This is a genomic window from Neiella litorisoli (assembly GCF_014773395.1).
GTDB classification, from domain to species: Bacteria; Pseudomonadota; Gammaproteobacteria; order Enterobacterales; family Neiellaceae; genus Neiella; species Neiella litorisoli.
The window spans coordinates 1-57,671 of the sequence record NZ_JACXAF010000015.1 but is presented as its reverse complement, the minus strand read 5'-3'; the positions used below and the strand labels follow the sequence as shown (position 1 = coordinate 57,671).

The following is a 57,671-nucleotide window of genomic DNA, read 5'->3' as shown; positions in this document are numbered from 1 at the left end:
ATCCTTGTAACTCGCTATCACTTTCACTTTAGTTAGCTTAACCTGAATTGACAGTGACGCAAAAGCCACTGAATTGTTACTATTTTTGCAGATATTTCCGCCCAACCAAATTGAGCTTCATGATGAATGCGTTTAAGTCGTTCGATCGGCAAAAAATATTCCAATACCTGTTGCACGCAGGGCTTAGGGCTCTGGATGTGCTTAAGCACTTTTTCCAACGTTGTAGTGCCGATCAGGTTTCGATTACAGCCGGCCACTTAGCTTACGTCACCTTGTTGTCATTGGTGCCGATGATTGCCGTGTCATTCGCCATGTTCTCTGCCTTTCCGGTGTTTGAAGAGCTGCGTGGTGAAATCGAAGCCTTTGTCTACGAAAACTTTGTTCCGACCGCCAGTGAAGTCGTTGCACAGTACATGAATGACTTCGTTAACAACGCCTCAAAAGCCACTTCCATTGGTATTCTGGCCTTGGTGTTTGTTGCGTTTATGTTGATGTCGGCGATTGATACCGCGCTGAACCGGATTTGGCGAGTCAAACAAAAACGCCGCTTGGCAATGTCGTTGTCGATTTATTGGATGGTGCTGACACTTGGCCCGATCCTCGCCAGTGTCAGTTTGGCGGCGACCTCTTATTTAGTCAGCTTAAATGTGATGGAAGACGTTAGTTGGCTGAAAACACAAATGCTCAAAGTGCTGCCGTTTGTGCTCTCAACGCTTATTTTTATGTTGCTCTATTTGTTGGTGCCGAACAAGGAAGTGAAGTGGAAGCATGGCCTGTATGGGGCGCTGTTAACGGCGTTCCTGTTTGAAGTAGGCAAACGCGGCTTTGCTTTGTACATTGCTCACTTTGCGTCCTATCAGGCCATTTATGGCGCCTTGGCGGCAGTACCTATTATTTTCGTTTGGGTGTATTTATCTTGGTATATCGTGCTGCTTGGGGCGGAATTTACCGCCACATTGGGCGAGCGGGCAGAACAAGAGGAAGTAACCGAGTGATTGCGTTAATTCAGCGTGTGCAACATGCACAAGTGGTCGTTGATGAACAGGTGGTCGGAAAAATCGATGCGGGCCTACTGATTTTCCTTGGCGTTGAAAAGACGGACGATGAAGCCAAAGCTAAGCGTTTGGCCGAGCGAGTGTGCAACTACCGCGTATTCGAGGACGAACAAGGCAAGATGAACTTGAATGTTCAGCAAGCTGGCGGCTCTGCTCTGGTGGTTTCGCAATTTACCTTACCCGCCGATACTCGAAAAGGTAACCGACCAAGCTTCTCATCAGCAGCATCAGGCGACTTTGCCAATGACTTGTATCAGAAGTTTGCCAAGGCCTGTGCTGAGCGAGTCACCACCGAAACCGGCCAGTTCGCTGCCGATATGAAAGTATCATTACTCAATGATGGTCCGGTCACGTTTTGGTTGCAGGTTTAATCCGCTGCTTCAGGTTCTGAGACAACCAACATATTAAGGTGGTTAGGGATTTGGATCCAACCCAGCGGCACGCTGAGAATCGCTCGCATCAGGTCGGTGACTCTAAGCCACTCTTGCTCGTCTTTGGGGATCAGGTTGACTGCAACGGTTGGATTGTGCGCTAACACGCGCTCCACTTCGAACCAAAAGTAGCGATCCGATAGAAACTCTGGCAGCCCTTCGTCGGTGCAAATATCAATAATTAAGCCATTCACTGAGTTGTCATCAAAACGGGTGATAATCCGCTCAGCGCGCTCCAATATTGAGCTGTTGTTCGATTGTGGCGGGGCGAAATGTTCGCGGAACAGCTCGAGGATCAGTGGATCAATTTCGACCGAGGTGAGTTGCCAGTTGGGGCGATGATGGGCGAAGTAACGCTGCATGGTGCCGCCCCCAAGTCCCAGCTCTAAGGCCACGCCAGCAGACTTTGCCGGTGGAAAAATTTGGCTGATTGCTTGGTGAGGTGGCAGGGTTGGATTGGCCGGTTCGTTCAACTTCATCAAACTTTGCATGATCCCATCAATTTCCAGCCAACGATATTGATCGTTTTCCTTAACCTTAATACAGTGGTCACCCTGCCGAATTAAGCGGACAATACTGCCGTGGCGGGTTACTTCTTGCCAATTAATTGAAGGCATTGAATTTTCCTAACGTTAAACGGTTTAGTGAACCGGAGTATTTGCTGCATGTACAAGGTCATCGAGCCGGTCTCGGAAACAGATTTCGAAAAATACTACCAGTTCCGATGGGAGCAGCTTCGCGCGCCGTTTAATTTACCCAAAGGCTCGGAAAAAGACGAATATGATCAGTACAGTCAGCACCGCATGATACTGGATCGCAAAGGCAATCCGGTAGCTGTTGGAAGACTGTATCAAATCAGTGCCGATGAAGGACAAATCCGTTACATGGCGGTGTGCGAACAGCACCGTGGTAAAGGCATTGGCTCTAGCATGATTGCGACGCTTGAAGAGCTGGCGCGGGCTAACTCAATCAAGCGCGTGATGATGAATGCTCGTCTCGGTGCGGTGCCGTTTTACCAGCGCAATGGCTATCATGCTGTTGGTGAAGGGCCAACCCACTTCGGCAAAATCAAGCATCAACAGATGCAAAAAGACATCACGCCGAAATCAACGAACTCCAAATACGGCGAATGGTGCGATGAACTAGCCACTATTTGGCGCGAGCAAATTCCGTTGACCGGCCAAATGGGGATTTCAGTCGAAGACTATACCGGCGATAAACTGCGTGTTACCGCGCCATCGTCTCCCAACGCCAATCTCCATGGCGGCATGTTTGCAGGTAGTATGTATGCTCTGGGTAGTTTGACTGGCTGGGGCTTGCTCTATCTGATGCTCAAAGAGCGCAATATTGCCGCTCGCATCATGTTAGTCCACGGCGACATTCGCTACCTGAATTCTGTTGATGGTGACGCTGCGGCGGAATCAAATCGCAAGCAAATCGGTGGCAGCATTTGGCCGTTGATCCGCGATAAAAAGGTCGTCCTGACCGTACCCGTTTCGCTTTATTGTGGCAGCCAGCTGGCAGCCGAGTTCACCGGCAAATTCATCTTGTACCCAGAACAAGATAATCCCCACGCAGAATCACTTTCCACACCGCAAGGCTCATTGCCATTTGATTAGCGGCAAGAGCCAACTAAACTCAATTGCTATCAATGTTTGAATGAGTAAAGTCTGTGCAGACAAGGACTTATTGGCTAGTTGTTGGGTTAATTCTAACTTTCGTGCTGAATTCAGCGAACGCTTTGGCAAACCAAGCGGCAATTGAACACAGTATGTTAATGATTGACGAGGCGGAGCTACATCGCTGGGCGTTCGACCGTGAACTGGCGTCTGACGAACAGATTCGAGTGGTTCGCTATGAGCCGCGCCAACATCACGACAACGGCTGGAGTCTTGTCTCTGTGGATGGAGTCAAACCATCTATCGATGAGCAATGGCAGTTTTTGCAGAGTTTTGAACCTGCCCAATCTGAGCGACGCAGCTTGGTTGAAAATCGGCTAACCCGATTGATTCAACCAGCAACGCTTCAGTTGTTGCAGCAAACGGAAAGTACTGCTCACTACCGGTTTAAACCCACCCTTAAGAGTTTTACCGTCGATTCGCAGCACCATTTAGAAGGCGAGCTGTGGTTTGACGTTAGGCACCAGCACATTTATAGGGTAATAATCAAGTCGACCGCGCCGCTAGAAAGCAAAGCGGGTGTTACCTTTCCTTACTTCAATCTGGAGTTATCGTTCGCCCGAGAGCAAGGATTTATTCTTCCAGAGCAGGTCAAAATGCGCTTCGGCGGGCAAGTGAACGGCCTTAATGTCTTCGCCCAAAACACAGTTCAACATTATAAAAACTACCGATTGATCTTTCCGCCGCCTTCCTACGCCGAAAGACAAGAGAGTGCAAAATAGTCTTATTGTGTAATTTAATTACAGAATAGAGCTGAAATAAATGTGATCAATCTCAAATAAATTCTTGATCTCTCGGTTTTGTGTAATATACTTACATTCGAAAGCTAAAGAACAGGAGAGAAAAGAGATGAATATATTTGGTGTTAAAGGTAGCTATAGTGTCAGTCGTTCTGGTCGTAGCCGTCGTCGCAGCCAAGCACTTCGCAACGATGCTTAATCTGCCAGCGCAAACTCAAAAACAACGTTAACAGCCTCGATTGAATCGGGGCTTTTTATTGCCTGAAATCTGACCAACCTAACCCGAATAAAAATCTCAGCAGAACCAGAACGTCGAGTTTAAATACATCTAACTAATTGTTTTAATGAATAAATTAATGGTATTTCGGCTTCTTTTTCACAAGTGATGAAGATCTCGTTTTTATTAATTTTCAAACCAAATAAAAAAAGTGTGATTAAGTTCAAAAAAATCTGTTCATTTTTAGAATTTGGTGTATATTTAAGTCGTCACTTAAAACAAACCAAAGGAGAGACAATATGAATATCTTCGGCGTAAAAGGTAGCTACAGCGTAGGTCGCACTGGCCGTAGCCGTCGTCGCAGTCAAGCTCTTCGCAACGATGCCTAATTGTCATCATTGCAAGACCTCACCAAAGTAAAAGCCTCGATAAAATCGAGGCTTTTTTTATGTCCGCAAAAAGTTTGTCAGGCGCGATTTATGCCGAGCCAAATTGACTGCGCCCAGCCATCCAGCGGTCAATGAGCGGCTGAATAAGCTGAGGGTGTTGTTGATGAAGTTGGTTGGCAAGCTGGTGAATGAGTGGCAACAAGTGTTGATCACGGACTAAATCGGCAATTTTTAAATCGGCTAGACCGGTTTGTTTGGTACCCAGAATTTCACCGGGACCGCGGATCTCAAGGTCACGCTGTGCAATCACAAAGCCATCATTAGAATCGCGCAATACGCCGAGGCGCTTGGTTGCCGTTTTTGACAGTGGCGCTTTATAAAGTAATACACAATGGCTGGCGACGGAGCCTCGCCCTACGCGGCCACGCAACTGATGCAATTGGGCTAAGCCCAAGCGCTCTGGGTTTTCAATCACCATCAAGCTGGCATTGGGCACATCGACACCGACTTCTATCACGGTTGTTGCCACCAATAAATCCAACTCTCCGGCCTTAAAACTCGCCATCACCTGCTGCTTTTCCGCTGCTTTCATTCGGCCATGGACCAAGCCAATGCGTAATTCAGGTAAATGTTCGGTGAGCGCCGCTTGGGTATCTTCGGCGGCCTGCGCTTCAAGCACTTCTGACTCTTCAATCAGGGTGCAAACCCAATAAACCTGCCGATTGTCGTTAATACAAGCGGAGCGAACTCGCTCCAACACTTGCTCTCGGCGGGTATCGGGTAGCGCAACCGTTGTCACCGGTGTTCGGCCTGGTGGCAGCTCATCAATTACTGATGTGTCTAAGTCGGCATAGGCGGTCATCGCCAGCGTTCTTGGGATCGGCGTTGCGGTCATGATCAGTTGATGCGGCGTAAATCCTTCGGTCGCGCCTTTTTCTCGCAGTGTTAATCGCTGATGAACGCCAAACCGATGCTGCTCGTCGATGATTACCAGTGCTAGTTTGGCGAAACTGACCTGATCCTGAAACAGCGCATGAGTGCCAACAATCATTTGGCCACTGCCATTGGCGATGGCGTCCAGTGCTTGTTGTCGCTGTTTGCCCTTTGTTTTGCCCGCCAGCCACACCACAGAAATGCCGAGCGGTTCGAGCCAGTTATTAAAATTGGCTGCATGCTGTTCGGCGAGTAATTCAGTTGGCGCCATTAATGCCACCTGATAACCGTGGCCGATCACCGATAGCGCTGCGAGTACCGCAACCAGTGTTTTACCCGAACCAACATCACCTTGTACTAGCCGCATCATGGCGTGAGGTTTCGCTAAATCGGCTTGGATCTCCTGAACCACGCGTTGCTGGGCATTGGTTGGCGCAAACGGCAAGGTGCTCAGTAACTGTTTTTGCAGCTGTGTTTGGGCGGCTAGTGCTGGCGCCGCTACTTGCTGCTGTTGCAGCCTGAGTTGCTGCATGCTGAGATTATGGGCAAGCAATTCTTCAATGATCAGGCGCTGCTGCGCTGGGTGTTCGCCTTCGGCCAGCATAGTGGCAGATACATCTGCGCCTGGACGGTGTAATAGAGCGATAGCATCGTTTAGCTGGATTTGGCTGTGGTACAAGCCATCGGGCATTAACTCGGGCAGCGGGTGGCGCCTGAGCATTTGCAACGCTTGCTCGGTTAAGCTGCGCAAACTCGCTTGGCGCACGCCTTCGGTGGTTGGGTAAACCGGTGTTAGGGTTTCTTCAACCTGCGGCGGCTCGTCAAGGTTATCGCTAATTTTATATTCGGGGTGAACCATTTCTGGCCCATTCGGACCGCGTTTGACCTCGCCAAAACAACGGATTTGCTTGCCGATGATAAAGCCGTTTTTCTGGCTGACGCTAAAGCTAAAAAAGCGCAGGGTTAAGCTACCGGTGCCATCACTGACGCGAACCACCAGCATGCGGCGGCGGCCGAATTTTATGTCACATGAGAGAATTTCACCGATGATGGTGCCGGTTTGATTGGGTAATAGATCGTCAATAGCAAAAACGCGGGTACGATCCTCGTATCGCAAAGGCAGGTGATAGAGCAGATCTTGAACCGATACCAAGCTAATTTTGGCAAGTTTCGCCGCAAGGCTTTTGCCGACACCTTTTAAATCGGTCAGTGGCAGCTTGGCAAGTGTATGAGCAGACAAGCCTTTATCTCGGTGGAACAGTCAATGTAACGAGTGTACTGGATATACAACCAGTGCATCAAGCTGCAACAGGCTTTAGTGAGTGATCTGTCTGGTTTGGGAGTGAACCATCGAACTCAAAATCGAGCGGCTTGTTATAACTCTTTTACGAGGCAGTAGGTTGTATGGCCTTTGGGACAGTCTGGCAGCTCACCATACACTTTGTAGCCGAGTTTTTCATAAAACGGGCGGGCTTGGAAACTCAACGTTTCAGTGCGTATGTATTTGAAGCCTTTTTCGCAAGCATAGTTCTCGGCAGCTGCCATTAGTTTAGAACCAATCCCTGAACCGCGAGATTCTGGCGATAGCCAAAGCAATTCAATAATACAATAGTTCCAGAATGCGGTAGCTCGAATACCACCTTGAACTATCCCGTTGTCATCTTTAGCAAAAACAGCGAATTTTGTGTCTTCCTCAAAGACAACCTCGTCGGGGATATAGTCTTGGTTATAGGTTTGAATTCCCTCGCTAATCGTTTTTAGATTTTCTTTTGAGGGAGATGATGTGACTTCGATGATCATTGTTGCTTCCTGAACAGTTGACGCTTTCCGGAGTTTTGGCGTGCCATGTCGAACAGTTTGCTATGTGCTTTTATATCGGAGGCTAACTGGCAAGCCACCATAAATATCTCCTGTATTTGGGGGCTTAAGCCAATACTCGTAGCCAAAAATCAACTTACTATTTTCCTTCGACCAGCCCCCCAAAGATAGAGTGATCAAGTGATTTCCGTTATTAGAACAATGAAAAATGAAAATGCTTTTCTGAGATGAACTTGGTTTAAAGGAACACTTTAAAACTAAGTTTCCATCCTCGGATGTGTATGTTGCAGAATAGTTTGCAGCTACCGTTAAAACATAGTTGGTGGCTGAACGAGGTGCTTCTCCAGAAGGCACCCACTGACCAACTATTTCATCGAGAGTTAGTGTTGCACCGCTTACGGAGCATACCCACATTACTAGTGATAAGAATAAGAGTACTTGTCTCATGCTTTTCCTTGGCACTTAACGAATGATATGGACGGCTCCTAGGCCGGAGAAGTGCCACACTTGAGAAGTGGCATTGCAGAGCGGAGGCATCCATGTCCATTCAACAAATTGCTGGCCTCGATTTGGCCAAGAATGTGTTCAGTATCCACGTCATTGATTTAACCGGCAAGTGCTTGATTAAGAAAACCGTTAAGCGCTCTCACTTACTCGAATTATTTGCCAACATGCCGCCCACACTCGTCGGTATGGAAGCATGCAGCGGCGCTCATTATTGGGCTCGCGAATTGCTTAAGCTTGGGCACGACCCGAAGATTATTCCGGTTAAATACGTGGCCCCTTATTGCACCGGCTCGAAGAATGACGCCAACGATGCCAGAGCCATTTGCGAAGCGGTGACCCGACCTCATACGCGATTCGTCACCATCAAATCACCCGAGCAGCAAGCATTGATGTTGATTCATCGTGCTCGTCAGCATTGGGTGCAAGAACGAACTGCGCTTATCAATCAAATACGGGCTTACTTAACCGAGTTTGGATTAGTTATTCCCAAGAGCCGAGAAACGCTTGAGCGCAAGCTACCTGATGTATTGGAAGATGCCGACAACCAACTTCCTGATATAGCCCGAGCCCTCATTCATGATTGTTACCACCATTTGTTAGTGCTGAATCAACGCATCAACGAACAAAATGACTGCTTCGGTATGCTCGTCAAAGCCAGCCCGTCAGCGCAGCGCATCATGAAAGTGCCAGGTGTTGGCGCTCAAACCGCGACCGCCATTCTGGCCTCCATTGGTAAAGGTGAGCAATTCGACAAAGCTAGAGATTTTGCCGCTTGGTTGGGCTTAGTGCCGAGGCAATACACCACCGGTGGCAAGGTTCGAATGGGTCGCATCAGTAAAAAAGGCAATACCTACATTCGAACGTTATTGGTTGATGGTGCGCGAGCCGTCATTGCTAATTGTGGCAACAAGACCGATAGATTAAGTATCTGGGTGAAAGGCGTGTACGAGCGACGAGGGTATAAGCGAGCCATTGTTGCGTTAGCAGCGAAGAATGCCCGAATCATCTGGGCAATGTTAAACAAACAAGCTGATTATCAAACATATACCGCCTAGCGCGGCGGCATATGAACGAGGTTTTACGAGTTAACCCTACCGGGTCACTGCAATAGCAGTTGAATGATAGACGGTTCGAACCAGTTCGTGGGTAAGCCTGTTTATGCGGGTGGCGATAATACGCCTTCTAACGAATGAGGCCCCACACCTAGCGAAGATCATCAGGGCCATGGCTTAAAGCCAGTAAACAGGCCGAATGTAGAGCGGCAGTCCCAACTATCTATCCATTCAATTATAGCTGTTGTTTGACAACCGGAGCCGTCCATGTAGCCCGCATAAGGGACAGAAAAACTTAAGCGGCGATTGGTTAAACTTGGGCGAAGCACCAAAACTAGTCGCCGCGTAGTTTTGATGTCCCAGCGAGCTTGCGAGCGACTTGATGCGTTTGTTAGTGCTACACTTTTTCGTTAACCGACAGTGCTGATGAAGGCTCGCCAAGTAAAGAGAGGCCTTGCTTGTCATAGGATACAAAGTTGAAAGATGATTTATCTCTCAAGCCTTTGACCTCACCTTCAACAACTGTTCTCATCTCTTTTTCCACACTTGTGTGGACTTTGAACATTTCATCACTGGTCTCTTTTATAGTTTTCTCGAGGGCTTCCATGGCTGTCCCCAGCATTGGGATGTTGGATAGTTCAGCCCACATATAGTTCTTCAAAAAAGAGACCAAAAACTCCCAGGCACTATTGATTGAGAAGTAGGAGCCGTCTCTATTTTTTTTCAGAGTAGCAATTACTTTACCCAATCCTTTCATCATCGTGAGGCTGTCAACCACTCCAGATTTTTCAATCTCTTCTAGTATGCTAACTATCTCATCAAAAAGCTCAGGAAGCCTACTTTCAGCACGGTAATGCTCATAAATTGAATCGAAGTCAAAAGCCGACTCACTTGGGTTCTCAAACTTCCACACATGATTTCTGATCAATTCAATATTTTTAATCAGGTGATCTATCATGTGATTTTGGTTCCAAGTAGGACCAATGAAATAGTTAAGGCCAGTGGAAAGACTGCCAAGCCAAGGAGGAGCATCAGTTTTAGCTATGGAAGCTTGGAGGTCTTTCGTTTTTCGAAACGCTATCTCAGCCTTAGATTTTTTGTTTTCTACATTTTCTCCAACAAGAGCTATTACCAAATCGTCTAGAGATGAAACTAATTCTTTGTGTTTCTCTTTTACAAACCGAAGGTGAAACTGAACGCTTTCGTTTGTACTCAAAATTTACCTCCTGTGTAGCACTAACGCTTAGTAGGTATACCGAATCCGAACTACCCAGATAGGGGCGGCTGTATACCTCTTTTGATAATGGGGATGGTTTCGGAAAGTGTTCGCCTATGTCCTTTAGGCTTGGCGTTGGCAGAAAGCGCTAACCGATTGATTCCCTTCGTGACTTTCAATATAGCCTGTTGCTTGCTAAAAATCAGCGACACCGCGCAAATTGCTATCGACCTTGTTGGAATTGCCGTGGGGCTACTTGTCAGCTGATTACTTGCTTGGGGATCGCATGACTTGCCACCAGTCATCACTGGCCTGCACATCACCTTTGTCATCGACGCGCGGATACGGGAGACCCTTTTGACGGCAGCGTTTGGCAAGGATTTCGTGGCAGCCTTCAAACAACAGGCGTTGCTTTTCTTCCGGCTCAACGCCTTGCGACGCTTCATACATGCCCGCCAAGGCGCGTTGGCGCTGTGCTTCATACAGAATGATGGCGCTGGCGACTGATACATTCAATGACTGCACCATGCCCATCATCGGCACCACAATGTGTTGGTCGGCCAGCTCGAGTGCTCGCTCGGAAATGCCGAATCGCTCAGTGCCCAAAACAATCGCTGTCGGTTTGGTGTAATCCACCTCGCGAAAATCAATTGCTGTATCGCTTAAATGGGTGGCGAGGATTTGCATGCCACTTTGTTTGAGTTGATTGACCGCTGTATCGATATCAGGCTGGCGGTGGACGCGAGTCCAGTTATTGCTACCGGAGCTGTAAAAGTTAGAACGTTCCAGCTCAGAGTCTTCCCAAATGGCATGGAGATCATGAACACCAACGGCATCGGCGGTGCGAACGATGGCTGATAGGTTATGCGGTTTGTTGACGTGCTCCATCAGCACAGTCAGGTCCATCTGACGACAATCTAAAACAGAGTTAATGCGTTCAAAACGGGCATCAGTGGCCATGGTGTTTCTCTATCTTTTCGCAAACAAAAACACGCAGCCTGAGCTGCGTGTTTCAAGGTGGCTGTTGAGCGCAATTAGACGACGGCAACACCGTCAATTTCAACTTGCGCGCCGCGTGGCAATTGATTGATACCAATCGCAGCACGGGCAGGGTATGGCTGCTCAAAGTAGCGCGCCATGACTTCGTTTACTTTGGCAAAGTTGCTCAAATCGGTCAGATAAATCTGCACTTTGACCATGTCATTCAGTGTGCCGCCAGCGGCAGCCAAGACGGCTTTGAGATTTTCAAATACCTGAACTGTTTGTTCTTCAAAATCGTCACTGATTAATTCCATGGTGGCTGGAACCAACGGAATTTGGCCAGACAGATACACGGTGCCGTTGTGATTGATGGCCTGCGAGTAGGTGCCGATGGCTGCTGGTGCAGCGTCGGTAGAAATAACAGTTTTGCTCATGATGCTTCCTGATCTGAGGGTTAGTTACGATTGCGAACGACTTTCACCACCTCTGGCATGACGCGAATACGGCGCATGACATTGGCCAGTTGGATCCTGCTGGTGGTGGTGATTACTAAATTCACGCTGTAGAGGCGACCGTCTTTTTCGTCGCTGCTGATGCCCTGAATGTTGGAGCCGCAGTTAGCTACAATCGAGGTCAATGTCGCCAGCGCGCCTTGGTGATTCATCATTTCTACACGCAGCTCGGTGAGGTATTCGTCACCTTGTTCGTGCTCATCATCCCAACGCACGGCAATGTATTTGTCGGGCTCATTTTGATAACCACGAACATTGGCGCATTGGTCGTGATGAATGACCAGACCCCGATCCTTACTCATATAAGCGATGATCGGATCGCCAGGGATTGGTCGGCAACATTTACCAAAGGTGGTGAGTACGCCTTCGGCACCGATAATTGGTAGCCGTTTGCGCTTTTTGGTACTGAGTTTGAGGTCGCCAGCGAGTCGCTTGGCGATCACTGGGCTCATGATTTTACCCAGACCAATGTCGATCAACAGCTCATCGCCATGCTCGAATTTATATTCTTGCAGCAACTGTTGCACGATTTCCGGTTCAAAGTCTTGCAGTGATTTTTGGCCGCCCAACGCATGAGTAAGTAATCGCTTACCAAGCTTGAGCGCTTCTTCAGACTTGAGGTTTTTCAGGTACTGACGGATTTTGATGCGAGCCCGGCTGGTGACGACAAAGTTAAGCCAAGCGGCATTGGGTCGGGCACCTTTGGCGGTGATGATCTCGACTGTCTGGCCGGTGGCCAGTGGCTGACTAATGGGGTGAGGCTGACGGTCGACCCGGGCACCAACGCAGGCGTTGCCGACGTCGGTGTGAACCGCGTAGGCAAAATCAACCGCGGTCGCGCCTTCTGGCAGTTCGAGAATGCGGCCATCTGGGGTAAAGCAGTAAATCTCGTCGGGGAACAGATCGGACTTAACGCTTTCAATAAATTCGAACGACGAGCCTGCACTTTGTTGCAGCTCTAGCAAGCTCTGCATCCAACGGCGGGCACGAACTTGCGCCGTTGTGCCAGCCGTCTCGCTTTCATCTTTATATAGCCAGTGCGCAGCAACACCACGGTCGGCCATTTGATCCATGTGCTCAGTCCGAATTTGAACTTCCACTGGCACTCCATGCGGGCCCATCAGCGAGGTGTGAAGACTCTGATAGCCATTGGCTTTGGGAATGGCAATGTAATCTTTGAAGCGGCCGAGCTTGGGCTTAAACAAGCTATGCACCAAGCCCAACACGCGGTAGCAGGTATCAACATCATCAACAATCACGCGAAAGGCGTAGATGTCCATGACTTCAGTAAATGGCAATTCTTTATTGCGCATTTTCTGATAGATACTGAAAAGGTGCTTTTCGCGGCCTTTGACTTTGGCGGGGATCCCCGCTTCGCTAATGCGGCCAGCAATATCCTGAGCGATGGCTTCGGTAATTTGCTTGCGATTGCCGCGTTCACGTTTAACCACGTTGCCCAGCACTCGGTGACGCATGGGGTACATGGCTTCGAAACCGAGATCTTCAAGCTCGTTGCGGATGTCGTGAATACCAAGGCGATTGGCAATCGGCGCGTAGATTTCGAGGGTTTCGCGAGCAATACGGCGACGTTTATCGGGCCGCAGGGCGAAAATGGTACGCATGTTGTGGGTGCGGTCGGCGAGCTTAATCAAGATCACCCGAATATCGACCACCATGGCCATAACCATTTTCTGGAAGTTTTCCGCTTGCGCTTCTTCTTTTGAGTCGAATTGGATTTTATCCAGTTTCGACACGCCCTCAACCAACTCAGCCACCGTTTCGTTAAACTGCTCGGCTAAGTCTTCTTTGGTGAGGTGGGTGTCTTCGATGACATCATGAAGCAAGGCTGCCATCAGCGCTTCGTGATCGAGGCGCATGTCAGCGAGAATGCGGGTCACGGCCACTGGGTGAGTCACATAGGGCTCACCGCTAGACCGAGTCTGCCCTTCGTGGGCATCGCGGCTGGCAATATAGGCCTGTTGTACCAGCTCGACCTGGGCGGGATCTAGATACTCTGCTATCTGTTGTTTCAGACCTTCAAACAATTTCAAGCGCAAACCCCGCGATAATGTGGTTTAGAAACCTGGTTGAGTGATGGAAGCAACAGATGCCATTTCAGCAGCTTCTTGCTCTTGTTGCTCACGGGCTTCTTCGGCGTCCAGTGACTCAGCGGTCACATAGCCTTCTTCAATTTCACGCAATGCCAAAACCGTTGGCTTGTCGTTGTTCTCGTCAACCAAAGGATCTTTGCCTTGAACGGCCAATTGACGGGCACGGCGGGCTGCTACCAACACCAAATCAAAACGGTTGCCGATCTTATCAACGGCATCTTCTACTGTAACGCGAGCCATGACGGCCTCCTGTTGTTCAAAAAAGGGACGAAATTCTACCCAAATCAGGCGCCTTCCGCCAGTAGTTCGTTGAGCATAGCTTTGTGGCGCAAAGATTGTCCAGCGCGACGCAGTCTGCTGGACACTACAATGGCCGTCAGTTCTTCCAGCGCTTGGTCGAAATCGTCATTGACGATGACATAGTCATACTCATGAACGTGGGACATTTCTGCCACTGCTTTTGCCATGCGGCCGGCAATCACATCTTCAGAATCTGTACCGCGCTTGCGCAAGCGGCGCTCAAGTTCGGCTCGGCTTGGCGGCAGAATAAAGACGCTGATGGCGTCTGGTTCGTGCTTGCGAATTTGCTGGGCACCTTGCCAGTCGATGTCGAACATGACATCGACCCCTTGTGCCTGTTGTGCTTCTACTGCATGACGGCTGGTGCCGTAGAAGTTGCCGAATACCCCAGCCCACTCGAAGAATGCATGATCATCAATCAGTTGCATGAACTCTTTTTGTGAGACGAAATGGTAGTGCTGGCCGTTGACCTCGCCGGGACGCGGCGCCCGAGTGGTGTGCGAAATCGACACCTGAACCTTGTCGCGGCCGCGAGCTTCGATCATGGCAGCAATCAGGCTGGACTTTCCGGCGCCACTGGGCGCAGAGACAATAATAAGAGAACCGCGATCGGCCATGGTTTGATTCACTTTCCGGCTGTTTTAGAAAGCGCCTTAAATTAACACTGATCGCAATGATGATCTAGCGAAGCGTTCGTTCAGCAACCGTTCAACTTGGTTCGGTCTAATGACTAACAACAGGCTCTAACAACCAAACTTTCTTTGAATGTGGGAAGTTGATCTAGATCAAATTTGGATTTAATACGGCTCTGAACCAATTAAAACTAAGTATATCTAATGAGTGACCCACAAAATTTATAATCGAACTCTGGAAGATCACACATGCACTCAAGTTGGCAAATAAATGTTTATTCACCACGCATGGCATGCGTTCGCATCAGTGGTGATTGCAAAAGTTACGAGATGCTGATCCCCGATCAGCGCCCCTACATGGCTAGTCGCAGCAAGTCGCAAGGAAAATGGCGAATGTCAGTTCCGTATGCGGTCAAGCGTCAGACTCAAAACGCCTAACAGAAGTTTTTATGCGAAAAGGCCTGCCAATTTGTGGCAGGCCTTTTTTTATGCTGTTTTGTTCTCGCGATTAGTAGTACTTCAACTCAGTGGCTTTGCCCCAGAACACGCGATAAGAAAAGGCGGTGTAGGCCAAAATCACTGGCACCACAATGACTGCGCCGTAAAGAATAAACATCAATGATTCGGGCGCACTCGCCGCCTGCCAGATGTCGATTTTTCCGGGCACGATGTAAGGGTAGAAACTAAAGGCCAACCCTTGGAAGCAGAGCACAAAAATAATCACCGCACAGACAAATGGCAGCCAGCAACCAAAGTCATCCGGCAGCGGCACTTTCTTCAACACACGATCGACGATGGCGAACATGGCCAAGCAGGTGATTGGGATCATGCCCATGGCAACAACAAACGGGAAGGTAAACCACTTCTCGAACACCGCTGGGTTGACCAATGGGTTCACTGCACAGACTGCGATAATTCCCGCTAAGCAGGTCCAGCCGCAGCGGCGGCCCCATTTGGCGGCACGCACCTGCAGTTCGCCTTCGGTTTTCATCACCAGCCAAGCGGCACCGATGTAGGCATAGGCGGCGGTGACACCCAGAGCACTGAGAATCGAAAAGCCAATTGCTTCTGCGGTGTATTCAAAGCCCATCACGTACATGCCGAGCATGTAACCTTGCGACAGACTGGTGATTAACGAGCCTGCGCGGAAAATATGATCCCACATGCGCTTGTTTTCGAGCGCAACTTTCGCTCTGAAATCGAATGCTACGCCGCGAAGAATCAAGCCTGCCAGCATAATTGCCGTGGGCAAATACAGCTCGCGCATGACTTCACTATGGGCTTCGGGAAAGGCAATCAGCAGCAACCCAATTGCTAACACCAACCAAGTCTCGTTGGCATCCCAAAATGGCCCGATGGATGCGATCATGGTGTCGCGCTGCTGCTCGTTATCATTGGGTAGCAAAATGCCAACGCCCAAATCGTAGCCATCCAAAATGGCGTACAGCAGCACGGCCAATCCCATCAAGCCGACAAAAACGATTGGTAACCATTGTGCTTCACTCATGCTTTTGCCTCCGCGTTTATTGCTGATGATTGAATGGCCGTTGCCGTTGGGCTTTGGTATTCCTCAAGCTCAATGGCGCGATTAGACATTACCAATAGTGTTCTCAGATAAGCGATAATCAGTACCGTGTATAGCGTCAGGTAAAGCGCCAGCGACGTTGCAACTGAGGTATTCGGCACAGTGGTCACGGCATCGGCAGTAGTTAGCACGCCAGTCACCAGCCAAGGTTGACGGCCGATTTCGGTCACGTACCAGCCCGCTAATGTGGCGATCCAGCCAGAAAAGGTCATCGCAATGAGGCCGCGATACATCCAACTCGGCAACTCGCGCTTGCGCCACCAGAACCAACAGCCCAGCCATGATGCGGCAATCATCAACATGCCAACCCCAACCATAATGCGGAAGCCGAAAAACATTGGCGCTACCGGCGGGTGGTTGCCTTCAAATTCGTTCAGCCCTTGCAACTCGCCATCCCACTCATGGGTAAGGATCAGCGATGCCATCTTGGGAATTTCAATGGCGTAGTGGGTGGTTTGCTGTTCTTCATCTGGAATGCCAAACAACACCAGAGGCGCGCCTTTTTCGGTGTGCCAAACCCCTTCAATTGCAGCAATTTTCTGAGGTTGATGTTCCAGTGTATTGAGGCCATGGAGATCGCCAACGAATGCTTGGGTGGGAGCCAATATGGCAGCAACCACCAAGGCGGTTTTGAGCGCTACACGAGGCGCTTTCTTCTCATCGCCCTTGAGCAGTCGATAGGCACTTAGACCTGCGATAAAGAAGGACGCGGTTAAGCCTGATGCGATCAGCATGTGGGTCAGTCGGTATGGGAATGACGGGTTAAAGATGATTGCCCACCAGTCGGTGGCATGCGCTACGCCATCGCGCATTTCAAAGCCGGTTGGGGTTTGCATCCAGCTATTGAGCGCCAGAATCCAAAACGCTGACAAGCTAGTACCAATGGCCACCATAAACGTGGAGAAGGTGTGGACCTTGTTGGGGACTCGGCCCATACCAAACAGCATGACACCGAGGAAGGTCGCTTCGAGGAAGAAGGCGGTGAGGACTTCATAGCCCAGCAGTGGGCCAGCAATATTACCTACGGTTTCCATAAAGCCGGGCCAGTTAGTGCCAAACTGGAACGACATGGTGATGCCGGAAACCACGCCGAGAGCAAAGGTTAAGGCAAACACCTTGACCCAAAAGCGGTAAGCCCGCATCCACATTGGATGGCCGGAGAGGTCAAATCGCACTTTGAAATAGCAAAGAAACCAACACATGGCGATGGTGATGGTAGGGAACAGAATATGAAAGCTGATGTTCGCGGCAAACTGGATCCGCGACAGCATGAAGGTATCGAGCACAGGTCTCTCCTCTATGCCTGACTGATCAGGACTTGTTAACTAATTTATCTTTTAGCTCAAGCACTTTGCTGAATCCTGATCCGAGTTTTACCAGCTTGTGCAAGGTTTCTGGCGACATGTTATGTAACTCTGTTGACCATTGTGTGACGCCTTCGAGCAAATCATGGATCTCTCGCATGCGTTGCTGCGCAAAGGCTTCAGTGTCATTGGCCGGAGTGTCGAGCAATTGATCTCGCAGTAGTGTGAGTGTCGGGTCAATTTCTCGTTTGCGCCTTTCTTCAAATACGCGTTTTGCCATGGTCCAGATGTCGCCAGCGGCGCAGTAGTAGTCTTTGCGGTCACCGGGTTGATGTTGCACTTGGACTAACTGCCATGACTGCAACTCCTTTAATCCCATACTGACATTGCCTCGGCTGATGCTCAGCGCTGTGGCAATATCATTGGCGGTCAATGGTTTTTCGTTAATCACCAGCAGGGCATACATTTGGCCAACGGTGCGATTAAATCCCCAGCGACTGCCCATCTCGCCAAAATGCATGACAAAGGCTTCAATTTTTGGACTTAAATTCATTTATTGCACGTTTTGAACTTTCAGAAATTATTGAAAGCTTATGGCGAAAATTGATTTAGATCAACAATTGAATGTGGCAGTATTTGCCTCTCGGGTAAACAAACGTGCCGAGGCGCTAACATAACCGATTGTGTCTGTTGCAGTTTACTGATCTTGAAAGTGATTTTTGCAGTAGGCAATTAGGGCTATCGCTCGCCAAGATCTGACAGGGTGAACATCATGAAAAAAATCGTCCAACTAACCGCATTCGCTATGGTATTGGTGGTAAACGCTGTTGCTGCACAATCGTGGCAGGCAGAGATTATTGCGGAGGGCCTAGGAATCCCTTGGGGCTTGGAGCAGATTGATGCTAACACCGTCATGGTCAGCGAACGACAAGGCCAAATCGGCTTGTTGGATTTAAGCTCTGGCAAGTATCAGGCGATTTTTCAGGTGCCTGATGTTGAGCAAGTTCGCCAAGGTGGTTCATTGGACATTGCCAAGTCACCGTTTAAGGCCGATGAATACTATTTCACCTACAGCAAGGATGTTGGCACGGGGATAGAGACGGTGCTTGCCGTGGCCACACTGCAGCAGCAAAAACTGACCGGCTGGCGCGATATCATGGTGACAAAATCAGGCTCGGAGAAAGGCGTTCATTTTGGCAGCCGGATCACCTTTGATGACAAGCATTTGTATTTTTCGATTGGTGATCGAGGGCATAAAGGAAACGGTCAAGACACCCAAACCCACGCTGGTACGATTGTGCGGTTGAATCCTGATGGTTCGGTACCGAAAGACAATCCATTCGTCGGCGATGATGATGTGCTGGATGAAATTTGGAGCTATGGCCATCGTAACCCCCAAGGGCTATTTTTTGATGAACCGAGTCAAGTGCTTTGGTCCATCGAACATGGCCCTCGCGGCGGTGATGAAATCAACCTGATCAAAGCAGGCCAGAACTATGGCTGGCCGAAGACCTCTCACGGTAAGGAATATTGGGGTCCGGTGGATGCAGGCGAGGCGCAAGAGCTGCCGGGCATTGAGTCGCCGCGCTATGTATACATACCGTCGATTGCGCCTAGCTCGCTGGTCATGTATCGCGATTCACGATACCCACAATTGACCGGCAAGCTGCTCGCCGGTGCCCTCAAACTGGCCCATATCAACGTCCTCACGCTTGATGAAAACAATCAGATTGTCCATGAGGAGCGGATTCTGGAAGATTTGATGGAGCGAGTCAGAGATATTCTGGTGTTAGCCGATGGCACTGTGATTTTTAGTGCCGACACGGGTCGTATTTATCGTTTACTCGAATCGAAGCCACAATAAACTGAGTTTAGGTCGTTGTTATTCGAAGGTTTCAAACCAACGTTTCGCGGCGCCAATGTCTTCAAAGTAGGCGACCCGTTGGGGTGACGTTTCTCTAACTCGTGATTCGTTAATCTGTTGAAATAAAATGGATTGAGTGACCAAAGCCTTTGCGATTAATTTTTGTTGATCTAGCCACAAATTGAATTCGGCGCTGGCGGCAAAAGCTTCTGGTGTTCCACCGTCTACTTGGCTGATATCGACGAGCAAGTAAAAAGGTTGGTCATTTAAGGAGGCGACAGCCTGTTTAATGAGGGTGGCAATCGCTTCAATGGTGAATTCATTGAATGAATCAGCCATTGTGATATGGATGATGTTGTCTTCAACATCCACTTGATAGCGGCCATGAATTAAGTTCATGTGTTCCACCCAGCCAGACGAACTGATGACTATTTATACTAGGAAAAACAGGCTTAAAGTAAACCATTATTCCGACGCAACAAGCTGAACTTGAATAGAAACATCACGGCTAAATCAAACAAGATTGTTAACTCAACTTGAGGCTCGGTGACGCTGTGCTACTTTCATAGAGTACTTTTTCCTGATTACTCTTGTTTGTTGTCTTGAGTCCGCAATGGATGCGGCGCGTTGTCTTTTATTGATGAGTAATCACTGTTTGCCATGGATTTGGACGCTATGTCGCTAAAATATCGTATTAATGCCCCAGTTTCGGTGGGCCAGTTTCTTCATGTCCTTCATCAGTCGGGCCTTTCTAATCGCCGACCCGTCAATGATCTACATGCCATCAATGGCATGCTTCGCAACAGCAATCTGGTGGTCACCGCGTGGGATCAAAATGAATTAGTCGGGATTGCGCGGTCGATGACTGATTTTCACTATGCCTGCTATTTATCAGATTTGGCAGTCAGTCAGGACTATCAAGGCCAGTCTGTTGGCTTTAATTTGCAGGTGCTGACCCAGCAGCAACTGGGCGAGCATTGCAAACTTGTTTTGCTGTCTGCCCCTGATGCGAATGACTATTACCCTAAGCTGGGCTATCAGCCTCATGATAAATGCTGGGTACTGCCGCGAACTGAAGTACTGAGCAAACGCGCTTACAGCAGCGCCATGTCCTGATAACAACAGATTTTGTCGCGGCCAAGCTGTTTTGCTTGGTAAAGCGCCGAATCGGCAGCTTTAATGAGATCATCAACCTGACTCATTTCCGCACTCATGCAAGCCACGCCAGCGCTTAGGGTGATGGGTTGCTGGGCAGGGCAGTAGCAGCGTATTCGCGTGAGTAAGCGGCGGGTCATGGCAACGGCTTCATGTTCTTTGGTTCGTGGCACAATAATGGCGAACTCCTCTCCTCCGAAGCGACAAACCATGGCCGGCTGGCGGATATGGTAGAGCAACTGCCTTCCTAACTCGCGCAGAACATCATCGCCAGCACTGTGACCGAATTGATCATTGACCTTCTTAAACCAATCAATATCCAGCATCACCAGTGATAGCGCTTGTTTGCGTTGTTTTGCTCGGCGGAATTCATCACCAATCCGTTCATCGAATTGACGCCGGTTTAGTAGGTTGGTGAGCGGATCGATTTCTGATTTGAGCTTCAGGGTATTGATTCTGCTACCCAGCGCTAACGACAACAGCACCATTTCAACCAAGGCGCCAATTTGAAAGGCGTTTTGAGTCAAACTGTTATGGGGCAGATAGCCAAAACTCTTCGCCATGTAAATCAGCACCCCAATTAACAGTGCGCCCCAAGCCAACATGAAGTAGCCGGCAATCGGGTGGCGTTTAAACAAAGCCCAACTGCCCATCACTAAAATCAAACCGGTGACCACTGTAGTCAGCGTGGCTTGAATCAACACCATCATGTCATACGGTAGAACAATACAGCCGATTAACGCCAAGCTGCAGGCGGTCGCCAACCACTCTGAGGCGCGATCCAGCCAAATCGACAGTGACCGCATTTGCAGAATGTGACGGCTGAATTTCAGTGCAAACACTAACGTCAGGGCCAGTAGCACCAATAGACTTTGATTAGCCAATGCCGGTGATTGCGGCCATAAAAATTGAAAGGTGAGGCCGTTGTGAGTCGCCATATAAAGGCCGTAGCTGACCACATAGGCCAAGTAGTAAAACAGTGCGCGATCCACAATAGTTAAAAATAACAAAAGGTTATAGATAACTAATACGGCAAAGCCACCGTAATAGAGACCATAAGCCAGTTGCTCAATGGCGATGGTTTCCATCAGCGGCACCATCGGTGCGAGCCACAGGCCAATATTCAACGAGCCTTGGGTTTGGTAACGAAACAGATATGTTTTGCTTTCACCGGCCGCTAGCTCAATGGGAATGATGAAGTCGCGGTGCTTGACGATACGAGATTCGAACGGGGTAAAATCACCGGTTTCAGTGACTTTAAGCGGTTTTAGTTTGGCAAGCTGCCAAACCGCTAAATGATCGATGAGTGGGTAATCTTGGCGAAATGCCAGTTGACGGGTCTTTGATTCATTATTGGTGATGGTGACTCGCACCCACCAGGCTGATTTACTAAAACCAAAGTTTGCCGATTGCTGTTGCCAGGGGGTGAATTCATTGCGCTTTATCACATCGGTAGCGCTCAGAACGCCGCTCACATCTTCGTAGAGTGCTGCGACAGGTAGGATATTGGTGACTGCATTCAGATCTAAGGTGGATATAGCCGCCGCTGGCTGGGCGACTGCCGGTTCAGTGTGTTTAGCATTTTGACCAGCAACAAACAGCAATGATGTAACCACGACGACAAGTGCAATGACTGGCAGCCAAGACACCGCTCCCCGAGAGGACGGCGGCCCAAAATCAGCAAACATGGTACGACCTTTAATGTGAATAATTCTTGTTATCGAGGTCGATTTTTACGTCATCGCGGCTCAGGTTCAAGCACGTTGTTGCAATAATGTTAAGGCCATTGTCGGCGTTGCTGTTACCGACAATGGCCTTTATCTATATCAAATTTAGTTAACGCATTGTTTTTGCAACTAATGAACTGGCTGTCATTGCTGGCTGGCTTGATCCGCGGCAATGACGGCGGCTACTAGTTGTTGGGTAAGCGCCGAGAGCAATTCATTGTGGCCCGCCACTAATTCACTGTAGCCATTACCAGAGGTCGAAAGTTGCTGATCGAACAGGCCATGGCTAATCACCTTTTGCTGTTGTCGATGATACAACTGCCAGCTGGCAGTTAAGTGCACCTGACCACCGAGTTGGCCATCGAAATGGAGTATTTCCAGCATCAGCTGGTGGCTACTGGTATTCAGCATTGGTAGTGCTTGTGTAAAATCACTGAGCTGTGCGTTGGGTAATTGCTGTTGAATGGATTGACGAATGATCACCGGCAGCTGCTGCGGCAATGCCGAAGCCCAAAGCTGAGCGCCCGAGTAATTGAGTTCATAGTCAGAACGGCGGTCGATAATGCCTCGCCGTTGCAGGTGGTCGGCAACTTGCACTGGCCCCACCATCAGTTCTATGTCGACGCTATGATCAATTTGGCTCGAATCAGTCGGGTTGAGCAAATAGTAGCGAGTCGGCGCACTAGAGGATGTGCATGCAACAAGTTGCATAAGGGCGATTAAGCAGATAATGACACGCATGCGTTACTCCGATTTGCCGAAAATCATGGATTCAGGTTGGCGCTGCAAGTTTTCCATTAATTCATTCATGGACTGCAACGTTTGATTCATTTGGTTAAGACCTTGTTGTGCTTGGTAGCGTAAATTTGAGTCTGAGCTTGCAATGCCTTGGTAAGTTTTCAGCGTTGCCTCGGTTTGTATCAGCGTTTCGTTGAGCTGTAACAAGGTCTGTTCGACCTGTGGCATCAGTTCAATGCCTCGGTTACTAAACTGGCGAAAGCGCTCGGAAGACGTTTGTACCGATGCCATGCTGGCATGAAATTGCTCAACGGTTTGCGGAAACTCCCTGTTCAACCCTTTCAGTAAAACGGTCAGTTCACGACTGGCGGAAACCATTTCCTCGCGAAAAGTAGTGAGTGAATCGGATTCAAGCTGCGCATTAATGTTGTTCACTAATCGGCGTAAATCGGCGCCGATGGCTGCAAAATCAACTGCGCTGATATCCTGTAAAATTCCTTCAATGGCCGCGCCCGCTTCATCAAATTGTGATGGCAATAGCGGCAGTTGCGGTATGTCGGTGTTCACTCGGATGGTCCGGCCGACCTGAGACTGATTCACTTCCAGCTCAATTTCCAATTGTCCGGTCACCAAACTGCGAGGCACTAGCCGCGCTTGAATATTACTGATAATGGCGTCGTGCTCAGCGGTCATATCCAAATCCACGCCGCGAGAAGTTTTTAAACCAATGTCTTTGACTTCGAGAAAAACAGGCAGCACGATTTTTTGTAGCGACTCTGAGTAGACCACTTGAATGTCAACGACTTGCCCTATCGGTACACCTTGAGCGGTGACGGTGGAGCCGATGTTGAGGCCTTTAATCGAGCGGTCAAACACCACCACGAAGCGATCGGTTTTTTTAAATAACGAACCGGAGCTAAGTAGTGCGACACCCACCACTAACACTAGTAGTGCCGTTGACACAAAGATACCGATGGAGCGGGCTTTGGCATGTTCATTCATGGGGTGGTCGTCTCCTTCGGTGAAGTTCGCTCGCCGCGGGTTAAAAAGCGTTGAATTTTGGCATCGTCACAATGGGCCAGCAGTTCTTTCGGAGCGCCGGTGGCGATTTGGGTTTTGGTCTCCGGATCAAGAAACACCGAATTGTTACCAATGGCAAAGATGCTCGCTAATTCGTGGGTCACGATCACCACAGTGGCACCCAAGCTGTCTCTTAACTCTAGAATTAAATCGTCCAACAGTCTGGCACTGACCGGATCTAAACCGGCAGATGGTTCATCAAAAAACAGCACTTCTGGATCGAGCGCAATGGCGCGAGCAAGTGATGCCCGCTTTCTCATGCCGCCACTGATCTCCGACGGCATAAAGTGTTGATAGGGCTCTAAGCCAACGAGGGCTAATTTATAGCGCACCAGATCGTCGATTTCAGCGGCGCTTAACTGAGTAAATTGCTGCAACGGCAAGGCGACATTTTCGCCGAGGGTGAGCGAGCTAAGTAGAGCGCCAGCTTGGTAGGTAATGCCAAAACGACGCAATAATTCACGCTGTTGCTCGGCGCTCACCTGCCACAGGCTCTGACCGCTAAACAAGACTTCGCCTTTGGCAGGGCGATTCAGACCAATCAGATGCTTCATCAAGGTACTTTTGCCGCAGCCACTACCGCCCATGATGACAAAAATATCGCCGCGCTGGATGGCAAAGGATAAATCGCGCTGCACCACCATGCTGCCGTAGGCCATGGTTAAGTCATTGACTTCGATGTGGGTTGATTTGGTCATAGGCCCAATACCGTCAGCATCACAGTGACCAGCGAGTCGACCACAATAATGGCAACAATGGAGTGAACCACGGCTAGGGTGGTCGCTTTACCGACGGCAGTAGCGCTGCGGCCACAATTCAGCCCGTGGATACAGCCGGCCATGACAATCACCACGGCAAACAGAATCGACTTCACCAAGCCGATGGCGAAGTGATACAAGGCCACGGTGTCGGACATTTGTTTGATGTATAGCTGCCAGCTAATGTCGAGCATTAACGATGAGACCACGGCGCCACCTAAGATGCCCATGGCGATCGAAAAGACGGTCAACAAGGGCAACATGATCAGCATGGCGGTGACCCGCGGCAGCACCAGAAATTCGACATCGGACAACCCCATGGTTTTCAGCGCATCAATTTCTTCATTGACTTGCATGCTGCCGATTTGTGCGGCGTATGAGGCACCGGTGCGGCCCGCCATAATGATAGCGGTCATCACGGCGCCCATTTCCCTGCCCATGGCAAGACCGACTAAGCTTGAGACATATATTTCAGCGCCAAACTGGCGTAACTGGACGGCACCGACAAACGCGAGAATGATACCAATAAGGAAGCTGATCAGGGCGACGATCTTGAAAGAGCCGGGACCAGCATCAAGCATAAACAAGCGCACGTCTTCAGCTCGATAGCGCGCCTGACCTTTAATCAAGCGCATGCTCGCCATGGTTAATAGGCCGAGAAATTCGAGGGTAAAATCAAACCGTTTGAAGGCCTTGCGAGTGCGGCGGCCGACGCGTTCGAAAAAGGGCAGTTGCGGCGCTTGTTCGGTGCTGACTTGGCGTCTGGGATAACTATCGGCTAGGTTGAGTAAGCGGATCACGCCTTGTGGCAATTCGTTGAGCTCCAAGGCGATGTTGAGTTCGTCAGTGAGTGCTTTGAGTTCTCGAAGCGCGCTCATTAAGGAAGAGTCCCAGCGTCCTAAATGTTGCCCCTCGACCACCAAGCTGCGCCAATTCGGTTTTGGATCGAGTTGAGCCCGCAGCTGTTCTTTACTCAATAAACCGTCTTCGAGCCGCCAGTCGCCGTGTAGCGACAAGCGCACCTGAGTTTCATCAGCAGCAACGCTTAGCGCTAGCTTTCGCTCTTCTCCTTGCACTGATTTAGCTCCCCACCTTGGATCGGCTTACCGAAAAAATATTGGCTAACATCAACAACCTAATGAAACAAAACAAAGGCGTCAAGGGACATACAATAGACCATTGATAACGAAATGGCAGGCAATTCCAGCACCATAGCCCAGGGCGATTGCCCAGCTCCACTTCAGGTGTTTCATAAAACTGTAGTATCCCGATGCCGAACCCATCAGCGCCACACCAGCAGCAGAACCCACCGCCAGCAAGCTGCCGCCAACGCCTGCGGTTAAGGTGATCAGTAGCCACTGGAACTGGCTCATTTGTGGGTCCATGGTCAGAATGGCAAACATGATCGGAATGTTATCGACGACCGCAGAGGCGACGCCAGCAATGATGTGAGTTGCGCTCGCGCCCCAATTACCATACATAAAATCGGATGCTTGGCTCAGAAAGCCTAGGAAAGCCAAAGCGCCAACACAATGAATCACACCGAAAAAGAACAGCAGCGTATCCCACTCCGGTACGGCCAGTCGGCTGAACATATTAAAGTCTTGGCTTGGGTGTTTGTTGGGTTCGCTACGTCTTGAAAAGTAAGTGGTGGTAAACAGAAATGACAACCCCGTCATCATGCCCAAATAAGCTGGCAGGCCAAATAGGGTTTCAAAGCTCAATGCCATGATGATGGTCAGCAAAAATAGACCACAGACCAAACGGCCATGACGTTTCGAGGAGATGTGATGGCCTTGTGTATCCGGCCGGCCTTTGGGGATAAATAGCGCTAGGCAGCAGGCTGGCACCACATAGGTCGCGAGAGCAGGCAGCAGCAAGGATAAAAACTGGGGCAATTCGAGTTTGCCGGCTTGCCAAACCATTAACGAGGTCAAATCGCCAAATGGCGAAAATACCCCGCCAGCATTGGCTGCCACGACAATACCAACGCAACTTAACGTCACAAACTTGGGTTGCTGCCGACCAACGCTCAGCACCACCGCGCCCATAACCATGGCGGTGGTCAGGTTATCGGCAATCGGTGATAAGCAAAATGCGATGCCGGTTGTCGCCCAAAACAGCTGTTGATAGCTCCAGCCGCGCCGCACCAATTTGCTTTTTAACGATTCGAAGACATGGCGTTCTTCAAGGACATTGATGTACAGCATGGCCACCAACATAAATAAAAACAGTGCTGAGTATTCTGACAAGTTGTGGATCACCGCTGCTTGCAACTGCTGGTGGGAAATATCTTGCTGCGCAGCGACCAGCGCCGCGAGTACCCAAAGCACGGCGGCGGCTTGGATCATGGGTTTGGATTTAGGCAAATTGAGCCGTTCTTCGAAGATCACCAGCACATAGGCGATGACAAACACCAAAGCGGCAGCGATTGCCAAGGGTTCTTGGGTTGCGTTTAGGTTGGTCGGGGTCGGCGCCTGAGCACTGGCAGTCAACGGAAACAATGCCAGCAACACCGAAGCAAAAGCATAAAAGCGCACTGAATTTCCTTGATGTTGTTCCGTTATCAGTTTAGTCAACGGCGTCGCTAGCAATGTGAAAAATATTGATTTTTATTTAAAAAATGTGCGCCTGAAATGTAAAAAATATGTACTAACCTTAGCCAATAGAATTGTAATTAAAGGCTAATCTCGTGGAATTAGAAATTGTCGACGGCGTGCTTCGCCTCAGTAGCTTTTTAACCGTCACCATCGGTATTGTGGTGCTTTTTGTCGGGCGCCGACTCAATCAAAAAGTCGGCTTTTTACGTGAATTCAGTATTCCGGAGCCGGTTACCGGTGGGATCTTGTTTTCTCTCATTTTTGGATTGATCTACGCATTGAGTTCGGTCGAAGTGCATTTTGATCTGGAAGCCCGAGATATTCTCCTCATTTACTTCTTCACCACCATTGGCATCAACTCCAGCCTCAAAGACCTGCTCAAAGGCGGCATGCCACTGATCATTCTGCTGGCGGTAACCATCGGTTACATGGCGATCCAAAACTTAACCGGCATTGGTATTGCGTCAATCTTTGGTCTTGAAGCGCCTGTTGGCTTGCTAGGTGGTTCTGTTTCTTTGATTGGCGGTCACGGTACCGCGATCGCGTGGGCGCCAAAAATACAGGAAGGCTTTGGTGTTACCAATGCAATGGAAATTGGCATCGCCAGTGCCACGTTCGGTCTTATTTTGGCTTCGTTGATGGGCGGCCCTATTGCTAAGTTCCTAATCACTCGCCACAACCTGACACCAGAAAAGCATGAAGCGCTGGATATTGGTGTCTCTGACAAAAAGAGCGAGCGCCAGATTACCGCGTTTGAATTTCTTGATGCGGTATTCGCCATTCATATCTGCGGTATTTTCGGCATTTTATTGAACGAATTGATCGAAACTGCTGGCCTTGATTTACCGCTGTTTGTGACCTGCTTGTTCGCCGGTATTATTATTTCCAACATTATTCCGGACAACTTCCCACGCATTTCTGGCACTAAGTGGCCCAGCCGCACTCCTGCCGTCGCGCTGATTGCTGATCTATCACTGGGTACCTTTTTGGCGATGTCGCTGATGAGTATGCAGCTGTGGACCCTGATTGACCTCGCAGGCCCAATCTTCACTATTTTGGCCGCGCAATTCTTGGTGGCGATATTGATTAATATTTTCGTGGTGTTCCCAGCGATGGGCAAAAACTATGACGCCGCGGTGGTGTGCTCCGGCTTTGGCGGGATTTCCCTTGGTTCAACGCCAACGGCAATGGCCAACATGTCGGCGGTATCGCAACGCTACGGTAACTCACACCTAGCCTTCATTATCGTGCCGCTGGTGTGTGCATTCTTTATCGACCTAGTGAACGCGCTGATGATCCCATTCTTCTTAGCGAACTTTTAGGTTACTTTGCGCAAGGGCAGGAAGAAACAATCACATCAGCGAGACGCCGTAAAAACGTCCCTGCGGCAGATGCTCGCTGAGCTGCCTGTTTCTTCCTGCTTTAAATCCACTCTCAGCAGGTGGGCTTGGCAAACAACAACTTGGTTTCGCTACTCGCCACTTTCCAGCCATGAAAGGTATCTGGCTGAAACACAATCACATCACCCGCTTGATAGGTAACAGACTCGGTTACTGAGTCTTGGTCCCCTAGCAGTAATTCACCAGCACCAGCGACGACATAGCCAAACCAAGCATTTTCATCAGCATGCAGCGGAAATTCCGCTGCCGATTCGATGGCTGTCAGTAATGCGTAGTCGATGCCAGCAGCGCTGTGCGTTTCAATTTGCCAGCCTTGATGCGGCAAAGCGGTAGGCTCGGTGTCGCCAAATAAGGTGCTAATGGCAATCCCTTGTTTGATTGAAATATCAAAGATACGTCCCATGGATGAACTCCAACGATGCCCAATTGGGCGTAAATAATGAAAAAGCGACGACAACATCAGGGGCACAACAGGCAAGAGATCAATGCGTTAGCGAAGCGTAGCTGGCATGGATGCCAGCTCCGAGCCTATATGGATATATTTACGGCGTCTGAGCGCTGCATTGAACGCTTGCTTGTTGGGTTGGCCTGCCTTAGTCGTCGTAGCTCAAATACAGCACGCGTTTTTGCAGGTAGCCTTCGATACCGTAAATGCCATCTTCACCACCTACGCCGCTTTGTTTATGACCTGAGTGATAGCCTTGGATGTAACCAACAATTTGGCGATTGATGAAGATGGTGCCCACCTCCATTTTCTTTGCCGCATGCATAAAGGTTTTGTAGTTGTTGGTGAACAGGTATGCGCTTAAACCGTCGTTACGGCGATTGGTGATTTCCAATGCTTGTTCATAGCTATCAATTTCAACAATCGGCATCACAGGGCCAAAGATTTCTTCTTTCGCCGCTGTCATATCGGCGCTTACGCCAGTCAAAATGGTGGGTTCGTACCAGTTGCCGTTTTTGAACTCCGGTCCTGGGGGGCGTTTACCACCCAACGCAACAGTTGCCCCTTCATTGACGGTTTGGCGAACAATGTCTTCGATTCGCGCCAAACCTTGGGCAGTCACACTCGGGCCCATGTTGACATCACCCATTGGGTTGCCAACGGTCAGTTGCTTGGTTTTCTCGATGACTTTCTGGGTGAACTCGGCGGCCACATCTTTGTGGACTAGCACCAGCTCATTACAAATACACACTTGGCCACAGTTGGCGTAGCGAGAGATCACCGCGGCTTCAGCGGCTTTATCGATATCAGCATCGTCCATGACGATGAACGACGCTTTGCCGCCAAGCTCCAGTGACAGGGCCGTAATGTTTTCTGATGCTGATTTATAGATCGCCTGCCCGGCGCGAATACTGCCGGTGACGGTGACCAGCTTAGTGATTGGACTTTCCACCAAATAAGCACCAATGCCCGCACCCGAGCCAGAAATGATGTTCAGTACGCCCGGCGGCAAGCCAATTTCATCAATGATTTTGGCGAATTCCATCGCCGTGATTGGTGTTGCTTCGTGTGGTTTTAACACCATGGTGTTGCCGGTTACCAAAGCAGGACCAACCTTACGGCCAATCAGTGCCAGCGGGTAGTTAAAGGCACATAAGCCGACTGTGACGCCGTAAGGCACTTTTTGAATAAACAGCTGCTCATTGACGTTATCAGCTGGGAAAATATCACCTTGGATACGGCGAGCAGCCTGTGCCGAATACTCCAGATAATTAATGGTGTCATCGACTTCAAAGCGAGCCTCAACCAAGGTTTTACCTTGTTCGAGCACCAACAACTGAGCAAATTGTTCGCGTCGCTGCTTGAGTTTTTCAATCATCGCAAACAGGTACTTGGCCCGCTCAATCGCCGGCAAATCGTGCCATGCATCGAACGCCGATTGTGATGATTCCAATGCCGCTTGGGCTTGCTCGGTCGAACAATCTGGCACCTGAGAAAATACTGCGCCGGTTGCTGGGTTTTCTACCGGAGTGGTTTGGCCCGAAGCGGCACTGATCCACTGGCCGTGGATATAACACTGATAGCTGTCTTGATAAGGCTTATCTTGGCTGACTGTAGTCATGTTGTTGTCCTTGGTTTTATCTGTCGTGTCTGAGCTGGACTACTGGCTCAGTTAACGACCACAAAATTGAGCTGGGCGCTTTTCGATAAAGGCGTGAAAGCCTTCGGCGGCGTCCTCGGTTTCGTATAGTTGGTCGACCAAAGCTGCTTCGAGCGCCAGTGCTTCAGGCATTGCCATCAATGCGCCTTGAGATACCGCCACCTTGGTCGCCGCCAGTGCTTTTGCTGGTCCGTTGGCTAACTTGGTGGCATAGGCGAGCGCTTCATCTTGGAAGGTCGCTGCAGGATAGAGGCGGTTGATGAGCGAGATCGCGGCGGCTTTGTCTGGGCCGATGGAGTCGCCGGTTAGCAGCAAGTCCATCGCTTGCGCCACTCCCACTAGCTTGGTCAGGCGCTGGCTGCCGCCATTGCCGGGGATCAGGCCTAGATTGATTTCCGGTAGTCCGAGCAAATAGCTGCCTTCGGCTGCGAGGCGAATGTCACAGGCTAGCGCTAGCTCTAATCCACCGCCCAGGCAGTGACCATTGATTGCAGCGATAAAGATCTTTGAGCTGGCTTCAATCAGGCGAAGGTTTTCGCGAGCCTGAATGACCATTTGCTGATTTTCCGCGGTGCTGTTGTGCGCGAAGATTTTGATATCTGCGCCAGCACAAAAGAACTTGGTGGAGGTGCTATTGATCAGCACGCTGACCACGTCAGCGTCTTGTTCGGCCATCATTAAGCAGTCATAAAAGCGTTCAAGAAAGCCTAAGTAGTAAGCATTAGCTGGCCCGCGATTAAGCGAGATAACCGCAACCTTGCCTTTCTTTTGATAGCCAATTTCGTCTGTTGTCGACATGATTAAGACTCCAGAAATTCTTGTTCAATGGCGCGAGAATGCTGACCTAGGAAAGGTGCGCCCCTGTCGTTGTATAACCGTTCGCCATCGATGCGGACTGGGCAGCGGGTGGTGCGATATTGGGCGCCGTTGGCCAGTGTCACTGTTTGCAGTATTTTCAGTGTTTTGAAGCCCTCGTGTTCAAACAGTTGTTGCCAGTTGTAGACATCGGCACACCAGATATCGGCGGGTTCAAGAATATCGAGCCAATACTGGGTGGTTTGGCTGCGCAGGTGGTCATTCAAAATGGCTTTGATGGCTTCACGCTGCTCAAACCACAAGCTGGCATCGTCAAGCGCCAGCAGAGCAGGGCAAGACAACAACTCACCGAGTTTCGGAATTGCCCCCATCGAGATACAAATATGGCCGTCGGCCGTGGCATAAAATCCGTATGCGCCGCCAACCAAAGGTTGAGCGCAATTGGTTTTGCTGCGGCTGAGTGGTTGCTGGCCGTCATGATGGAAGGTGGTGATCGCTTCGAACTGAAAATCCAAAATGGCTTCGAGCATACTCACTTGCACCAAGGTTGCAGCAGGTTCTTCGTTGCCCTGCTTGGTCTTGTTGCGACCAATGAGCGCAGCCAATACGCCTTGGGCCAACTGGCCGCCAGCGAGAATATCGGCAATCGCCACGCCCATGGGGACCGGGCCATCATCACCATTGCCTGATGCCCAAGTCAGTCCAGAAAGTGCTTGCAGCAACAGATCTTGGCCGGGCTTGGCTGCCCAATCGCTATCGGCGCCATAGCCGGTGATTTCACCGTAAATCACACTTGGATTAAGGGCTTTAACTTGCTCATAGCTAAAACCCAGTTTGGCCATCACACCGGGGCGGAAATTATTCAGCACCACGTCGGCTTGTTTCACTAACTGCTGTGCTTTGTCTTGATCGGCGGCTGATTTGAGATCGAGCACAATGCTTTCTTTATTGCGATTAATGGCCTGAAACAACGACGATTCGCCTTCAATATCGCAGTTGGAAACATAAAGAGAGCGGCACAAATCGCCACTCGGTTGTTCTACTTTGATGACCCGAGCGCCAAAGTCAGCGAGTCGCAAACTGGCTGATGGACCGGACAAAAACTGGGTGAAATCGAGAATGGTGATGCCTTCGAGTAACTTAGTCATCAAGCAAACCCTCCGACGCTAATTGTTCATTGGCGTTGCCCAATGCTGGCGCGGCGACATCCGAACGTAATTTGTCGCCATTGAGTTGGATGGGGCAGCGGGTGGTGGTGACCGAAGCGCCATTAGGGCGGCTGACCGTTAAGTCCATATCCAGCTGCTGATAAGCCTTTTGGTTCATCAGGGTGGCGTAGGTATAGACATCGGAACACCAGATGTCGGCGGCCTCAAGTGTGGTGAGCCAATGGTCGGTACTGCGGGCGACTAAACGACGCTGTATCGCCGCTTTAATGGCATCGCGCTGCTCATAAGGCTGCGACAACTGTTCGCTGGTGACATTGCATTCCAGCAGTTCGAGTAATTGGCCGAGGTCGGTCATGGCAATGGCTAAGTAGCCATCAGCGGTTTGATAAACACCGTACGGCGCTTCGAGTAAGGTATGCGCGCCAGCGACTTGGCTCCGTTTGGGCAGTTGCTCACCGTTGTTGAGATAGGTGGTAATTCCCTCGAATTGGAAATCGAGAATCGACTCCAGCAGGCTCACTTCCACTAATGCGCCAATACCTTGTTGTTGGCGACGAACCAAAGCAGCCAACAACCCTTGCGCTAAGTGAGTGCCGCAAATCATATCGGCAATGGCAAAGCCAAAAGGTGTTGGGTCGGGACTGTCATTGCCCGATAGCCAGGCTAAGCCCGATACCGATTGCGCGAGCAAGTCTTGTCCCGGCTTGTTGACCCAAGGGCCTGTTTTGCCATAACCACTGACTTCACCATAAACAATGGTTGGGTTGAGCTGCCGCACGGTTTGGTAATCAAGGCCGATTTTATCCATCACCCCAGGACGGAAGTTGTGGGTAATGACATCGGCATGCTTGACCAAGGCTTTCACTTTGGCCAAATCCTCGGGGTCTTTGAGGTTGGCAGCATAAGACTCTTTATTTCGGTTGATGGTGTGGAACAGTAAGCTGTCGCCATCAACAAATAAGTGTTTAATTGCCAGTTGGCGACAGGCGTCGCCAACTCGAGGCCGTTCAATTTTGATCACACGGGCGCCTAGATCAGCAAGGCGCAAACCGGCATAAGGGCCAGCCAAGTATTGGCTGAATTCCAGTACCGTGATCCCTTCTAGAGGTAAGGCCATGATGGGCTCCTACTGATTAAGCTTTGGTTTCAACGTAGAGCTTGTTAAGTCGTGCCAGCAGGGCCTTTTCGTCACCGCCGTTCATCAGATAGTCACGAATTGGCGCGCCAGAGTTGTCTTGGAACTGCATGTGGCCGGCATAGCGCGGGCGTAAAAAGGCGCGATCTAATGTCGGCAATGTGTTTTTGAAGTAATCGTGAGAACGGCTATTTAGGCGATCACTCAGCCACGCTTGTCGGTGGCCCGGCTGACCACCAAAATCGAAGAACAACGAGCCTTGAATAGCTGGGCTGGCAACATACTCAGCGTATTGAGCTGCAGGCTCGATGTGTTTGCTGGATGCTGAAATCGCTAAACCTGTGCCGCCTAGGGTGGTGATCAAGCGGTTGCCATTGTCCAGTGCCACGACATCGGCAAAGTTCAGCAACTTGCGGGCATAACCATCTTGCGAGTAGTTAGCATAGCCGTAGGCAAATGGGCAATAAGCAAACTGGTCGGTTTGGGTCATGGCTTCATAAACCTGAATCGGGTTCATGTCGAAGCATTCTGCCGGTAAATGAACGGACAGTTCGCGTAGCATCTTCAGTGCTTTGATGCCGATTTCCTCACTGACGACATACTCTGGTGACACGCATGGGTCTTCACCTAAGGTGCAGCACAACATGTAAAAGTTCATCAGGGTGTCTTGTGGAATGCTGGGCACTGCGACCTGACCTTTCTCTGCCAACGCCATCAGCTCATCCCAAGTTTGCGGAGCTTGCTCCAACAGGTCTGGGCGGAAGGACGCCACCGGTGTTGCTGCATCAATTGCCAACGCCCACTGCTTATCACCAAAGCGATAGCTTTCATGGGAATGACCAACTGTATTGGCGGCTTGGTCAGCAAGAAACTCAGCGGGCAGGTAATCATCCAACGGCAAGATCACATTATTGGCAGCGGCAAAGCCTGCCCACGGATGATCGATGATCAGCAAATCATAACGAGCTGCTAATTGATCGATCGGCTCGTCGGCAAACGCCTGCAAAGAGCGCTTTTCCCAAGTAATGCGAACGGAAGGATTCAGTTCTTCAAACCGTTGAGCAGAGGCCACAGCTGAGGTGAAGCCGCGGCTATGGTTCCAAGTAATGCCGCGTAGTTCGGTAATAGCAGTCATGTTTCGGTGTCTCGCTTGATGAAATTTAGGTGATTCGTATTTGAATATTAAATTCAAGTATAAATTTATGCGTCAGTGAGTCAACCTGTGTTTTAATGCACAGCGACTGAGTTTTTATGGAGTTGTGAATTGCCGCACGATTCTTCGACGTTTTGGCGCGGGCAAATTGCAGGAATTGAGACAGCAAATGAGTGAAGCAAAAGTGACCAAGTATGCCGTGCCAGCCCTCGATAAAGGGTTGGATGTGTTGGAGTATCTAGCGACCAAATCTATTCCGTTGTCGCAAAAAGAAATCGCCGACGGCATTGGCAGAACTGCGAATGAAATTTATCGGGTGCTAGTGGGCTTGGAGCAGCGCGGTTACTTAATTCGTGACGAGCTATCGGGCAAATACCGGATATCGTTGAAGCTGTTCACTCTGGCCAAGCGAGTGTCGCCGGTTGATAAATTGCGCCAGGTCGCCATTCCCATCATGGAAGACTTTGCTGTCGCCTATGGTCATTCATGCCATTTGAGTGTGTTGTATCAGAGTAAAGTCATGGTGATCGTTCACGCTCGGGGACCAGCACCGGTATCGCTATCGATCTCTGAAGGCACCACCTTTCCGCTGGTACCCTCAACCTCTGGCCGTATTCTTCTGGCTCACAGTAATGCTGACGTCCGAGCCATGCTGTATGAGCGTGATGAAAGCTACCAAAACATGAGTAAGACCGAGATTGCTCAACTTGATGCCGAACTCAATAGCATTGTTGAGCAGGGAGTTTGCTTTCGTCCCAGTGGTTTGACCGAGGGGGTGACTGACTGCGCTGCGATTGTCGGCCAACCTGAAGGGACGGTGATTGCCGCTTTGGCAGTATCCTCTCTTACTTCTGCACTAGGCCAGCCCACCGACAAAGAAGAGTTGATTCAAGCAGTGGCAGCGACGGCTAGGCAAATCGCCGAGCGTGTTGGTTGCGATGCCAGCTTTTTGAACAACCAATAAAAGAATCGTGCAGCTTAGTTACTAGGCTAAGCTGCTACTCACCCTCGTTTAACACCGCTCGTTACTTCGCTCCCAGTAATCCACCCCGTTTCCTTTTGATAAGCACCGATCCTTGTTCAGATTATTTCTGCGCAGTTGGCGCCGCTTCGCCTTGCCCAATGCATTTGTGATCAGGATCGGCTTTATTGATCTTTTAAAATTCATTTATGAATAGGATATTCACATATAAATAATTTGATGTATTCTTGCCTCATCTAAATACAGCGAATGCCGAACCCGCAGTTCATTGAGTTTGGCATGAGTAGCAACAACCAATAGGTAACTGACTATGGCACTGCACACGATTGATTTGAGCGGCAACCACTGGCAAATGGAGCGGATGCGTCCGGGCCAAGGTGTTGACGAAGGCTTCCACTTATTACCGGCGGAATATCAGGGCACCACATTTAGTTGGAACCATGCGTCGATTCCGGGTGATGTCTATACCGATTTACATAAAGCTGGTGAGATTGATGACCCATATGTCGGTCGTAACATGCACAAAGCCAAATGGGTGCAGGATTATGAATGGTGGTACACCCGCCGTTTCAGTGTTGAGCCGAGCATGAAAGGCAAAACCATCCGCTTAGTGTTTGAAGGTGTCGATTACAGCTGTGAAGTTTGGTTAAACGGCCATCTATTAGGCTCGCACGAAGGGATGTTCTCGGAGTTTGAGTTCGATATCTCTGACTTGGTCAATTACGACGACTGGCGCGATGGCTCGAACATGCTGATGGTTAAACTCAATCCGCCACCTAAGAACTACCGTAATTGTGGCGGTAAGAAGGTTAACTTCTCCGGTGACTACTTTACCGGTCTAGTGCCATTTGGTATTTGGCGCCCGGTGAAGGTCGAAATTACTGAGCCAGTGCGAATTGCCAGTCAGCGCGCCGATGTCAAACTTGATGGCGACGATGCCATTGTTGAGCTGTTCTATGAAGTTGAAAACCACGGCGATACCGAGGTGGCGGTTGAGGTTGCTGTGAATCTAGCGGCTCACAACTTCGATTCCGATCAAGTCCATAGCGCTAAACTCACGGAGCAAGCCAAGCCTGGGCTAAACACTTACCAAACCACAATTCGCGTCGCCAATGCTGAGCTGTGGTGGCCATGGGACATGGGTGATCAGAACCTTTACGCGTTAAATGCCACGCTTACTGCTGGCGATACCGTATTGGACCAGACTGATGACGTGATCGGTTTGCGTGAAGTCGTGATGGAAATGAACCCGGGCTTTGAGCCGGGCGACAATGAGTACCCTTGGACATTTGTGATTAACGGCAAGCGTCATTTCTTGCGCTCGGCGTGTTGGGGTGGGCAGCCGTCATTCCTTTATGGCCGTAACAGCCTGAAGAAGTATCAAGACCGCTTGGATGCTGTTAAAGAATGTAATATCAACAACCTGCGTATTTTCGGTTGGCATCCACCAGAGATCCCAGATTTCTATCGCATCTGTGATGAGTTGGGTATTACCGTGTGGACCAACTTCACCCTTGCCACTCAGGCTTATTCGGCGGAGCCAGAATTCGTCAATGGCGTGCTGCATGAGTGTATTCATACCGTCAAGAAGCGTCGTAATCACCCGTCTCAGATCTTCTGGATGGGCGGCGAAGAAGTATTCTTCTCTGGCGCTCACGAAGAAAGCGGCAACAAATACCTGATGGAAGTCATCGGTGACACAGTTGCCGAATTAACCAATATTCCGTATGGCTTGGCATCACCGTTGAGTTCAGCGTCAGCAGTGAACATGGGTTTCAAGCCAAAAGAGTCGATTCACGCCAACGAACACTACTACCAAGGCGGCGCCGAATTCATGGAGGAATACTACCCGTCACTAGATTGCGCGATTATTCCTGAGTTAACCGCCGCTTCGGCACCAAGCGTTGAGAGCCTGAAAAAATTCATTCCTGAAGATGAACTGTGGCCAATGGGTTTGAGCTGGGGTTACCACTGGGCTGATATCGACATTCTGAAAAACCTCAACTTTGAAGTCTTTGGTGACTACAAAATGGGCTCGTTGGAAGAGTTTGTTGAAGCGACTCAAATTGCCCAAGGCACGGTGGCTCAGTTTGCGCTGGAAACTTACCGTCGCCGCAAACCTAAGATGAGCGGGGTGTCGCTATGCCACTTTATCACTCACTGGCCAGACATTAAGTGGGGCTTGGTGGATTACTACGGCAAGAAAAAGCTGTCTTACTTCTATGTGAAGCAGACCTATCAGCCACTGTTGCCAAGTGTTCAGTTTGATAAGCGCCGTTGGGCGCCCGGTGAAACCTTCACTGGTGGCATTTGGATTGTTAATGACTACCAACAAGAACTGACGAATGTCACTTGTGACTGGGTGATCCGTCAAGGCGAATTTACTCATGAAGCAGGCACGCTAACCGATCTCACCATTGGTGCCGATAGCAGCGTGCAATTTGGCAACATGAGCTGGTTGTTGCCAGAAGATGCCGAAGGCGAGTTCGAAATTGATATTCGACTGATTGACCAAGACGGCACCGAAATGAGCTACAACCACTACACCTTGTTGGTTGCTGATCAAGCCCAAGCGAAAGAGCAAAGCCTGAAATACTTGGCTGAAGCGAAAGAGCGTGCCAGCAAATACGGATTGAGCATTTATCGCTACTGGCCGGAGCATTGGGATCAGGAATAGACCCCCCAAGGGAAGGCATAAGCCCTCCTGTATAACAACAATCCAGTAGTAAGTTAGCCAGCGATAGGTTTGTCGCTGGCGTTTTTGCTTTGCAGCTTGTTTTGACGTTTTTTAAACAGTTTTTCCATTGAGGATTATGCCAATGAAGAGATTATGGAGTGTCTTGTTGCTATCGGCTGGAGCACTACAAGCAGCTGATTGGGATGACTACCCGGTGCCTGCTGATGCTGGGGAAGGGATGATTTGGCAGCTGCAATCGCTATCTGATGACTTTAACTACAAAGCGCCTGCTGTTGGAAAAAGTGATGAATTTTATAGCCGTTGGCATGAAGGATTCATCAATCCATGGAAAGGCCCAGGATTGACCGAATGGCACCCTGAATACTCTGAAGTTGATGGCGGCATGCTCCACATCAAAGCCGGTCGTAAGCCGGGCACCAATAAAGTCTATGCCGGCAGCATCACGTCGCATCAGCTCGTGGTGTACCCGCTTTACCTCGAAGTAAGAGCCAAGCTTAGCAATTTGGTCATGGCCTCGGATTTTTGGTTACTGAGCCCAGATTCGACAGAAGAAATTGACGTGCTTGAGGCCTATGGCAGTGACCGGCCCGATCAAGCTTGGTTTGCCGAGCGATTACATCTCAGTCATCACGTGTTTATTCGCGATCCGTTTCAGGATTATCAGCCTTCCTCGGCCGATACTTGGTACACCGATGGAAAGACCAAGTGGCAAGAGGATTTTCACCGCATTGGTGTTTACTGGCGCGACCCATGGCATTTGGAATATTACGTGGATGGTAAGTTAGTTCGAACGGCCTCAGGCGTTGATGTCATTGATCCGCATAACTTCACCAATGGCAAGGGCTTAACCAAACCCATGCACGTGATTATTAATACCGAAGATCAAGATTGGCGCTCGGGTGTTGAGCCATCGATTACCCCAACTGATGAAGAGTTAGCCGACGACAGCAAAAACACCTACTTGGTGGATTGGGTTCGGTTCTACAAGCCAGTGCCTGCAAACTGAGGCATAGATTTAGTCAACCCAGTATTTACCACCTCTGTGGTAAATACTGGGTGAAGTACAAAGGCATTACGATATTGGTGTGCTCTAACGCTGATGAGCCTTGTGTGCCAGTCAACTTAAAGGTTTTACTTGGTGCGCATTTTTCAACGTAGGATGCCAGCGATTTTGCTCTTGTGCGTTTGCCACTTTTGACTTCAATAGGGATGATATTGCCTTCATCTGTGACCACAATAAACTCGATTTCGGCGCGTGCGTCATTCCATGAATAACTTGGGTCAACGCCAATGGCAGTGAGTTCTTGCTGTACAAAGTTTTCAGCCACATAGCCTTTGTATTCATAGTGTTGTTGCTTAATCTCTTTGTAACTACTGCCCAACATATGATTGAGCAGCCCCACATCGAACAGAAACAGTTTAACCATGTTTTCTTTTTTATAGGCCGCCAGAGGTGATTTCGGCGACCCATCAATTGGATAGTTTGGCAAGGCTAAGCGGCAACAGTTAAGCCAATGGATAGCAGTTTCAAAATCGCTATAACGAGATTTACGCTCATGTACATGTTTAAATTTAAAGCGTTTAACGGACTCGTCGCTAACAAGTGATAGCTGAGCAGGAATGCTATTAAACACAGATTCAATCAGCGTAGCATCGACCTTACCCGCGTACTTGCCAAAATCGCGGCGATACCCCTCAACTAAATCAGCATGAATTTTGGTGACTTTTTCAACACGTTCTAAAATGCTTGAATCTTTAAACTGATACCAAACAGAAACGGCTTCCGGCATACCGCCGGTAAAAAAGTAATCTGTTAGTTTGTCCATCAATTTAGTGTGCACGGCCGGTGTGCTTGCTTGACTATCAAACGCTTTGATTAGTGCTTGCTCGTTTGACGCGTAAATAAATTCTTGGAAGGTCAGTGGTCGTAGATTGTATTGTTCTACCTTGCCCACAGGGAAGGTGTTGAGCAAACCAATATTCGAGCCGCTGGCTGCGACAAAATAGGACGGTGATTTTTCGGCAAAATACTTAAGCGAAGTGACGGCACGTTCACATTCCCCAATCTCATCTAATATCAGCAGATCGGTTTCTGGGTTGAACGACTGATTGGTCATCAGTTCAATGTTCATTAATAGATCACTTGGTGACAGTGAGTCTTCGAACGCTTCTTTGTAGGCGGGATTTTCAAGAAAGTCGATACGCAGGGTGTTACTAAAGGTGTTACCAAACAACTCTTGCAGCAGATACGTTTTACCCGTTTGTCTTGCGCCATCAATCAATAGAGGCTTACGCACCGGCTGATCTTTCCATGCTATTAGGGCGTTGAGTAAGTTTCGCTGCATTGTCATTTACCGCCAATTTAGATTGCTAACGGCCTGTATAATAATCCAACACACACTTTTATGCGCGTAAAAATGAGGTATCTTGCACTTTTACGCGCATAAAAGTGAGATTTGATGACCTTTGGTATTCAGAGATTCACATCATCGCCTTAGCCAACGCGCAAGCTAAATCTAAAAGAGGGATATTAATCCGATAATATTCAGCAAAGTGGGAATACAGTCCCATCTTTCGTACGTTAGAATTGCTTGGACTTCAATGTTGGACTATTATCCCATTAATGGCTAAATAGTGGGAATATAGTCCCTTTGGTTGGTGGTATGGCTAAGCGTGACTTACACAGTGTACTGTTTCCAAAGCAACGCAAAATCCTGACTCATTTCGGTGAGGACTTGTTGTTGGCGATGAAACGACGTGGTTTTACAAAAAAGCTGCTGTGTGAACGTACTGGTTTTGATCATAAAACCGTGAACAAAGTCTTCGCAGGTGATCCGGGCGTTGCCATAGGCACTTACTTAAAAGTTATGGCCGTTCTTGGCATGGAAAGCAACTTTGCAGAAATGGCCGCTCATGATGAAGTTGGTATCAAGCTGCAAAATATAAAATTGCTGGAAGGTTCAAGGTGAGCCGAGATATCGTCGAAGTCTATGCCGACTGGCAGCCGATTGAAGCGCCTTTGCTAATAGGTTTGCTTTCTTACAGCGACTCAAGCCGAGGTGGCGTGTTTAGTTTTTCCTACGATAAAGCATTCTTAACCTCAGCCTATCGCTTGCAAATTGATCCAATCCTGACGCTTCACTCCGGTGAACTCTACAACGATGAAGCGGATAAAAACTTTCGCGCATTTCTTGACTCATCGCCTGATCGGTGGGGGCGTATTTTAATGCAGCGACGTGCGGCCATTGAAGCGCGCAAAGGCATTCGAGCAACAAGTCGATTAAACGAGTTGGATTACCTGTTGGGCGTACATGATTCTTACCGGATGGGTGGTATTCGATTTAAGCGAGCAGGCTCGGATGCTTTTTTGGACGACAATTCTGAATTTGCTGCGCCGCCAATGGCTTCTTTGCGAGAGCTAGAGTACGCAGCAATGCAGATTGAAAAAGACGATAACATCGACAGTGACGAGTATTACCGCTGGTTGAAAATGCTGATTTCTCCAGGCTCATCATTAGGCGGTGCAAGGCCCAAGGCTTGTGTGACAGATGAACAAGGCCACTTGTGGATTGCCAAGTTTCCCAACTTAAATGATACCCATGACCTGGGGGCGTGGGAGATGGTCTGTTATGAGTTGGCTTTGGCGGCAGGTGTTGACATGTTTCCAAGTGAGATCAGGCAGTTTTCCTCTGGGCATCATACCTTTTTAACAAAACGGTTTGACCGCGATGGCGAAAATCGGCTGCATTTTTCATCGGCCATGACTCAACTGCAATACTATGATGGTGAACAATCTCAAGGTGCCAGCTACCTAGAAATTGCTGAATTTATTTCCAATTGTGGTGCACAAACCGAAGCTGATTTAGCACAGTTATGGCGACGTATCGTGTTTAATATTGCGGTGTCCAACACGGATGATCACCTGCGTAACCATGGGTTTTTATTAACAAAGAAGGGTTGGAAGTTATCACCCGCTTATGACTTAAACCCGATAGTAGGTAAGCATGGCCTGCATCTGAATATTACGGATGCATCCAACGCTTTAGACTACCAATTAGCCTTTGACGTAAAAGAGTTCTTCCGACTTTCGCAAGCCCAAGCTACGCAAATTTACGATGAAGTATTAGTGGCGGTTAAGCAATGGCAAAGCGTTGCTAAGCAGCTCGGGCTCAGCCGAGCCGAGCAAACCATGAAACAATCGGCGTTTAACGTTTAATGATTCATGAGTAAGTGAAAAAGTGATCGCCGAACAACAGCCTCAATCGGTGACTGAGCTGGCAGCGCTTACTGGGCGAACGGTCAGTAATGTGTCGAGAACACTGAAAACATTGGGTAAGTACAACTTAGTTGAAATGGAAAAATCACCAAATGGATTAGCGGTAAAGCTGCAATATCAGTCAATGTTACTGTTAATTCAGCCGTTGGAGTAAAAGGGATCACATGCAACAAGTTGGAATTTATGAGCAGCTTATAACGCAGCTTATCGAGAGCCGAATTGACCGAAGCCGATTCTATGTGGGCGAACGAGAGCTTAATAGTAGTGAAGCATCCGTCTGGCTGTCCCGTTTCTTATCGCACATGCTTGAATATGCGATTGAGTCTGTTCCTACGGGCGATGATCGCCTGCAACAGCAAATAGCTTTATCCAACCAACTGTTACTATGGCTAAAAACACAAATTCAAGATAAGGATTTTATCGAAGACAATTTACTGGCCAGCCAAGGCAAAATTCTGACTGCTCTATACGAATTAGAAAATCCTGTCTCGTCCGATTTAAAAAATTACATCAACGACATTTTTCCTTTGACCGGACTGAGTCAAAGCGAACTGTTTTGTGGAAGCAATGCGGGATTGTCGCTTGAATCTGAATTAAAGAGAGAGATTTTGTCTGCGGATAAGATCTACTGGTTAGTGTCATTTATTAAGTGGGCAGGGATACGAATTTTTCGTAAAGAGTTAGAAGAGTTTACGTCTAGCGGCCGCGAGCTAAAAATTATTACCACGTCTTATATGGGGGCAACTGATGCAAAAGCGGTTGAGTATTTGGCGAGTTTACCCAATACCGAAGTGAAGCTGAGTTACAACACTGAACGAGAGCGTTTACACGCCAAGAGCTATTTGTTCTTGCGTAATACGGGCTATCACACCGGCTACATCGGGTCGTCCAATCTTTCCCATTCAGCGTTAACTAACGGACTGGAGTGGAATTTAAAAATTACCTCGAAAGAAATTCCACACATCATTGATAAGTCATTAAGTACTTTTGAAACCTACTGGGCATCCAACGAATTCGAACACTTCTGTGGGGATGCAAAGAGCAGCGACAAACTCAAAAAAGCCTTGAGTCAGCAACGGGGTGATTACGAGACTAATTCAACCCATTTTTTTGATATTTCGCCTTTTCCTCATCAAAGTGAAATCTTAGAACAACTTGCCGTTGAGCGAAGTGTTCACCAGCGTTTTCGTAATTTAGTGGTGGCGGCGACAGGCACTGGCAAAACCCTGATCTCAGCCTTTGATTTTGCGCGCTTTGTCAAAGAGATACCGCAAGCTAAGTTTCTGTTTGTCGCGCACCGAGAGGAAATTCTTAAGCAAGCTAGAGCAGCGTATCGGGTCGTATTGCGCAATGGCGATTTTGGTGAGCTGTGGGTTGGCGGGCATACGCCAGAGCACTATCGACAGCTGTTTGTTTCTATCCAAACCCTGAACAATCAGTTGGATCAGCTTAGTCTAACCGCTGACTATTATGACTACATTGTGATTGATGAGGTGCATCATATTGCTGCGACTAGCTACCGCGAACTGCTGCAACATTTTTCCCCTGCCATATTGCTCGGCCTCACCGCAACGCCAGAGCGCCATGATGGTGGAGATATCCTAGCGGATTTTGGTGGTGTGATTGCCGCTGAGATCCGTTTGCCGGAAGCGATTAATCGTCGCCACCTTTGCCCGTTTCAGTATTTTGGTATTGACGATGATACTGACCTTCGCAACATCGCATGGAGTCGTGGGCGCTATGACATTGCTCAATTGACCAATCTTTACACTCATAACCAAGCTCGCGTCGACAAAATAGTGCTGAGTGTCCAGGAGCTCATCACCGATACCGGTAAAATGAAAGCATTAGCCTTTTGTGTGAGCAAAGAACATGCGCAGTACATGACGCAACAGCTTCTATTGAAAGGCGTTAAAGCGGATGTGTTGACTAGCGATAACTCTCACGAGAGGCAACAAAAGCAGCAGGCCATTCGCTCCGGCGATATAAACGTGCTGTGTGTGGTCGATATATTCAACGAAGGTGTCGATATACCCGAAGTGGATACGTTATTGTTTTTGCGCCCGACCGAAAGCTTAACTATTTTCCTGCAACAGCTTGGCCGCGGTTTGCGTTTAGCCGACGGCAAGGAGTGTTGCACTGTCTTGGATTTTGTCGGCAACTCACGCCCTGAATATGACTTTGCCAATAAATTTAGAGCGTTAGTTGGCAAAAGTCACCGAGCGATCAGTGACGAAATAAAGCAAGGATTTCCTCACGCGCCATTGGGCTGTCGCATTGAGTTGAGTAAGCGAACGCAAGAAATGGTACTCAGCAATATTCGCTCAGCTTCATTAACTTTGAAGTGCCTAGTCGCGATGATCCGTCAATATCCTCAGCACTCCACACTGCCGCTAACGCTGTCGAATTTCTTAACCCTAAATCCGCATATAGATCTGAATGACCTTTATAAGCGAGGCAGTTGGTCTCAGTTGGTTCAGCAAGCCAAAGATGAAATCAACGAAAATAGGCTAGATGAAAAACTGCTGAGCATGCTTAAAAAAGCCATCCACAACCGAATTTTGACCTGTGATGATCATGCCTATTTAACTTTCTTAAAGCAGCTTTGCCATAGCAATTTTGCATTAGAGGATTCGAGCCATCGTCATGCTCTGATGTGTCATTATGATTTCTGGCAGAAAACGGGGCCTGAATGTGGATTCGATTCCATTGAGCAGAGCTTGTGGAAACTAAATTCTGGCGAGTTAAAAGTGGAACTACTGGACGTTGTTAACTGGCAACTAGCACAAACCAAGCATGAGCAGCCAACCATGCATGCTTTGCCTGAGGTTTCATTGAGGCTACATGCACGTTATGCGCGTGAACAAATATTAGTTGCATTTGGTGCGACCACGTTTGAGCGTCAGTCGCCAGCACGCGAAGGTGTGTTTGTTCTGAAAGATCAGAATATTGAACTGATGTTTGTCACCTTAGATAAAAATGAAAAGCAGTTTTCGCCAACAACTATGTACCACGATTACGCGATTAACGAACATCTTTTCCATTGGCAGTCACAAAATAGCGCTCGGCCCGACAAGGGGCGTGGTTTGGAATATATCCAACATCAAAGAGCGGGTAAGCGTTTGTTTTTATTTGTGCGAGAGCAAAGCAAAGATGAATTCGGGCGTACTATGGGTTTTGTTAATTATGGAGAAGTGGAGTATGTATCGCATACAGGTTCACAGCCGATGAGTATTACTTGGCAGTTAAAAGTGTCGATGCCGCACTTCATGTGGCAACAAGCAGCTAAGTTGGCAGTGGGCTAGTTGAGTTAATTAGAGGCATCATAGCATCCAAAAAATCTATATAAAGGCTATAATGGATATTATTGTGTCTTTTTGGTGTGTTTATGTCTCTTGTTCTACTCCTCGATGATACTGATATTCAACAAGCCTTTGCCGCGCACCTCAGAAAACTACGCGAACAGCAAAAACTCTCCCGCAATGCGCTCGCTGAGCGGAGTAGTGTGCCAGCCCCGACCATCAAGAAATTTGAGCTCACCGGACAGATCTCTTTTCGACAGCTGCTGTTGCTGTGGCAGTGTCTGGATGATTTGAAACGGCTCTATGATCTGACCCTCGAGTCCAAGTCGATCCCCAAATTGCCAACCTCAATTGATGAGGTGTTAAAAGATGAGCTTTAAGCCAATACAAAAGCTGATTGTCAGCCGAACGCTTTCAACAGGCGAGAAGGTGATTGTGGGAACTCTTGCGCAGAACAGGCAAGGCGTTTTCTTCCAATATGAAGCTGACTACCTAAGTCGTTTTGGCAATCTATCTCCGTTCACTCTGAAAAGTAGCAATGAACTTCAATTGGCACCGCGCATACCTCACGGTGGCGTGCATGGACTTTTTGCTGATAGTTTGCCTGATGGCTGGGGTTTGTTGCTTCAAGACAGAGTGTTTCGTCAGCACAGTATCTTGCCCGCTCAGATCACCGCAATGGATCGCTTGGCCTTTGTTGGTGAAAGAGGGATGGGAGCATTGACGTTTTCCCCAGCATCAAGCTATTGCGCTGAAGAGGCGGAGGAAGAAGATTTAGCAACGTTAGGATTGCAGGCTCAGGCGTTGTTTGACGGCCAAACAGAAGAGGTGCTTGCTGCCTTAGTTGCTGCTGGTAGCTCGGGCGGTGCCCGGCCCAAAGCGCAAATCTTCATTCCTCCAGAAACACCTGAACAGTGCCACACACATGCTCGACCTAGAGATGAAGCTTGGTTGGTGAAGTTCACGTCACAGAACTTGGCCCTCGGCCATGAAGAAGGTTTGTGTGAAGCGGCCTATCTGAAGATGGCTGAAATGGCAGGGCTTCAGCCTCCGACATGGAAGCTGCTGGAAGCACCGGCTAAAAGTGGCGCTAAAGCTTGGCTGGCGGTAAAGCGTTTTGACTGGGTCAACCATGCTGATGGCTCTGCGGGGCGGCTACATATGCACAGTGCCTGCGGATTGCTTGATGCGGACTACCGAACACCCAGCTTGGATTATCAAGATCTGATCAAAGCGAGTCGTCAGCTTTGCAAATCTCCTGCTGTTGGTCAGCTGCAATTCAAACGTGCCATGTTCAACTTGTTTGCCAGTAATCAGGATGATCACTCCAAGAACTGGTCGTTTCTACAAAACGATCAAGGGCAATGGCAACCCGCTCCGTTTTACGATGCGACCTTTAGCCCCCACCCTTTTAACGAACACGCCACGGCGTTTGCAGGATACGGCCACCAGCCTCCGCTGAAGGTTATCCAGAAGCTCGCAGCTTCTGCTGGCTTTGCCAATTGGAAACTGGCTCAGCGGTGCATTGAAGAGATCCTAGAAGCACTGTCTGGCTTCGCTCCTCTAGCGAAAGAGCTTGGAGTGAAGGAGAGTACGGTAACCGCTATTGTAAAAACGTTGGGCAGCCGCAGGGCGGAGAACAAGGGATTGTTGTGCAGGAATGAAGGTAGAACGAATTAGTGTTTTTTCAGCATATCCGCTCCGAAGCGTCATCGAAAAATTAGTATTAGGTCACTTCATATCAATTATTAAACTTCGATGTCAGGTATCAATGGTGCTTGTGACCGCAAATGTTGCGCTCGGGTCAATACGTGCTCTTTTACCGCTGTCATGTATTTTAGGTCGACTTCGGTAAAATGTGCTTCTTGCGTAATGCTCTCAATAAAGCCTGTTTGTGAGAGTGTTTCGATGACCTTATTCGCCAAAACAGTCAACTGGCGAGACAAAAGCTTTTTATTCACCCCGCAGGTTTCTGCGAAATCAGCCAGTTGATAGGCGTTTATGCTCTCAGGTTCAAACTCATCCCCCATCGCCATTGCCATTGCCAGTATGTGCTTGAATTGTGGGAACATCGCAATATTCACTAGATCATAAGCGGGCGTGAATTGATTATTGCGCTTATCAAAAAACAGCGAGACGTTTTTACCGTGACTGTCGTAGTTGCTGATCAATAAATTAAATAGCTGCCAGTTGATAAGCCATTGAAGACTCTCAACAGGCGACGTCATAGTTTTTGCCAGTTGAAAAAGCCGGGGTAAGCTTGCGCCATCGCGAATATGCTGTACATCCCTGCCATCACCAAGGTTCCGCTCATATTTATAGTCGCGTGGCAGGTTAAGTGCTTGGCAGCCATCAATCACATGCCTGCGAAAGACTTTGGACTGATCAGACACATACTTACGATCAAACCGTTCCACAATCAGAGCCGGATATTGCTCAAATCGAGTGAACTCGACTTCTGCGGTAGGCAATCCTACGGCCTTTGACAGTTTCATACAGAAGTATTCGTTTAGTACAAGGTTGGGGCAGTTGTGCTTTTCAAACTTGAGAATATGCGTTGAACATAAAGCCCCATCGCCAAATCCGATCTGCCCTTGCTCATTAATGAATATGTTGAGCTTGTCTTGTACGCCAGCCACACTTAGACGTGGTTTGTCGTCCCATGTTAACAGGCCAATGTCTTCCTTGCTGGCAAGGCGCTTGGTTAGCTCGTCGGGCTCGATAACTCTAAATTGTGGCTCACTTGCCTTTGGTGAAATGTCAGCACCTTGCTCATTCGCCTTAAACGTAATTGCACCCGCCAGATCATTGCCGATGGCCCTGACTTGGGAATAGACATTTTTTTCTGAGACACCAAGGTGCTCTGATAGGAGTTTCCGCGCTGCCCCCTCGGGAAGTACGTTGTCGAGATAGTTGTAGGCGACTTCGGGAGAGTGGAGGTTATCCAACGTCAGAGCGGGTGACAGTGGGTAGCCGGATTGTTGCCAATCTGGCTCGTATTCAAGCTTGAGCAGGTTGGTGCTTCTATCCAAGGTTAACGTGCCAATACGTTGGTCTGCCAAATGGATGAGCAAGGTATATTCTGATGGCTGGTCGATGTTATCTGCGGGCATATTTTTATACCCACTCGTCATCAGTGACGCTTGAGCTGGCTTGGCTTGAAAGCGATGGAGAGGTGAGCTTAATACCCAGTCCGTGTAGCACAGCAAATACGGCGGCAAGTGTGCAATTATAGTTACCATTTTCGATGCGAGACAAGGTATTGATCCCCACATTGCAAAGTGCGGCGCAATCGGCGAGCTTCATGCCCATCGCCGTGCGTTTTGCTTTAATCAATTGCCCCAGCACGTTTGTATTCTCAATAAAATGTGTTTGGGGCATTTCTGAAGTAGTGACTTTCTTTGCCATCATTCTGTGCCAATATTCATTAGTATCGGTGATTATAGGTGGAATCTGATGAATAACAATTTTATTCACCGTTAGTGGTGATTTTATAGGTGGATGGCAGTTTTATATTAATAATTCACCAATAGTGATGAATTATTAGTTTCGTATGTTGTGGATGGCAGTACATGGCCCATGTACTCACTCGAATATTATCAAGTCATACAAGGCGAAATGTTGTACGTTTTCCAGCACTAATGCCAAACAAGTGCATACAACTTGAAGGCTTACCGCTCCAAGTCTATTTGTTATTTTAATGAAAAAAAGCCCTGAAAATTCAGGGCTTAATGGATGGTTATGAGTGTTGGTGGATATTACTCGATATTCTGAATTTGCTCTCTCATTTGCTCGATTAGCACCTTCAGCTCTACTGCTGCTTGAGTGATATCCGAGGTAATGGACTTGGAACCAAGGGTATTCGCTTCGCGATTAAACTCTTGCATCATAAAGTCCAAACGACGGCCGCAAGCGCCGCCTTTTTTGAGGATCTTCAAGCTTTCTGAAACATGGGTGTCGAGGCGGTCGAGCTCTTCGGCAACATCCGATTTTTGTGCCAGCATCACCATTTCTTGCTCGAGACGACCTGCTTCCAGTTCGACTTTGGCTTCTTCCAAGCGGGTCATAATGCGATCGCGTTGCCATTGGGCGGCTGTTGGTAAATGCTCGCGGACCAATTTGACTTGCTCATCAACACCGTTTAATCGAGCTTCGATTAGCTCGCGCAGGGCTTGGCCTTCGTTGGCTCGAGATTCGAGGAATTGTTTTAGGGTTTCGTCAAAGCCAGCCAGCACGTCTTTGGTGATCTGATCCAAATCTTGCTCTTGAGCCATCATGACGCCAGGCCATTGCATCACTTCCAGTGGATTGACGTGCATGGAGCCGCCGACGTGATCGCTCACCCAGCGTGCTTTGGAGATAACTTCTTGTGCCAGCGTTTCATTGAGTTGTAATTGGCCACTGGCAGCTTGCTGAAATTCGTAGCGCAGGCTGCATTCGACTTTGCCCCGTTGCATGGCTTTGCGGAATCGTTCGCGCAATACCGGATCAAGGCTACGAAATTGCTCGGGTAAGCGCATGAAGGTTTCTAAGTAACGCTGATTGACTGAACGAATTTCCCAAACGGCGCTGCCCCAGTCGGCTTTGATTTCGTGGCGCGCGTACGCCGTCATGCTGTGAATGCCCATGTTCAGTTCCTTGTTGCTCAAATCGTTGCTGGCAGCAGCAAAGGATCGAGCGTTAATAAAATTATTTGATGAAAAAAGCGGCCCATTATAGGCGTTAGCTTTCGCCCTGCACCAGTCTGTAGTGGGTCAAATCAGCCGGTGACACTTGGTTTTCTTCCAGAATCCGGAGGATGGTCAAGTTAAGCGCCTCTGCTACTTCTAGATATTCATTAAAATCAGTGGTCTTGATGTAGCACAAGACATTGAGTTTAAGGCCGTGGGTGGCAAAATTTTGCAAGCGCACCCTGAGTGGCTCGAGATCCACCATGGGATGATCAATCAAGGCCTGCTTTAAATCCGCCAAAACTTGTTCGACTTGGCTGGCTTTGCTGTCGAGTCGTAATTGAACTTCCGGGTTGTAGCGGATCTTCTCCCGCTCGGCGAAGTTTTCTAAATGCAAATCGACAAAAGTGGCGTTGGGAATATTGATGACCGTGCGGTCGAGCGTCCGCACGCGGGTGAAGCGCAAACCGATCTCTTCAACAATGCCGGTTTGATCGCCAAAGCGGCAAAAATCACCAGCTTTGACCGGCGTGGAGATATATAGGGTGATGGCGCCAATAATATTCTCCACCGACTTTTGCGCGGCCAGCGCCACCGCCAAGCCGCCAATACCTAAGCCAGCCAAAATTGTGGTGGCCTGAAAACCGAGATTTTCCAGCCAAATCAGAAAAGCAAACAGCACCACAAAGGTTTTCAGCACGTTAAACAGTGGCCGTAACAACAAGGCGGCTTGATCACGGTTGGTGCGAATTAGTTTGCGGTGGGTGCGTTGGCGCAGCAATTCTAGGCTGATCACTATGACCCAAGTGATCGCGATAATAAGTAAGGTTTGGCCCTCAGCAATGGCGCGACTTTCGATGGACGGTCGCAGTAATTCAAATTGACTACGAACAATGAGCACCACTGTGAGCAGGCGAAGGGGGCCGGAAATAAAATGATTGAGCAACTCAGGATTGGCGTGGCGCTGACTGATGATACGTTGTACCAGCCAGAACATTGGCCAAGTGACAACGAAGGTGCCGACGAATAACGCGACGATCATCAGCCATTGCCAGCTTTGCATGCCGAGCCACACAAATTCCGGCAAGTAGGGTGATAGCGCCTCACCAATTGGGCCGTCGCCATAAATGGCGTATAAGTGCGGGATTTGTGACACCGAGGCATTGGATATCTTCCAGATAAACACGCCATCGTCTCGCGGTACCCGTTGCATGTAGATATTCACGGTGCGGTCTGGTGTGGCGATTTTGCCGACTAAATCACGATAGCCCGGCAGACTGTCGTTGGCGGCGCCAAGGTTAGATTGGCTGAGGGCATGAAGATCAACCCACAATTGCCGGTCGAGCACTTGTTTTAACTGTTTGGCTAATACATCAGGGGCAATCTGACTGGCTTCGCTATGAAGGTTGCGGACATCAAGATAGTGGCTGGCCCGCTCGAAATCATTGCGGTTGGCGGCATTTAAATAGCCTTCCATCGACGTTCGAGGTGACCCGCGATTGTAATCATCAACCACCACGGCCATATTGTCCTGAGTCGCTTCGGCGGGGGCTTGCTGTTTCGCTGATTCAGCATTGAGCATGGTTTGAAGCGTGGGAGGCTCCGCCCAAGCGCAACTACTCCAAACAGCCACAAAGGCGAGTACTAACAGCCGAATTGCAGACATCATCCGATATTCCTTTTGCACTGCGTTTACATCCATTACCTGTGCCCTTAATCCTAGCTGCAAATTTGTTATCACAGAAACCAGAGTTTGCCGAAATCCCATGAACTAATCGAGAAAACTGCTGACGACGCCGTTATACTATTGCGGTTTTATTTTGAATGACATTTGGAGCTGGCATGCGCCCGAACGAAAGAGCCCCCGAGCAACCCCGAGCGATTCGCTTTACTCGCAACTATACCTGTCACGCAGAAGGTTCTGTGTTGGTTGAGTTTGGCAATACCAAAGTACTGTGTACTGCTTCTGTTGAGGAGTCAGTACCGCGCTTCTTAAAAGGGTCGGGTCAGGGTTGGGTTACCGCTGAGTACAGCATGTTGCCGCGGGCAACACACACCCGAGGCAATCGCGAAGCTGCCCGTGGTAAGCAAGGTGGCCGAACGCTTGAGATCCAACGGCTGATTGCTCGCGCGCTGCGAGCCGCAGTTGACTTGAAAGCACTCAACGATTTTTCCATTACCCTTGATTGCGATGTCATTCAAGCCGATGGCGGCACGCGCACCGCAGCGATTAGCGGCGCATGTGTGGCCCTTGCCGATGCGCTGAACTGGATGGTGGCCGAAGGGAAACTCAAGCAAAGTCCGCTGAAGTTTATGATTGCCGCTGTATCGGTTGGCATCGTCGGTGACGATGCCCTGTGTGATTTGGAATATGTTGAAGATTCCGCTGCCGAAACCGACATGAATGTGGTGATGACCGAGCATGGCAAGTTGATTGAAGTGCAGGGCACTGCCGAAGGCGAACCGTTCTCGTTCGAAGAATTGCAACAGTTGCTTGGCCTAGCCAAAGGTGGCATTGATACCATCATTGCGGCGCAAAAACAGGCGCTGGAGGACTAAGCAATGAAACCTTATCAGCAAGCATTTATTGAATTCGCGCTGGAAAAGCAAGTGCTGAAGTTTGGCGAATTCACCCTTAAATCAGGCCGTAAAAGCCCTTACTTCTTTAACGCTGGCTTGTTTAATACTGGCCGTGATCTCGCTAAATTAGGGCGTTTTTATGCGGCCGCATTGGCTGAAAGTGGCATTGCCTTTGATGTGCTTTTTGGCCCTGCATATAAAGGTATTCCGATTGCAACCACCACCGCGGTGGCATTGGCGGATCATCATGATTTGGATGTGCCGTACTGCTTTAACCGCAAAGAAGCCAAAGATCATGGTGAGGGCGGCAACCTCGTGGGATCACCATTAGCCGGCCGGATCATGCTGGTCGATGATGTCATCACCGCCGGTACCGCGATTCGCGAGTCGATGACAATTATTGAGGCGAACCAGGCTGAATTAGCCGGTGTGTTAATTGCCCTTGACCGTCAAGAGCGCGGCACGGGTGAATTGTCGGCAATCCAAGAAGTTGAGCGTGATTACCAATGTCATGTGACCTCGATTATCTGCCTTGCCGACTTGGTGACCTACCTTGAAGCGCAGCCTGAAATGGCCGAGCATCTGGCGCAAGTGAACGCCTACCGTGCAGAGTACGGCATTTAATCGTTAGCGAAACGACAATGACTGCAGAGCCCAGCAACATGCTGGGCTTTTTTTGTGCGCTAAAGGGGAGAATCACAACTGCTCTAGATGTTCACGAGTGACCACCACCACGCCATTTTCGGTAATGGCAAACCGTTGTGCGTCGAGCTCCACATCTTCACCAATCTCGGTATTGTCGGGGATCTCGCATCCTTCATCGATAATGGCATGGTGAATACTGCAATTGCTGCCCACGTGCACATCCGGCAGCAGAATGGACTGGTGAACTTCAGAGCCCGCTTCCACACGGACATTATAACAACACAGCGAACGGCTAATTTGTGAGCCAACAAAGACGCAGCCCGCTGATATCAGCGAATCCTGAGCGAGGGCGTGCTGACCACAGCTATCATGAGACAACTTCACCGGCGGTAAGTGTTCTTGGTAGGTCCAAATCGGCCAGTTGGCATCGTACAGGTTGAGCCGCGGCATAGCCGTGACTAGATCCATGCTGGCGTCGTAGTAGGATTCGATGGTTCCAACATCGCGCCAATAGCCAGGCTGACCATCTTCATCAACATAGTGATAGGTCACCAGTTTGTGACTGGACAGCGCTTTGGGCAGGATGTCGTGGCCAAAGTCATGGCTGGAATTTTCGTCGCTATGGTCAGCCTCAAGTAGCTCCAGCAGCACTTTTTTCGAGAACACATAAATACCCATTGATGCCAATACATTGCCCGAGGGTTGGGCATATGGCGACGGATCGGATGGCTTTTCAACAAACTGAGTAATGTTGCCCTCATGATCGCTTTGGATCACGCCAAACTGGTGCCCCAGCCGTTGCGGCACTTCGACGCAGCCAATGGAGACATCGGCCCCACGGTCGACATGAGCTTGAATCATCGGCAAGTAGTCCATCGAATAGACGTGGTCTCCAGCGAGGATCAGGACATATTCGGTGTTGGCCATTTCCAGCATTTTGATGTTTTGCCAGATGGCATCTGCGGTGCCGGTGTACCAACTGTTTGAGGTGCCGAGGTGGGCGGGCAACAAGTTGACGAATTCGCCCATTTCCGAAACCAAATGACTCCAAGTGCGCTGAATATGCTGAACTAAACCAATGGCGTTGTACTGAGTCATGACGCCAATACGGCGAATGCCTGAGTTAATGCAATTGGATAGCGTGAAGTCAATAATTCGGTATTTGCCACCGAACGGCGTGGCTGGCTTGGCGCGGACTCGGGTTAAGTTGCCCAAGCGGGTTCCTTTGCCGCCCGCGAGTACATAGGCAATGGTATTTCGGGCTACTTGATCAATGTAGCGACCAGGGGGATTGATCAGACGCATCATGCGAACCTAGAGAGTGAGAGGCTCCAATAAGCTTAGGACGTGAATCTGAACGTGAGCTTGATCGGGGCCAAAAAAACACAGTCAAAAAGCAGCACTAAAATCAAAATTTGGTGCCTTTTTGCTCAAAAAATAAATTGTTAAAGCTTCTGTGACTATTTGTCGATACAGAAGTCACATTTGTTGGCAATGCGTATTTTGCTCAATTGGAAAGCTGCTAAAGTTGCAGAGGTTCATTGAGCCGCAGGGTTTATGAAATCTAAGGAAATACGCCGTCTTCCGCACTCCTTTGGCAAGCCAGCGTAGCTATACGGAAATAATGATCGGCTGAGAATCATAAATCCGCTCGTCAATAAATGTCATTCATATAATTAGAACCTGCTAACCAACAGCAAGCATGTATACGAAAGCACGCACCGATTGCTTTCAATGAGGTACCAACAATGAAAATGAGCCTGAATAACAAACTCGTTTTTGTCTTGGTTGGCTTCGGCCTTCTGGGACTAATCCTGGGCTGTGCTTTTTCCTATTTCAGCCTGCAATCTCGTTTGCAGGACTCCTACGACGCCGATCAAAAAGCCATGGTCGAACTTGCGACCGCGTCATTGATTGAACCCGTTTTTACTTACGATTTTGAGCAAAGTGAATCGATTGCCAAAGCGGTGACCAAGTCAGTGATGGTCGATGGTATTGATATTACCGATCACCGCGGCAAAGACATTGCTCGTATCGGTGATTTGTCGATGGGCAATGTGGTTGAGCAGGAAGTAGTCCGCGACGGTAAAGCAATCGGTAAGTTTAAAATTGCCTTTAACAAGTCGATTGTCTCCGACGAGCTTGGCGAGCAGATGTTGTTCATGGTGGTTGCTATCTCATTGATCCTCGCCATCGTCATTGTGGCGGCGTTTATTGCGCTGCGTAAAATGGTGGTTGAGCCGATTAACCATGTGGCCGAGTCCTTGTATGAAATTGCTTCGGGTGATGGTGATCTGACCAAACGCCTCAATGAGCAACGCGGCGATGAGATTGGTACCTTGGCCGCGAACTTCAACTTGTTGATGGATAACCTCGCCAGCCTGATGTCTAACGTGGCGTCGGTATCGAGCAAAGTAACCTTGGTTTCTGATTCGTTGGCCCGAGGTGCTGATGAGACCGAATCGAACACTCGTGATCAGCGTAGCCAGATTGAACAAGTCGCAACCGCACTACAAGAAATGAGTGCCAGCGCGATGGAAGTTGCTAAAAATGCGGAAGATACCTCCGACCGCACCCAAGAAGCGATGGCTCAAGTCAATAGCGGTGTTGACCAAGTGCAAGCCAATGCCGAAACCATTCACAGCCTGTCGGAACAAATCAGTGCAACTGCAGAGCGCATTACCACTTTGCGCAGTGCCAGTACCGCAATTGGCTCCGTGGTTGAGGTGATTCGGAGTATTGCCGAACAAACCAACCTGTTGGCATTGAACGCCGCGATTGAGGCTGCTCGTGCCGGTGAACAAGGCCGAGGCTTTGCAGTGGTTGCCGATGAGGTTCGTTCATTGGCTCAGAAGACCCAAGAGTCAACCCAAGAAATTGAATCCATTGTGACTGAAGTGCAGCAAAGCGCTGAAGCCGCTAACACTTCAATGGCGCAAAGCCTAGGCTCCAGTGAAGAGGTTAATGATGCTGCGTCTCGTGTCAGCCAAGTGTTGCAGGAAATCTTAGAGCACATTGTCACGATCAATGACATGAACAGCCAAGTTGCAACGGCCGCTCAGCAACAAAGCCATGTGGCGACCGACATTAGCCAGCACGTGACTGCGGTGAATGACTTGTCGCAATCGGTGTCTGATAATGCTCAGGCGGTATCGACCCAAGTGCATGAGCTTGAGCAATACAACAACGAGCTATCGAGCAGCATTAGCCGCTTCCGAATTTAACGAAGCGACCAAGCACGACAATAGAACCAGCCTCCGGGCTAATGCCGATCAGTTAACGACAAACTGATCGGTTGACCGATCTTCCGCAGGCTATATAAAGGTCTTAACTTCTTCAGTTAGGACCTTTTTCTT

General features: G+C 49.1%; 51 protein-coding genes. 20 read left to right on the top strand and 31 right to left on the bottom strand.

Annotation, left to right across the window (positions count from 1 at the left end; translation table 11 throughout):
- Positions 1 to 119 precede the first annotated feature (119 nt).
- Positions 120 to 995, top strand: a complete 876-nt coding sequence (locus tag IC617_RS12110) for a virulence factor BrkB family protein (RefSeq protein WP_369410399.1) — start codon at positions 120 to 122, stop codon at positions 993 to 995.
- On the top strand, positions 992 to 1,426 hold the full coding sequence (gene dtd / locus IC617_RS12105) for a D-aminoacyl-tRNA deacylase (protein ID WP_191145245.1): 435 nt from the start codon (positions 992 to 994) through the stop codon (positions 1,424 to 1,426). Before IC617_RS12110 ends, dtd begins: the two co-directional genes overlap by 4 nt.
- On the opposite strand, the gene IC617_RS12100 is transcribed toward dtd, so the two are convergent.
- Positions 1,423 to 2,103, bottom strand: coding sequence for a spermidine synthase (locus tag IC617_RS12100; protein WP_191145244.1), 681 nt, complete (start codon positions 2,101 to 2,103; stop codon positions 1,423 to 1,425). The two genes, dtd and IC617_RS12100, sit on opposite strands and share 4 nt — an antisense overlap.
- 48 nt (positions 2,104 to 2,151) lie before the next feature.
- Here IC617_RS12100 and IC617_RS12095 point away from each other — a divergent pair, with 48 nt between their 5' ends.
- Together IC617_RS12095 and IC617_RS12090 are read left to right on the top strand one after the other, a co-directional pair.
- Positions 2,152 to 3,105 (top strand): bifunctional GNAT family N-acetyltransferase/hotdog fold thioesterase, encoded by a 954-nt coding sequence (locus IC617_RS12095; protein WP_191145243.1) that lies wholly within the window; start codon positions 2,152 to 2,154, stop codon positions 3,103 to 3,105.
- A 152-nt stretch (positions 3,106 to 3,257) separates the two neighbouring features.
- The gene (locus IC617_RS12090; RefSeq protein ID WP_191145242.1) at positions 3,258 to 3,887 is read left to right on the top strand and encodes a hypothetical protein; all 630 of its coding nucleotides are present in this window, start codon (positions 3,258 to 3,260) and stop codon (positions 3,885 to 3,887) included.
- 712 nt (positions 3,888 to 4,599) lie between these two features.
- Here the strand turns inward: IC617_RS12090 and recG are convergent.
- Positions 4,600 to 6,684 carry an ATP-dependent DNA helicase RecG gene (gene recG, locus IC617_RS12085; RefSeq protein WP_191145241.1) on the bottom strand — a complete coding sequence of 695 codons (2,085 nt, stop codon included), beginning with the start codon at positions 6,682 to 6,684 and terminating at the stop codon, positions 4,600 to 4,602.
- A gap of 134 nt (positions 6,685 to 6,818) precedes the next feature.
- The gene (locus tag IC617_RS12080) at positions 6,819 to 7,244 is read right to left on the bottom strand and encodes a GNAT family N-acetyltransferase (RefSeq protein WP_191145240.1); all 426 of its coding nucleotides are present in this window, start codon (positions 7,242 to 7,244) and stop codon (positions 6,819 to 6,821) included.
- A gap of 557 nt (positions 7,245 to 7,801) precedes the next feature.
- Between IC617_RS12080 and IC617_RS12075 the strand changes: the two genes are divergently transcribed.
- Positions 7,802 to 8,824: an IS110 family RNA-guided transposase gene (locus IC617_RS12075; RefSeq protein ID WP_191145239.1), complete on the top strand. Its 1,023-nt coding sequence runs from the start codon at positions 7,802 to 7,804 to the stop codon at positions 8,822 to 8,824.
- A gap of 394 nt (positions 8,825 to 9,218) precedes the next feature.
- On the opposite strand, the gene IC617_RS12070 is transcribed toward IC617_RS12075, so the two are convergent.
- The 9 genes from IC617_RS12070 to IC617_RS12030 form a co-directional block, all read right to left on the bottom strand.
- Positions 9,219 to 10,037 (bottom strand): hypothetical protein, encoded by an 819-nt coding sequence (locus IC617_RS12070; protein WP_191145238.1) that lies wholly within the window; start codon positions 10,035 to 10,037, stop codon positions 9,219 to 9,221.
- A gap of 267 nt (positions 10,038 to 10,304) precedes the next feature.
- Entirely contained in the window at positions 10,305 to 10,997 is a 693-nt protein-coding gene (gene trmH, locus IC617_RS12065) for a tRNA (guanosine(18)-2'-O)-methyltransferase TrmH (protein ID WP_191145237.1), read from the bottom strand.
- A 74-nt stretch (positions 10,998 to 11,071) separates the two neighbouring features.
- Complete coding sequence (locus IC617_RS12060; protein ID WP_191145236.1) at positions 11,072 to 11,452, bottom strand: RidA family protein; 381 nt, start codon at positions 11,450 to 11,452, stop codon at positions 11,072 to 11,074.
- A 20-nt stretch (positions 11,453 to 11,472) separates the two neighbouring features.
- Positions 11,473 to 13,581 carry a bifunctional GTP diphosphokinase/guanosine-3',5'-bis pyrophosphate 3'-pyrophosphohydrolase gene (gene spoT, locus IC617_RS12055; protein ID WP_191145235.1) on the bottom strand — a complete coding sequence of 703 codons (2,109 nt, stop codon included), beginning with the start codon at positions 13,579 to 13,581 and terminating at the stop codon, positions 11,473 to 11,475.
- 24 nt (positions 13,582 to 13,605) lie between these two features.
- On the bottom strand, positions 13,606 to 13,881 hold the full coding sequence (gene rpoZ / locus IC617_RS12050) for a DNA-directed RNA polymerase subunit omega (RefSeq protein WP_087507052.1): 276 nt from the start codon (positions 13,879 to 13,881) through the stop codon (positions 13,606 to 13,608).
- Positions 13,882 to 13,925: 44 nt separating this feature from the next.
- On the bottom strand, positions 13,926 to 14,558 hold the full coding sequence (gmk, locus tag IC617_RS12045; protein WP_191145303.1) for a guanylate kinase: 633 nt from the start codon (positions 14,556 to 14,558) through the stop codon (positions 13,926 to 13,928).
- Between the two features lie 523 nt (positions 14,559 to 15,081).
- Positions 15,082 to 16,080, bottom strand: a complete 999-nt coding sequence (locus IC617_RS12040; protein WP_191145234.1) for a cytochrome d ubiquinol oxidase subunit II — start codon at positions 16,078 to 16,080, stop codon at positions 15,082 to 15,084.
- Positions 16,077 to 17,444, bottom strand: a complete 1,368-nt coding sequence (locus IC617_RS12035; RefSeq protein WP_191145233.1) for a cytochrome ubiquinol oxidase subunit I — start codon at positions 17,442 to 17,444, stop codon at positions 16,077 to 16,079. The genes IC617_RS12040 and IC617_RS12035 overlap by 4 nt, the downstream gene beginning before the upstream one ends.
- Positions 17,445 to 17,469: 25 nt before the next feature.
- Positions 17,470 to 18,015 carry a GbsR/MarR family transcriptional regulator gene (locus IC617_RS12030; RefSeq protein WP_191145232.1) on the bottom strand — a complete coding sequence of 182 codons (546 nt, stop codon included), beginning with the start codon at positions 18,013 to 18,015 and terminating at the stop codon, positions 17,470 to 17,472.
- A gap of 219 nt (positions 18,016 to 18,234) precedes the next feature.
- Between IC617_RS12030 and IC617_RS12025 the strand changes: the two genes are divergently transcribed.
- Positions 18,235 to 19,326, top strand: a complete 1,092-nt coding sequence (locus tag IC617_RS12025; RefSeq protein ID WP_191145231.1) for a PQQ-dependent sugar dehydrogenase — start codon at positions 18,235 to 18,237, stop codon at positions 19,324 to 19,326.
- 18 nt (positions 19,327 to 19,344) lie between these two features.
- Here the strand turns inward: IC617_RS12025 and IC617_RS12020 are convergent, their stop codons facing one another.
- Positions 19,345 to 19,725 carry an STAS/SEC14 domain-containing protein gene (locus tag IC617_RS12020; RefSeq protein ID WP_191145230.1) on the bottom strand — a complete coding sequence of 127 codons (381 nt, stop codon included), beginning with the start codon at positions 19,723 to 19,725 and terminating at the stop codon, positions 19,345 to 19,347.
- A gap of 276 nt (positions 19,726 to 20,001) precedes the next feature.
- On the opposite strand from IC617_RS12020, the gene IC617_RS12015 reads away from it, so the two are divergent.
- A complete protein-coding gene (locus IC617_RS12015) occupies positions 20,002 to 20,442 on the top strand; it encodes a GNAT family N-acetyltransferase (RefSeq protein WP_191145229.1) in 441 nt (146 codons plus the stop codon).
- Here IC617_RS12015 and IC617_RS12010 read toward each other — a convergent pair.
- The 6 genes from IC617_RS12010 to nhaD all read right to left on the bottom strand — a co-directional run bounded on the left by IC617_RS12010 (position 20,421) and on the right by nhaD (position 27,324).
- The gene (locus IC617_RS12010; protein WP_191145228.1) at positions 20,421 to 22,169 is read right to left on the bottom strand and encodes a diguanylate cyclase; all 1,749 of its coding nucleotides are present in this window, start codon (positions 22,167 to 22,169) and stop codon (positions 20,421 to 20,423) included. The genes IC617_RS12015 and IC617_RS12010 overlap by 22 nt on opposite strands.
- Positions 22,170 to 22,352: 183 nt before the next feature.
- A complete protein-coding gene (locus IC617_RS12005; RefSeq protein ID WP_191145227.1) occupies positions 22,353 to 22,949 on the bottom strand; it encodes a PqiC family protein in 597 nt (198 codons plus the stop codon).
- A 3-nt stretch (positions 22,950 to 22,952) separates the two neighbouring features.
- Positions 22,953 to 23,948 carry an MlaD/PqiB family protein gene (locus IC617_RS12000; protein WP_191145226.1) on the bottom strand — a complete coding sequence of 332 codons (996 nt, stop codon included), beginning with the start codon at positions 23,946 to 23,948 and terminating at the stop codon, positions 22,953 to 22,955.
- The gene (locus IC617_RS11995) at positions 23,945 to 24,724 is read right to left on the bottom strand and encodes an ABC transporter ATP-binding protein (protein ID WP_191145225.1); all 780 of its coding nucleotides are present in this window, start codon (positions 24,722 to 24,724) and stop codon (positions 23,945 to 23,947) included. The genes IC617_RS12000 and IC617_RS11995 overlap by 4 nt, the downstream gene beginning before the upstream one ends.
- Positions 24,721 to 25,860, bottom strand: coding sequence for an MlaE family ABC transporter permease (locus IC617_RS11990; RefSeq protein WP_191145224.1), 1,140 nt, complete (start codon positions 25,858 to 25,860; stop codon positions 24,721 to 24,723). The genes IC617_RS11995 and IC617_RS11990 overlap by 4 nt, the downstream gene beginning before the upstream one ends.
- Before the next feature lie 81 nt (positions 25,861 to 25,941).
- Entirely contained in the window at positions 25,942 to 27,324 is a 1,383-nt protein-coding gene (gene nhaD / locus IC617_RS11985; RefSeq protein WP_191145223.1) for a sodium:proton antiporter NhaD, read from the bottom strand.
- Between the two features lie 152 nt (positions 27,325 to 27,476).
- Between nhaD and gltS the strand changes: the two genes are divergently transcribed.
- Positions 27,477 to 28,706, top strand: a complete 1,230-nt coding sequence (gltS, locus tag IC617_RS11980) for a sodium/glutamate symporter (RefSeq protein ID WP_191145222.1) — start codon at positions 27,477 to 27,479, stop codon at positions 28,704 to 28,706.
- A 112-nt stretch (positions 28,707 to 28,818) separates the two neighbouring features.
- Here gltS and IC617_RS11975 read toward each other — a convergent pair whose 3' ends face one another.
- The 6 genes from IC617_RS11975 to IC617_RS11950 form a co-directional block, all read right to left on the bottom strand.
- Positions 28,819 to 29,187, bottom strand: coding sequence for a cupin domain-containing protein (locus tag IC617_RS11975; protein ID WP_191145221.1), 369 nt, complete (start codon positions 29,185 to 29,187; stop codon positions 28,819 to 28,821).
- A gap of 190 nt (positions 29,188 to 29,377) precedes the next feature.
- Positions 29,378 to 30,850: an aldehyde dehydrogenase family protein gene (locus IC617_RS11970; RefSeq protein WP_191145220.1), complete on the bottom strand. Its 1,473-nt coding sequence runs from the start codon at positions 30,848 to 30,850 to the stop codon at positions 29,378 to 29,380.
- 51 nt (positions 30,851 to 30,901) lie between these two features.
- Positions 30,902 to 31,687 carry an enoyl-CoA hydratase/isomerase family protein gene (locus tag IC617_RS11965; RefSeq protein WP_191145219.1) on the bottom strand — a complete coding sequence of 262 codons (786 nt, stop codon included), beginning with the start codon at positions 31,685 to 31,687 and terminating at the stop codon, positions 30,902 to 30,904.
- Between the two features lie 2 nt (positions 31,688 to 31,689).
- A complete protein-coding gene (locus IC617_RS11960) occupies positions 31,690 to 32,853 on the bottom strand; it encodes a CaiB/BaiF CoA transferase family protein (protein WP_191145218.1) in 1,164 nt (387 codons plus the stop codon).
- Positions 32,846 to 33,991 (bottom strand): CaiB/BaiF CoA transferase family protein, encoded by a 1,146-nt coding sequence (locus IC617_RS11955; RefSeq protein WP_191145217.1) that lies wholly within the window; start codon positions 33,989 to 33,991, stop codon positions 32,846 to 32,848. The genes IC617_RS11960 and IC617_RS11955 overlap by 8 nt, the downstream gene beginning before the upstream one ends.
- 16 nt (positions 33,992 to 34,007) lie before the next feature.
- Positions 34,008 to 35,144: an ABC transporter substrate-binding protein gene (locus IC617_RS11950; RefSeq protein ID WP_191145216.1), complete on the bottom strand. Its 1,137-nt coding sequence runs from the start codon at positions 35,142 to 35,144 to the stop codon at positions 34,008 to 34,010.
- Positions 35,145 to 35,331: 187 nt separating this feature from the next.
- Here IC617_RS11950 and IC617_RS11945 point away from each other — a divergent pair, with 187 nt between their 5' ends.
- From IC617_RS11945 to IC617_RS11935, 3 genes are all read left to right on the top strand, one after another.
- On the top strand, positions 35,332 to 36,126 hold the full coding sequence (locus IC617_RS11945) for an IclR family transcriptional regulator (protein WP_191145215.1): 795 nt from the start codon (positions 35,332 to 35,334) through the stop codon (positions 36,124 to 36,126).
- 328 nt (positions 36,127 to 36,454) lie between these two features.
- The gene (locus IC617_RS11940; protein ID WP_191145214.1) at positions 36,455 to 38,821 is read left to right on the top strand and encodes a glycoside hydrolase family 2 protein; all 2,367 of its coding nucleotides are present in this window, start codon (positions 36,455 to 36,457) and stop codon (positions 38,819 to 38,821) included.
- A gap of 142 nt (positions 38,822 to 38,963) precedes the next feature.
- On the top strand, positions 38,964 to 39,848 hold the full coding sequence (locus IC617_RS11935) for a family 16 glycosylhydrolase (RefSeq protein ID WP_191145213.1): 885 nt from the start codon (positions 38,964 to 38,966) through the stop codon (positions 39,846 to 39,848).
- A 25-nt stretch (positions 39,849 to 39,873) separates the two neighbouring features.
- Here the strand turns inward: IC617_RS11935 and IC617_RS11930 are convergent, their stop codons facing one another.
- On the bottom strand, positions 39,874 to 41,187 hold the full coding sequence (locus IC617_RS11930) for an ATP-binding protein (protein WP_191145212.1): 1,314 nt from the start codon (positions 41,185 to 41,187) through the stop codon (positions 39,874 to 39,876).
- A 318-nt stretch (positions 41,188 to 41,505) separates the two neighbouring features.
- Between IC617_RS11930 and IC617_RS11925 the strand changes: the two genes are divergently transcribed.
- The 6 genes from IC617_RS11925 (at position 41,506) to IC617_RS11900 (ending at position 48,100) form a co-directional block, all read left to right on the top strand.
- Entirely contained in the window at positions 41,506 to 41,811 is a 306-nt protein-coding gene (locus tag IC617_RS11925; protein WP_191145211.1) for a helix-turn-helix domain-containing protein, read from the top strand.
- Positions 41,808 to 43,058 carry a type II toxin-antitoxin system HipA family toxin gene (locus IC617_RS11920; protein ID WP_191145210.1) on the top strand — a complete coding sequence of 417 codons (1,251 nt, stop codon included), beginning with the start codon at positions 41,808 to 41,810 and terminating at the stop codon, positions 43,056 to 43,058. The genes IC617_RS11925 and IC617_RS11920 overlap by 4 nt, the downstream gene beginning before the upstream one ends.
- Before the next feature lie 22 nt (positions 43,059 to 43,080).
- Complete coding sequence (locus IC617_RS11915) at positions 43,081 to 43,272, top strand: HVO_A0114 family putative DNA-binding protein (RefSeq protein WP_191145209.1); 192 nt, start codon at positions 43,081 to 43,083, stop codon at positions 43,270 to 43,272.
- A 10-nt stretch (positions 43,273 to 43,282) separates the two neighbouring features.
- Positions 43,283 to 46,423, top strand: coding sequence for a DEAD/DEAH box helicase (locus tag IC617_RS11910; RefSeq protein WP_191145208.1), 3,141 nt, complete (start codon positions 43,283 to 43,285; stop codon positions 46,421 to 46,423).
- A gap of 83 nt (positions 46,424 to 46,506) precedes the next feature.
- Positions 46,507 to 46,800, top strand: coding sequence for a helix-turn-helix domain-containing protein (locus tag IC617_RS11905; protein ID WP_191145207.1), 294 nt, complete (start codon positions 46,507 to 46,509; stop codon positions 46,798 to 46,800).
- Positions 46,790 to 48,100, top strand: a complete 1,311-nt coding sequence (locus IC617_RS11900) for a type II toxin-antitoxin system HipA family toxin (RefSeq protein WP_191145206.1) — start codon at positions 46,790 to 46,792, stop codon at positions 48,098 to 48,100. Before IC617_RS11905 ends, IC617_RS11900 begins: the two co-directional genes overlap by 11 nt.
- A gap of 68 nt (positions 48,101 to 48,168) precedes the next feature.
- Here the strand turns inward: IC617_RS11900 and IC617_RS11895 are convergent, their stop codons facing one another.
- The 4 genes from IC617_RS11895 to IC617_RS11880 all read right to left on the bottom strand — a co-directional run bounded on the left by IC617_RS11895 (position 48,169) and on the right by IC617_RS11880 (position 52,759).
- Complete coding sequence (locus tag IC617_RS11895) at positions 48,169 to 49,533, bottom strand: HipA domain-containing protein (RefSeq protein ID WP_191145205.1); 1,365 nt, start codon at positions 49,531 to 49,533, stop codon at positions 48,169 to 48,171.
- Between the two features lie 4 nt (positions 49,534 to 49,537).
- The gene (locus IC617_RS11890; RefSeq protein ID WP_369410398.1) at positions 49,538 to 49,897 is read right to left on the bottom strand and encodes a helix-turn-helix domain-containing protein; all 360 of its coding nucleotides are present in this window, start codon (positions 49,895 to 49,897) and stop codon (positions 49,538 to 49,540) included.
- Positions 49,898 to 50,178: 281 nt separating this feature from the next.
- Positions 50,179 to 51,048 carry a YicC/YloC family endoribonuclease gene (locus tag IC617_RS11885; RefSeq protein WP_224745965.1) on the bottom strand — a complete coding sequence of 290 codons (870 nt, stop codon included), beginning with the start codon at positions 51,046 to 51,048 and terminating at the stop codon, positions 50,179 to 50,181.
- 94 nt (positions 51,049 to 51,142) lie between these two features.
- Entirely contained in the window at positions 51,143 to 52,759 is a 1,617-nt protein-coding gene (locus IC617_RS11880; RefSeq protein ID WP_191145204.1) for a mechanosensitive ion channel family protein, read from the bottom strand.
- A gap of 173 nt (positions 52,760 to 52,932) precedes the next feature.
- Between IC617_RS11880 and rph the strand changes: the two genes are divergently transcribed.
- A complete protein-coding gene (rph, locus tag IC617_RS11875; RefSeq protein WP_191145203.1) occupies positions 52,933 to 53,649 on the top strand; it encodes a ribonuclease PH in 717 nt (238 codons plus the stop codon).
- A 3-nt stretch (positions 53,650 to 53,652) separates the two neighbouring features.
- Positions 53,653 to 54,294, top strand: a complete 642-nt coding sequence (pyrE, locus tag IC617_RS11870; RefSeq protein WP_191145202.1) for an orotate phosphoribosyltransferase — start codon at positions 53,653 to 53,655, stop codon at positions 54,292 to 54,294.
- 72 nt (positions 54,295 to 54,366) lie between these two features.
- Here pyrE and glgC read toward each other — a convergent pair whose 3' ends face one another.
- Positions 54,367 to 55,623 (bottom strand): glucose-1-phosphate adenylyltransferase, encoded by a 1,257-nt coding sequence (gene glgC, locus IC617_RS11865; protein ID WP_224745964.1) that lies wholly within the window; start codon positions 55,621 to 55,623, stop codon positions 54,367 to 54,369.
- A gap of 440 nt (positions 55,624 to 56,063) precedes the next feature.
- On the opposite strand from glgC, the gene IC617_RS11860 reads away from it, so the two are divergent.
- Positions 56,064 to 57,539, top strand: coding sequence for a methyl-accepting chemotaxis protein (locus IC617_RS11860; protein ID WP_191145201.1), 1,476 nt, complete (start codon positions 56,064 to 56,066; stop codon positions 57,537 to 57,539).
- Positions 57,540 to 57,671: the final 132 nt, after the last annotated feature.

Excerpts from the sequence above, each read along its gene's own strand:
- IC617_RS12110 (WP_369410399.1), top strand. The coding sequence starts at position 120 with ATGATGAATGCGTTTAAGTCGTTCGATCGGCAAAAAATATTCCAATAC.
- IC617_RS12100 (WP_191145244.1), bottom strand. The coding sequence starts at position 2,103 with ATGCCTTCAATTAATTGGCAAGAAGTAACCCGCCACGGCAGTATTGTC.
- IC617_RS12095 (WP_191145243.1), top strand. The coding sequence starts at position 2,152 with ATGTACAAGGTCATCGAGCCGGTCTCGGAAACAGATTTCGAAAAATAC.
- IC617_RS12090 (WP_191145242.1), top strand. The coding sequence starts at position 3,258 with ATGTTAATGATTGACGAGGCGGAGCTACATCGCTGGGCGTTCGACCGT.
- IC617_RS12080 (WP_191145240.1), bottom strand. The coding sequence starts at position 7,244 with ATGATCATCGAAGTCACATCATCTCCCTCAAAAGAAAATCTAAAAACG.
- IC617_RS12075 (WP_191145239.1), top strand. The coding sequence starts at position 7,802 with ATGTCCATTCAACAAATTGCTGGCCTCGATTTGGCCAAGAATGTGTTC.
- trmH (WP_191145237.1), bottom strand. The coding sequence starts at position 10,997 with ATGGCCACTGATGCCCGTTTTGAACGCATTAACTCTGTTTTAGATTGT.
- IC617_RS12060 (WP_191145236.1), bottom strand. The coding sequence starts at position 11,452 with ATGAGCAAAACTGTTATTTCTACCGACGCTGCACCAGCAGCCATCGGC.
- rpoZ (WP_087507052.1), bottom strand. The coding sequence starts at position 13,881 with ATGGCTCGCGTTACAGTAGAAGATGCCGTTGATAAGATCGGCAACCGT.
- gmk (WP_191145303.1), bottom strand. The coding sequence starts at position 14,558 with ATGGCCGATCGCGGTTCTCTTATTATTGTCTCTGCGCCCAGTGGCGCC.
- IC617_RS12040 (WP_191145234.1), bottom strand. The coding sequence starts at position 16,080 with ATGAGTGAAGCACAATGGTTACCAATCGTTTTTGTCGGCTTGATGGGA.
- IC617_RS12030 (WP_191145232.1), bottom strand. The coding sequence starts at position 18,015 with ATGAATTTAAGTCCAAAAATTGAAGCCTTTGTCATGCATTTTGGCGAG.
- IC617_RS12025 (WP_191145231.1), top strand. The coding sequence starts at position 18,235 with ATGAAAAAAATCGTCCAACTAACCGCATTCGCTATGGTATTGGTGGTA.
- IC617_RS12020 (WP_191145230.1), bottom strand. The coding sequence starts at position 19,725 with ATGAACTTAATTCATGGCCGCTATCAAGTGGATGTTGAAGACAACATC.
- IC617_RS12015 (WP_191145229.1), top strand. The coding sequence starts at position 20,002 with ATGTCGCTAAAATATCGTATTAATGCCCCAGTTTCGGTGGGCCAGTTT.
- IC617_RS12010 (WP_191145228.1), bottom strand. The coding sequence starts at position 22,169 with ATGTTTGCTGATTTTGGGCCGCCGTCCTCTCGGGGAGCGGTGTCTTGG.
- IC617_RS12005 (WP_191145227.1), bottom strand. The coding sequence starts at position 22,949 with ATGCGTGTCATTATCTGCTTAATCGCCCTTATGCAACTTGTTGCATGC.
- IC617_RS12000 (WP_191145226.1), bottom strand. The coding sequence starts at position 23,948 with ATGAATGAACATGCCAAAGCCCGCTCCATCGGTATCTTTGTGTCAACG.
- IC617_RS11995 (WP_191145225.1), bottom strand. The coding sequence starts at position 24,724 with ATGACCAAATCAACCCACATCGAAGTCAATGACTTAACCATGGCCTAC.
- IC617_RS11975 (WP_191145221.1), bottom strand. The coding sequence starts at position 29,187 with ATGGGACGTATCTTTGATATTTCAATCAAACAAGGGATTGCCATTAGC.
- IC617_RS11970 (WP_191145220.1), bottom strand. The coding sequence starts at position 30,850 with ATGACTACAGTCAGCCAAGATAAGCCTTATCAAGACAGCTATCAGTGT.
- IC617_RS11965 (WP_191145219.1), bottom strand. The coding sequence starts at position 31,687 with ATGTCGACAACAGACGAAATTGGCTATCAAAAGAAAGGCAAGGTTGCG.
- IC617_RS11960 (WP_191145218.1), bottom strand. The coding sequence starts at position 32,853 with ATGACTAAGTTACTCGAAGGCATCACCATTCTCGATTTCACCCAGTTT.
- IC617_RS11955 (WP_191145217.1), bottom strand. The coding sequence starts at position 33,991 with ATGGCCTTACCTCTAGAAGGGATCACGGTACTGGAATTCAGCCAATAC.
- IC617_RS11950 (WP_191145216.1), bottom strand. The coding sequence starts at position 35,144 with ATGACTGCTATTACCGAACTACGCGGCATTACTTGGAACCATAGCCGC.
- IC617_RS11945 (WP_191145215.1), top strand. The coding sequence starts at position 35,332 with ATGAGTGAAGCAAAAGTGACCAAGTATGCCGTGCCAGCCCTCGATAAA.
- IC617_RS11940 (WP_191145214.1), top strand. The coding sequence starts at position 36,455 with ATGGCACTGCACACGATTGATTTGAGCGGCAACCACTGGCAAATGGAG.
- IC617_RS11935 (WP_191145213.1), top strand. The coding sequence starts at position 38,964 with ATGAAGAGATTATGGAGTGTCTTGTTGCTATCGGCTGGAGCACTACAA.
- IC617_RS11930 (WP_191145212.1), bottom strand. The coding sequence starts at position 41,187 with ATGCAGCGAAACTTACTCAACGCCCTAATAGCATGGAAAGATCAGCCG.
- IC617_RS11925 (WP_191145211.1), top strand. The coding sequence starts at position 41,506 with ATGGCTAAGCGTGACTTACACAGTGTACTGTTTCCAAAGCAACGCAAA.
- IC617_RS11910 (WP_191145208.1), top strand. The coding sequence starts at position 43,283 with ATGCAACAAGTTGGAATTTATGAGCAGCTTATAACGCAGCTTATCGAG.
- IC617_RS11905 (WP_191145207.1), top strand. The coding sequence starts at position 46,507 with ATGTCTCTTGTTCTACTCCTCGATGATACTGATATTCAACAAGCCTTT.
- IC617_RS11900 (WP_191145206.1), top strand. The coding sequence starts at position 46,790 with ATGAGCTTTAAGCCAATACAAAAGCTGATTGTCAGCCGAACGCTTTCA.
- IC617_RS11895 (WP_191145205.1), bottom strand. The coding sequence starts at position 49,533 with ATGCCCGCAGATAACATCGACCAGCCATCAGAATATACCTTGCTCATC.
- IC617_RS11885 (WP_224745965.1), bottom strand. The coding sequence starts at position 51,048 with ATGGGCATTCACAGCATGACGGCGTACGCGCGCCACGAAATCAAAGCC.
- IC617_RS11880 (WP_191145204.1), bottom strand. The coding sequence starts at position 52,759 with ATGATGTCTGCAATTCGGCTGTTAGTACTCGCCTTTGTGGCTGTTTGG.
- rph (WP_191145203.1), top strand. The coding sequence starts at position 52,933 with ATGCGCCCGAACGAAAGAGCCCCCGAGCAACCCCGAGCGATTCGCTTT.
- pyrE (WP_191145202.1), top strand. The coding sequence starts at position 53,653 with ATGAAACCTTATCAGCAAGCATTTATTGAATTCGCGCTGGAAAAGCAA.
- glgC (WP_224745964.1), bottom strand. The coding sequence starts at position 55,623 with ATGATGCGTCTGATCAATCCCCCTGGTCGCTACATTGATCAAGTAGCC.
- IC617_RS11860 (WP_191145201.1), top strand. The coding sequence starts at position 56,064 with ATGAAAATGAGCCTGAATAACAAACTCGTTTTTGTCTTGGTTGGCTTC.